Genomic DNA, 57,671 nt, shown 5'->3' on the forward strand with positions numbered 1-57,671 from the left:
ATGTTCTAGAATATAATCCGCACTTTCCGGCTCCACTGTTTCATCCTGTCGAGATTGAACAATCAAGGCAGGAACCGTTACTTTTGATAAGGATGGACGCATTTGGGTACGAATAAATTTCTTCAGACTCGCTACACACTTAAGAGGTGTTCGATCGATCGGAACCATCATCGACTCAATCTCAGGATCACGCTTTCGACGATTCTTCGGAGTATAAAATGGATAAAAATAATGAACCAAATCGACAAACATGAGCCGACGATCTTTGATCCAAACGGGAGTGCACATGGAAATCACTCCATCCACTGGTTTTTGTGCAGCCAGAAATAAGGTCAAGGCACCTCCCATCGATAAACCAGCTACAAATAAATGATCAAGCTCTTCTTTCTGCAATCGCTCATAGGCATCGAGAACACTTTGCCACCAATCTCTCCAGCCTGTTTTTACCATCTCCTCTGCTGTTTTTCCATGTCCAGCCAAAAGAGGTGCATAGACTGTATAGCCTTTGTCAATAAAATATTGCCCCATAGGTCGAAGTTCAGATGGACTTCCCGAAAATCCATGTATTAATAGGATTCCCGTTTTTCCACCCTTATAAAAAAAAGGTTCTGGAGAACGTCGCACGATTTTCATGATGCATCCCCTTTAATCCTTTACTCACGATCATTCTGTAAGATAAAAGACGATACCTTACCCAGTAAGTAAGAAATCGCCCTTACTATCTTCGCTATTGTTTCTATTAAGTATTCTTCCTCAGAAAAAAGTAATGCGGTTGATTTCATTTGTCCAAACTTCTTCATCCAAGCGATGCTATGATTATTCCCTCTCAGGATATATAAAAAACACCATTCATTATTCATATACAATTCTCAAAAAAACAAGGGGACTCCCTTAACGAAAGTAAAAATAAAACCGACTTGATTTGATCAAATCAAGTCGGTTTACTCAGCCTGGCAACGACCTACTCTCCCAGGGGTCTTCACCCCAAGTACCATCGGCGCTGGAGGGCTTAACTTCCGTGTTCGGGATGGGAACGGGTGGATCCCCTCCGCTATCATCACCAGACGTTATGTATTCTAACATGATATTCTATTCTTGTCAATTTATTTTTACATAAAAGAAAAACAGCTGAAAAAGGCTGTTTCTCTTTCTGCATTACTTTAAGAAGTATCCAACTAATAGAGCAGAAACAATAAAAAGTACCGCAAAGATCGTGGTTAAACGGCTCAGTAATGCATCAATTCCACGGGCTTTTGCCTTTCCAAACAGCTGTTCTGCTCCACCACCAACGGTTCCAGATAAACCAGCACTTTTGCTTGATTGCAGCAAAATCACTATAATCAAACAAATACTGACGATAGCCAGAAAAATTTTTGCAGCGATGACCATGTTGTGACCTCCCCGTCACTAGTACTTCTGTAAATATAACACGAAGAGGCTTTCTTTTCAATAAATGGAGGAATAGGATGTCCGTGAACGTATATAAGGTGTCTGTTTGCGATCAAACCGCTTTTCGTTGAGCCATGATTGCCCTTATGCCGGATGACAGCGAAACTTTCGATCGGAAACCCAAGTTGCTGTCAATAACTAAAAAATATAAAAACTGATAGTTTTTTGATAAATTTTCCGTAAAATACCGGTTTTCCTTTTCCGTTTCATTGTTTAATAAAAGCGAGCAAAAGTTGTTCAACTGGAAAAGGAAAACCGCGTTTGTCAAAGTCTCACTTAATCAAAATGGACTAAGGTTCTTTGCTTATGGAACATGGCTATCATGATCCTAAATTACCCTTTCAAATTATAGAATGCACTGAGTCCTGGATATTGTGCCGTTCCCTCCAGTTCATCCGCAATACGAATCAGCTGGTTATATTTAGCTACACGATCTGTTCGAGACGGCGCCCCTGTCTTGATTTGTCCTGCACCCGTAGCAACAGCGATATCAGCGATGGTTACATCTTCAGATTCTCCCGAGCGATGGGAAATGACAGCAGTATACCCCGCACGTTTCGCCATTTCAATCGCATCAAAGGTTTCGGTCAAGGTACCAATTTGGTTTACCTTAATTAAGATGGAGTTTCCAATCCCTTTTTGGATTCCTTGGGCCAAGCGTTCGGTATTGGTTACAAACAAGTCGTCTCCGACCAGTTGCACCTTATTGCCCAAGCGTTCTGTCAGGAGCTTCCAACCATCCCAATCATCTTCGGACAAACCGTCTTCAATAGAGATGATGGGATACTTGCTGACCAATTCTTCGTAGTATGCAACCATTTCTTCAGCCGTTTTGGTTACGCCTTCCCCTTCGAGGTGATACTTGCCATCACGATAAAGTTCCGTGGATGCAACATCAAGTGCGAGCTTTACATCATCACCCGGTTTGTAACCAGCCCGTTCAATCGCTTGCATGATCGTTTGGAGAGCTTCTTCATTGGAAGAAAGGTTAGGAGCAAAGCCACCTTCATCACCAACAGCTGTTGTTAAACCTTTTTCTTTCAAGACTGCTTTCAAGCTATGGAAGATCTCTGCTCCCATGCGAATCGCTTCATGCATGTCCCCAGCACCAACAGGCATAATCATAAACTCCTGGATATCCACGTTATTATCGGCATGCTTTCCACCATTTAAGATATTCATCATTGGTACAGGCATTACTTTAGCATTGAAACCACCCAGATATTTATAAAGTGGTAGCCCCAATGCTTCAGCGGCTGCATGTGCAGTAGCCATGGAAACCCCTAAAATCGCATTGGCTCCCAAATTCCCTTTATTTGGTGTGCCATCCAACTCGATCAACTTTTCGTCGATAGCCACTTGATCAAGCGCATCCATCCCCACAATTTCCGGGGCAATTATTTCATTAACATTTTGGACTGCTTTCAATACGCCCTTGCCCAGGTAACGTCCTTTATCTCCATCACGTAATTCGACTGCTTCATAGGCACCTGTAGAAGCTCCTGATGGAACGATCGCACGTCCACGAGCTCCTGACTGGAGATACACTTCTACCTCAACAGTTGGATTTCCGCGGGAATCTAGTACTTCACGAGCATAAATCGCTTGAATGATCGTCATTTTTGTTCCTCCTCAATTATGAATGAATCAATAGTGTTTTTCCTGTCATTTCTTTTGGCTGAGGCAATCCGAGCAAGTCAAGCAATGTGGGAGCCAAATCAGCCAAGATTCCATCATTGCGCAATTGGACGGATGGATCAGTTACAATACAGGGAACCGGGAAAGTAGTATGGGCTGTATGTGGACGATTTTGCTCATCCAGTACCATATCGGCATTTCCATGATCGGCCGTAATAATGGCTAATCCACCTTTAGAGAGTACCTGATCCACTACTTTGCCCAGACATTCATCGACTGCTTCCACAGCCCGAATCGTTGGTTCCAGTTTACCGGAGTGACCCACCATATCCGGATTGGCAAAGTTTAAAATAATCGTATCGTATTTCTCTGCTTCGATCTCTTTCAGTAAGCTTTCTGTTACTTCATAAGCACTCATCTCTGGTTTGAGGTCATATGTAGCCACTTTGGGGGAATTGATTAAAATCCGGTCTTCGCCCGGAAACGGCTCTTCTCTTCCACCGCTAAAGAAGAACGTCACATGTGGATATTTTTCCGTCTCAGCAATCCGTAATTGCTTTAAACCATGCCGAGAGATGACTTCACCGTAAGTATTGTCTAAATCAACCGGTTTATATGCCACATAGCCATTGACTGTCTCGCTAAAATGAGTCAGGCAGACATAGCACAGATTGTGGAATTGCTTTTCACCACGGTCAAATCCACGAAAATCTTTGTTCGTAAACGCTTGCGAAATCTGAATGGCACGGTCTGGACGGAAATTAAAGAAAATAATCGCATCATTTTCTTCCACAGTTCCTACGGGTCGATCTTCTTCGTCCACAATCACAGTAGGAACAACGAACTCATCAAATACGCTCTTTTCATAGGATTCTTTTACAGCCTGGATTGGATCACGATATTTTGGTCCCTCACCATACACCATCGCACGATACGCTTTTTCTGTACGTTCCCAGCGACGGTCACGATCCATCGCATAATATCTTCCTTGTACAGTAGCTAACTGACCTACGCCCAATTCTTTCATTTTGCTTTGCAACTGCTCAATATAACGAATGGCACTATCAGGTGCGACATCTCTTCCATCCAGGAAAGCATGCACATATACACGGTCTACTTTTTCTTTTGCTGCCAGCGCAAGTAAAGCAAAGAGATGGTCAATATGACTGTGTACACCACCATCAGATAGCAAGCCATATAAATGAAGACTGCTTTGATGTTCATTTACATGCTGAATCGCTTTTAGGAAAGTTTCATTGTTAAAGAAAGAACCTTCATGAATGGCTTTACTGATCCTGGTCAAATCCTGGTATACGATTCGCCCGGCGCCAATATTTAAATGTCCGACTTCGGAATTTCCCATCTGTCCTTCAGGAAGTCCAACAGCATTTCCACTCGCTTGTAGTGTCGTATGTGGATATTGATTCCAATAGCGATCAAAGTTTGGCTTATTTGCCTGAGCCACAGCGTTCCCATGTCGTTCTTCTCTTAACGCAAATCCATCCAGAATGATTAAAATAACCGGTTTGGGTCTACTCATGCTCCATCACCTTTTCGGCTAGCTGCTAGGACTAATGCCATAAAAGAGTCTGGCTTAAGGCTGGCTCCACCAACCAATGCCCCATCAATATCGGTTTGCTCCAAGAAAGAAGCAATATTTTCCGGTTTTACACTGCCACCGTACTGGATTCGCACTTCATTAGCAATTTGCCAGTCATATCCTGCCGCTACTGTTTTTCGAATAAACGAAATCACTTCACCAGCATCTTCGGCTGTGGAAGCTTTTCCTGTTCCAATGGCCCATACAGGTTCATACGCAATGATCGCCTTTTTCACTTGATCTGAAGAAAGTCCATCGATCGCAGCTCGAACCTGACGTTCCACCACTGCTTTGGTTTGTTCATTTTCGCGCTCCTCTAAGGTTTCGCCTACACAGATAATCGGGATTAACCCTGTTTTCACCGCAGCCTTTACTTTTTTATTCACTGTTTCATCCGTTTCTCCAAAATAAGCCCGACGTTCCGAATGACCAATAATGACATACTGTACACCCACTGCTTTGAGCATGGGAATACTGATCTCGCCTGTATAGGCTCCTTCTGTTTCCCAATGAACATTTTGTGCTCCAATCCCTACTTTACTTCCTTGAGCCTGTTCTGCCAAAGATGGAAGACAAAGATAAGGAGCACAGATCACCACTTCTACATCATCAGGAAGAGTGGAAAGAGGTAAAGCGCGTAAAAATTCCTTTGCTTCTTCCACTGTTTTATACATCTTCCAGTTACCAGCAATCACTGGTGTTCGTGTGATGGTCATCCAACCTCACCAACCTATTCTTTATCGTTTAGTACCGCCACTCCTGGCAATTCCTTTCCTTCCATCAGCTCAAGCGATGCTCCCCCACCAGTGGAAACATGGTCTACTTGGTCTGCCAATCCTGCTTTTTCAATCGCTGCTGCAGAATCTCCACCACCTACAATGGTGACCGCATCTGACTCAGCCATCGCTTGTGCAATCGCATTGGTACCATGTGCAAACTGATCCATTTCAAATACACCCATCGGCCCATTCCAAACAACCAAACGGGATTGGCGAATAACGTCAGCAAAAAGTTCTCGTGTTTTGGGACCGATATCCAATCCCATCATATCTTCTGGAATTTGATCGACTGCCACTGTTTTCACTTGGGCCGGGTTTGGATCAAATTCATTGGCAACGACCACGTCAACAGGCAAATAAAGGCGAACTCCCTTTTCTTCGGCTTGACGAATAAAAGATTTGGCCAATTCTTCCTTGTCCGCTTCAAATAAAGATTTTCCGATTTCATATCCTTTGGCCCGAATAAAAGTAAAAGAAAGACCGCCACCAATGATGAGATGATCTACTTTATCCAGTAAATTCTGGATCACCCCGATCTTGTCTTTCACTTTCGCCCCACCGATAATAGCGGTAAATGGACGCTCAGGATTGGTCATGGCCTGACCTAGCGTATCCAATTCCTTTTGCATGAGGAATCCTGCTACAGCAGGTATGTATTCTGCAATTCCAGCGGTTGACGCATGTGCACGATGTGCGGTTCCAAAAGCGTCATTGACATAGAGATCTGCCAATTTGGCAAATGCTTTAGCCAGTTCCGGATCATTTTCTTCTTCACCTGGATGAAAGCGAACATTCTCCAATAACAGTACTTCTCCCTCTTTGAGTTCTGCCACCCGATGTTCTACTTCCGGCCCGATTACTTCATCCACTTTGGCTACCGGTTGTCCCAAATATTCTGCTAAACGGGCAGCTACGGGAGTTAAACGCATTTCTTCGACCACTTTTCCCTTGGGTCGTCCCAAATGACTCGCCAGGATCACCTTCGCCCCATTCTCCACCAAATATTGGATTGTAGGCAAAGCTGCACGAATCCGGGTATCATCCGTAATTTCCCCATTCTCCATAGGGACGTTAAAGTCGACCCGACAAAATACTCGCTTTCCACGAAGCTCTACATCACGAATGGATTTTTTGTTCACAAAGTACCCCCCTGGTTTACAAGAAAGAGGAGAATAAGAAACATTCTCCTCTTCGATTTTATTCCTCTTCAATTCTAAAATTATAACCCTTGAATGGCAATATAATTGGCAAGATCTACTACACGATTCGAATAACCCCATTCATTATCATACCACGCTACCACTTTCACCATATTCCCTTCCAGAACCATTGTAGATAGAGCATCTACGGTTGAAGAATGGGGATCGCCATTGTAGTCAATCGATACCAATGGTTCTTCCGAGTAAGCGAGAATGCCTTTTAATTCTCCTTCTGCTGCATTGCGCAGAACTTCATTGACTTTTTCTACTGTTACATGTTGATCCAATTCAGCCACCAAATCTACAACCGATACATTTGGCGTAGGAACACGAATCGCAAACCCGTTTAATTTACCTGCTAACTCAGGTAATACCAAAGACACTGCTTTTGCTGCACCTGTCGTAGTTGGAATCATCGATTCAGCAGCAGCACGAGCCCGACGCAGATCTTTATGTGGCAAATCAAGGATTTGCTGGTCATTCGTATAGGAGTGTACGGTTGTCATCAAACCACGACGGATCCCAAATTCCTGGTGTAACACTTTAGCCACAGGTGCCAAGCAGTTTGTGGTACATGATGCATTGGAAATGACATGATGATTGGCTGGATCATACTTCTCATGGTTAACACCCATGACGATCGTAATATCTTCTCCTTTAGCTGGAGCAGAAATAATCACTTTTTTGACAGTTCCTTGTAAATGTTTGGCTGCATCCTCTTTTTTGGTAAAACGTCCTGTCGACTCAATCACCAATTCTACCCCATAATCGCTCCAGTTTAATGCAGCCGGATCACGTTCTGCCAGCACATGAATCAGCCGTCCATCCACAGTAAATCCTTGGTCCGTTGCTTCAACTCTCGCATCCAACTTCCCATGAACAGAGTCGTATTTCAAAAGATGGGCAAGTGTCTTTGCATCTGTCAAGTCGTTAACTGCGACTACTTCCAGGTTGGGATGATGGAGCATAGCTCGAAATACATTTCGACCAATCCGTCCAAAACCATTGATACCTACTTTTATTTTTGCCATCTTTGTTTCCCCCTTTATCGAAACTGACAAAATCATGTATCAGAAAATTCATCTCGAATCACCATATTTGTTTTCCGTATCTTTCCCATTTACATGGATAAAATTGCTGGATTTCAAAATCTCCTCTGCTGCTCCTTCATCGGTAATCAGCACATGAACAGGCGAAAGGGCACATACTGCTTTAATCGCTTCTGCTTTACTTGCTCCACCAGCTACAGCTATTCTGATTTCGATTTGATCCAAGTCTTCTAACTGCAAGCCAACAATCGGTATTTGGTGTACGATACTCCCAGACTTATTTACATAATAGCCAAAGAATTCACCGACGGCTTCCTCTTGTTCGAGCTTCTTCATGACTTCCGGAGAAGATTTGCGCCGGATCGCCATTTTTTTTGCATCTCCGATACCATGCAGGACGATTCGCGCCTGGCGCAAATATGCGAGTGTTTTTTCAATATGCGGTTCTCTCATTAATGTCTCATAAGCTTCTGGGCTCAATTGATCCGGAACATGTAACAATCTGTACTTCCCTCCGGAATTCTTGGCCATTAAAGAAGCAATATAGTTGGCTCCCAGCTCAACCGCTTCATCCAAACCTCCGCGAGTAGGGACAAATGTTGTCGACTTTAATGATGGGGTCGGTGTCAACATTTCAGCTACTGCCAATACACTGGAACCACCAGTCACGGCAACTACCTGATTGTCAACAGCCATTTGTTGCAAAACCCGTGCGCCGGCACGCCCCATCTCTTTCTTCACCCATCCAGATTGATCCGTGTCACCTGTTACTACAATCACTTCTTTTATTCCCAGTAAATCAGACAGCTTTCTTTCCAGTTCGGTAATTCCAAACAGCTCTCGAATAATCTGCTCCATTTCTTGTAATACGCGGCTGCCTTCGTCGGTTAAAGTCATACCTGCTGTTGAAACATCGATCAAACCTTGTGCACGTAAAAATTCAGCCTCCGAACGAAGAACTCTTTCGGTCAAATGAATAGTAGTGGTCAGACTGCGACGGCCAACTGGCTGCATTAAGCGAATTTGATGAAGAATTTCATATCTTTTTCTCATGACTTTCAGTAAATCTGGTAATAATTTTTTTTGGATATTGAGTAGATCTTTCATATATCCCCTCCAAGGGACTTAATTAGTCCCGGTTATGCAAAAAACGTCCCATACATCCCAAAAAAAAATAAGAAAAATTTCATCTGGATGGTTGACAACTTCCCCTTTGTTTGTTCGAATCAGCCTTGTTTCCTTACAGCCTGATTTTTTTGATAGCATTGTCAAACGTCTCACATATATTCTACCTCATCTTAAAAGAGGCTTGCAAGAGACGGGAACGATCCTGTTTCATTTTTCAATCATTGTATCTCTTTCTGGCGGTAGATGATGGTATTCCCAGTTCCTCCCGATATTTTGCTACTGTTCTGCGAGAGATATGAATTCCTTTCTCTTGTAACAGATGGGCAATTTTTTGATCAGAGAGCGGTTTGGTTTTGTCTTCGTTAGCGATTAACATCTGTATTTTATTCTTGACCGTTTTCATGCTCAAATCTTTTCCAGAATCAGTAGCCAGTCCTGATGGAAAAAAGAAACGAAATGGAAACAAACCATGGGGTGTTTGCATATATTTATGCTTTGTCGCTCTAGAAATCGTGGATTCGTGAAGTCCAAGCTCATCTCCCACTTGCTTCAGTGTCAGAGGTTGTAGATGGTCAACACCTTCTTCAAAAAATCTCTTTTGCTTGTTAACAATCACCTCGGCAACCCGATAAATGGTCTCTCTTCTTTGCTCAATTCCTTTCATCAGCCATATGGCAGATTGCATCCAGTTTTTCAAATAAGCCGTGGCGGATTTTCCCAATTGTGCTTGTCGAATAAGTTGAATGTAATCCTTATTCATCCTAAGACCCGAATAATAAGGATCATTTAAATAGATACAGTAATCATCCGCTTTTTTCTCCACGACTACATCAGGGTAAATCATGACGGACGGCCTGCTTGAATAGCCTCCGCCGGGACGGGGATTACACTTTTTAATTTCATCGACAGCTTGTTGGATCTCTATTACTTCCACTTCCAGTTCCTGTGCAATCTTTTTCAGTTTTCCTTTCGCTACATCAGGAAGGTAACGATGTGCAACTTCGATGGCTAACTGATTCGGATTCGGTTTGCGTTTTAACTGAATAACCAAACATTCCGCCAGAGATCTCGCTCCGACCCCTGCTGGATCCAAAGAATGTAACACTTCCAGACAAGTATCCCATATCGAAGAATCTATTTGAAAACGCTTACATGCGGTTTGATAATCAACATCTAAATACCCCTTTTCATCCAGGTTGCCAATCAGATAAGTGCATACTTTTCGTACAAGAGGGTCTAACCGCATAACACCTAACTGTTCTAACAGGATTTCATATAGTGAATCACTTTCTGATGCGATACGTTCAATGAAATCATCATGCTTTTCAGAAGAGGGCGTCGTTTTACCATAAATATTTCCTTTATTTAAATAATTGATCCAACTTTCAGCTCTTTTTCTCCACATTTCATCATCTTCAGAACCTGTCCATTCAAGGAGTGGATTTTCATTTATTTGTTCTTGAATATATTGTTCCAGTTCTGGCGCGGAGTATTGTAATAGTTGAATGGCTTGACGCAATTCGGGTGTCATCATTAACTTCATGCGTTGTTCTTGTACCAAATCAAAGCTCAGTTGTAATGCCATAAGTTCACCTCCGCTTTTATCCAACAAACCATTTTCGTTACTGAAGTATAAACAAAGCCCCCCACATTACTATCTAGATCTCTTTTTCCCGCTCTGATTGAATTTAAGTTCAACAAAATTCACTAAACGAAAAAGAAGTTTCAATACCAACTTTCTTTTGTCTTTATTTTATCATAAAAAACACAAAAAACGGGCGTAAATGCAATATAAATATTTCAATATAAAAAGAACGAGGTAACATACCCCGCTCTTTTACATCTCGTTTTAGTTTTTTGCTGTTCCCATATCGTAAGCATACATTTTGACACCATATAACAATAACCAACTAATTGGGTTATCTTTTTTGTCCTCTGTATGTTGCGTTACATATACATCAAAATTATCCACTTTTGTTACTACAGCTGTATGGTCAATCCGTCCATCATTTTCAAAGTCAAAGCTGATTACATCACCGATCTTTAATTTCCAAATGTTGTCGACCATTTTTGCCCGACCTCTAAAATGACTGTAAAAGGAGTTTGCTACTCCCCAGGAATAAGAAGGTTTGCTTGGCAGATCTCTATAGTACCAGTAAGAATTTCCTTTTGTTACTTCCTTGATTCCTCCTGCTTTAATTACCTGGGAAATAAAGTTGGTACAGTCATACCAGCAATCATAGCATCCACCCATTACTTTACTATAGTACCCATACTCTTTATTGTTCCGTTTGTTCCACCATTTATAGGCATATGCTTTTGCTTTCGCACGGTTATAACCATTTGGCTCATCCCTGGTTTGCGTCCTTCCTTTGCCTTCTTCGTCTCGGTCTGACCCTCTGTTACCTGGAGTTTGGTTATTGTGATCTCCAGGTTGTTGCAGTTGATTTCCGCCATTATTTACAGTGGTTGTTCCACTGTTATTTCCCTCACCGGTATTGTTATTGTTTCCATTGGACGGAGGAGTTTGGCCATTTTGTCCGCTATCTGATTGATTTCCTTGATTTGGATGGGTGGATGAATTTGAGCTACTGCCATTTTGATCCCCAGCCTGATTTCCACCGCTTCCAGCAGGTAGATTTGCTAGATGATTGGTATCCGGGGTTCCGGATGTTGCAGAACCAGGTTCATCGGAACCGCCATTTTGATTTTGATTTCCGTTAGATGGGGTATTCGAAGATTGAGGATCTTTTGATTCAGGTTGTTCACTTTTCTCCTGCTTATTTTCATCAGTTGAATCAGGCTTTGGTTTTCCTTTATCTTTTAGGGGGACTCCCGGTTTTACTGGGAGTAAACTCTGCAAGAGAGCCAGATCTTCTTTCGTCCCTTTTCCTGATTTCAGTTTTTCGACCAATTCCTTGATTTTTTTATTGATCAATTTCGTCTCATAGGCATTCAAATACTTGATATATTCCCATAGAGCCTGTTTTTCTGCTTTAGAAAGATTACTTGCACCGACAAAAGTTCCTTTCACCGCATCACGGAAATTTGGATCATCAATATTTTCTTTTATTGACTTACCTTTTGAAATTTGCTTCTTTACAATATTTAAAGAAACATCGGCGTTTTTCGGTTTCTTGACTTCCCTTTCTTCATAATAACTGGGGCCATCCAAAACATCTTGAATCGAACTTGGATTAACAGGCTTTTTATCAACTTCGGGTGCCGCTTGTTTTGTTGGTGCTTGGCTCGAAGAATCCTTCTCCGTACCAGAAGAACAACCACCTAACACAAGTGCCCCAGTCAATAACAAGGCCAATGCTTTCTTTTTCAAGGCGCTCCCTCTTTTCTAGAATCTAATCAATATTTCATCATTGGTGCGATTTACCAAAATTCAGATATAGATATAAGCAGACTTTTGAGTCTTCGTGACCCTTCTCGCCGTCCAGAAAGCTTTAAAGCACTCGTTTTCAAAAATCTGCCTTCTTTGTTTCGGATCATCGACACCTTTGATCTTTAATAGATTCTTTTATGTATAATATAGAATATATAATTTCACAAAAATAAGGAATAACCCCCCGAAACATTTCACCATTTATCCAAATTTATAAATTTTATTCTTGTTATTTTGATAAAATTTATATGTATATAGAATAAAAAAGAGTGATTGACCGATGTAAGTGATTTATGCTATAATTCGATTTGTCACCTGATATGCGCCTATAGCTCAGGGGATAGAGCGCTGGTCTCCGGAACCAGGTGCCCAGGTTCGAATCCTGGTAGGCGCACCAAACTTATAAAAAACACCTTCTAGCAATCAATATGATGCTAGAAGGTGTTTTTCTTTTTACCTACCCTGCCATTTTTTCCTGCTCTTCATTCACTCGGTCTAGCCATTCTTTTACCAAGCATTCAAATAAATGGCTTTGCTCCATGATCAAGTTATGTCCAGCTCGATCCAAAACAGCGAAGGTACCACGTGGATAATTTTCGATAATTTTCCAATGATCCCGATAACCGGCTACTGAATCTTGCCGCCCTGCCAACATTAATACTGGTTTTTGAAAGGGTTCGGAAAGTTGGTCCACCGGAAAAGAAAAAGCATATTGTTTTTTGATCTTTTGCAAAAAGTCACTATCTGGAGCTGGTGTCGACTGGAGGATGTCTTTAAAACGTTCCCAATGTTTTTGATCTTGTACAACAGCGAGTGAAGTAAATAGTTCTTTCTCTTTATCTTCTAGTGAATGGATTAGTTGCTCATCATAAACCAACACTTGATGTGGAGGGAGTTCTCTTTTGAAACGTTCTGCTTCAATGGGTGAACAGATCAGTAACATTCCATCTACTCTCTCTGGTTTTTGATATAAAATCCCTCTACACAAATACCCTCCATAAGATTCTCCCACCAATACAAATGATTCATTGGGAATAACCTGCTCGATGAAGTGCAATATTACTTGCAACATATCATCAGAACTTTGAATCCAATCTTCTCCTATGCTTTTGCCCATTCCTGGCAAATCAAGATAGATTCGCTTCCACTGCTTCTTCTCTTTAAAGATGGGCTCCATGCTCATCATGATACTGTAATGATCTAATCCCAAGCCATGCAGAATGAGAATGGGTTTACCAGCACCATATTCTTCATAATATAGTTTGGCGCCTTCTAATTGGAGTTCCATATTTTCTATATCCCTCACCCTTATATGATCAGGAAACAGCAAACATATATTCCTTTCTTTTACATAAAGAACATCGTCTACAAAGAAAACCGGCGTTCTACCCGTCGAAGCTTGACTGCACTGGGCTCACGAACATATGGAGTAAATTGCACAGATGGCATCTGGCAACCCAAATGATGAAACAGTTTTCGCATGGATTGAAGAACTGCATTCTTTACTTCCTCTACATCCCCTTCTTTCAGTTTCAAGGATATTTCTAATTGATCCGGGAGATGTTGGATAACCAAATACTCTTCAATCGGCAGGTCAACAGAAATGATCGCCCGCCGCACAAAATCAGGGAAAACAGGGACCAACTCTCTAGATGACAGAGAGGGAAGATAAAACAGATCATCACAGCGGCCCTCGATTTGTTCGATCGCCATAAATATCGATCCACATGGACAAGGCTCTTTCTTTTCCGTTAGTATATCGTCCAGCCGATAGCGAATAATCGGCTGCGTTAAACGTGAAAAATCAGTAATAATAGGCGAAAACTTGCCCAAAACGGGATCTAAGACATCTTTCTGAATAACGACAATATCTTCGTTCACATGCAATGTTCCATACTCACAGGTTGTCGCCAAAAATCCTTCTGTGCACTGATAAATCTGATGAACGGTTTGCTGAAATACTTGTTCTATTTTCTGTTGATCCAAGGGGTCTAGTACTTCCGCTACAGAAATCACTTTTTGAGGTTGAATGGATAACCGTCCTGCCTGTTGTTCTTCTGCCAGAAAACGCAACATCGAAGGAGGGGCAACCAGGATCGTGGGTTGAAATTGATTTAGGGATCCAATATGCTCTCGAACTGGCCGCACAAGATCAAAATAGCGAAATTGAATACGTCCCCGTTCCACACTGGTATATAAATTACTGTTCGCACGTAAAAACAAGGCAACTCGATGCCCAGACAAGATCGAAGCAGGCAATAGCTTTGCCAACATGGCTCCTGCCCAGCGAAGCCGCTCTTCCTCACTGACCAAAAAAATTCCACGATGTCCTGAAGTTCCTGATGACAACCCAATTGTGATATTCCGGATCATGGGTGTAAAATCACGTGTTTCCTCCGCCCGAAGTGCTACCTGAAGCGCTTCTTTTTGCGTTATCCCAACCGTATTCAACTCATCAAAATGCTCCATCATCATCTTCTTGTGAATCAACGGAAACTGACGCCACTCACTTAACGATAACCCTTGATAATACTCCCGGTAAAATGGAGATCGTGGTAAAACATATTGCAAAAGTTTGATCACCTGTTTGTGTTGCCAGGCCTCCAATTGGGTTCGTGACTGAAAAGAAGGGCGGTAGCGCGTTCGAATATACTGTTTGAAAACAGTCATGATCCCTTTCATGTTGATCCATTCCCCCTTAGATGTAGCCAGGTTTCCAGGCAATGGGATGGAACAATCTGGACTTCAGGATGACGGATGGATAGTAAATGAACTTTCGTTAAACTTTCTTGATAAGCTTGAGGGTCATCCGTAATAAGATTCGCCAAAGGATGTGGTAAAGCTTTTTCTTCATATTGTTCTTTTAGCCAACAGCTATCAGCTGCTAAAAAAACAGGTTTCGCCTGTTCATTTTGAAAAAAGATACCGATTTGCCCAAAAGCGTGCCCTGGTAAATCGACTGCAATGACACTTCCATCTCCAAAAAGATCATAGCCTTCTAAAAATGGCGAAAAACGCTCTTCAATTGAAACCCTTTTAGATTCCTCGACAAACTGGACACGCTCTTTAAAATCATTGGGGAGTAAATAAGGGATAAACCCCCGTTTCACCGCTGAAAAACCGGTTTTTCCCTGGACTGCCTGATAAGCTTTTTTCGAACAAATAAAAGTAGCGTGTGGAAAGTCCATACATCCACCAATATGATCCGCATGAAAATGCGAAAGAATAATATATCGAATTTCTTCTGACTTGTAACCAAGCTGCTGGATTTGATAATGAGCGGCATCTGTCTCTTTGAAATGAACAGGTGTAACCATGCGATACAATCGATAAGGAAAGCGATGAGTCTCGGTATGAAAACGTTGGGTGTAACCCGTATCGAACAATATGGGTCCATGCTCAGGATGTATAAGCAGTGAAAATAGAGCGGGAAAGAGACGTTTCTTCCACTTCCCCTTCGATAACACGATCTTTTCCGGGTGAACGCAGGCCCCTCCATAAAACAAAGTCCATTTGAGTGAAATCATGATTGTTCTTTCCACCATTCTACAAATCGATGAATTCCTTCTTCGATCGAGATTCTGGGTTCATATCCCAGCTCTTTTCGTGCTTTGGAAATATCAAGTGTTTGGCTTTTACCAATTTGTCCGATCGCATACCGTGTTAAAAGGGGTTCTTTACCTCCAAGAACCTTCTTCGCCGTCCACTCCAGAAAACCAGCTAACAGATAACCAGTAGTAAAAGAAATCGGTTTTAAACGCATGGGTTGATTCAGCTCTGAAAACAATTGTTTCAGTAAATCGATGAACAGCATGGGTTCTCCATTGGTAATGTTGTATTTTTGGCCTAAAGTGTCTTGTGGAGAATCCATACACAACAGTAAAGCATCAACCACATTCTCCACATAGGTTAGATCAATGAGCACCTTTCCCTCATTGATGAGTGGAATAAAGCGTTGCTCATTTGCTTTGAGAAGCCGAGGTATAATCGTTTGGTCGCCTGGCCCAAATAAAGCACGCGGGCGAATCGTAATAACAGGCAAGCCCTGTTGGTAAGCTTGATCAATGGCTTGTTCTGCTAGCCATTTGGTCTCTGCATAAGCGTTTACTTTACGCTCAGGCAATGGATCATCTTCTTTAATATCGAGCTGGTCCTGAAAACGAAAATAAATACTTGGAGTAGATACATAAATCAATCGTTTAATATGACCATTCATACATCCTTCAATCACGTTTTTTGTTCCAACCACATTGCATTGGTAAAAGTCTTTCCAATCCCCCCATGGTGAAGATAACGCCCCACAGTGAAATACATAATCCTTGTCACGACATAAACGGGTCATCATCAAACGATCTTCCAAACTGGCTGCCACAAAAGCGATCCCCTTCTCCTCCAACCATGCCCCTTTTTGCCAACTCCTGCCCGTAGCGGTCACCTGAAAACCCAACTGGTGCAAACGCTGTGCTAAATATTGCCCCAAAAAGCCAGTAGCACCTGTCACCAATACTCTCATACGATTTCACCATTCCATTCGATATCATGCGTTGATGCTTCTGTCATTGAAATACCATGCTTCCGACTTTGGCACCAAAAATAAAATAAGCTTAACCATTGATAGAAAAACGGGATGGGATCATTCCATCGAAAAATCACATCACGGTATGTAAACATCGTTTTTAACCACGCCTGGAACTGTGAAAAAGATGAAACAGCAGCGATCCCATACGTACACATAGCTAGACGCAGCATTCTTTTTTGTTCTGTTTGAGGGGTAATGAAGGATACAAAGTCGGGTTGAACAAATACACGATCCAATCCGTCTTTATGATGAAACAGATGAATTCCACTGGTTAATCGAGGATTACATTCAATTAATACCAGATCTCCTTCTGGAGTTTCTATCCAATCAAAAGAAATTTGTCCAGTAAAATGCAATTTTTCTACTATTTTCTGCACAAGAAATGGAAGCTGAGTCTGTTGATAGGGAGTAAATGTAATACCAGCACCTTTACCTGCAGTATATACCGTTTGATATGCCACATGAGCAAGCAGCCTTCCATGATCAGCAACACCATATGTACAAACTTGCCGTCCCGAAATCCATTGTTGAACAAGCCATGGTTGCTTCGAATGGACAGAAATGGGAGGTAGCGGCTGGTCGCGATCAGATAATGGATAAATGCGCGTCGCAAAGCGTGAATAGACAGGTTTCAAAATGAATGACATACCTTCTGGTAAATTTGACCGGACTTGTCGCCAATCATGATCCGATTCGATTTTCCAAGTCTGCGGAACATGCAAACCAAGCTTTTGGGCCAACTTCACAAACGTCCATTTATTATGTAGGGTATTTAACTTCTCCCACTTGTCTGTCCATACCCGGGTATAAGGCGTTAGTAAATCTCTTCCATAAGCTACCGTAAAAATCTCCTCTGAAGTTGGCAGTACAATATCCACTTTCTCTTTAAGCACGATGTTTTTCAGCTCAGATAAAAACTTTTTTGGATCATACCGCGGAGCAGGAACATGAAATGTTTTAGATATGGCCCTTGAACCCTGACACAAGGTAAAAGGGGCGCTTTCTGCAAGCAAAATGCGATGTCCTGCTGTATGCAGGAAACGGGCCAACTCCAATGTAGCTGGTGCTCGTCCACCCGTCAGCAAGAACGTTTTAGTAGACAAAAATCATCCCTCCAACTGATAATCCTGCCGCTGTCCCTACCAACATGACCAAGTCTCCTCTTTTTATTCGCTGACGTTTAACCGCTTCATAAATACCCATGGGGATCGAAGCAGCAATGGTATTTCCGATCTCCTGTGAAAAGATAAACATTTGTTCTGGAGAAATTCGCAAGCGTTTCTGCATGAGGCGCATCGCCATTATACTGGCTTGATGGGGGATGACGAGTTTAATATCCTGGAGAGTAATCGAATCAGGAAGCAAACGTTTCATAAAGGAAGGTAACACTTTGGCAGAAAGTCTAAAAATCGCTTCACCATCCATGTAAAATAAAAAATCCTCTAAGTGGAGGGAGTCTTGATAAGTACGAGGATGATACCTGGTTCCTCCCCCACGTATTTCGGATAAATGGGCTCCTTGCGTATACGTTTCCATACGGGAAGATAGAATGCAAGAAGGTTCATCTTCACTGGCCGGACCAATCACAACTGCTGCTGCTCCGTCCCCAAATAAAGCACAACTTTCTTTATGATTCCAATTCAAGCCAATGGAAGCAATCTCCGAAGAAATAAGCAGAATATATCGATAACGGCCACTATCGATCAGATAAGAAAGATGATCAAAAGCTGTCAAAAAACTAAGACAAGTCGCATTCACATCAAAGGCAGGGATCCCTGTATGTTCTGGATCCAACTCTTTATAAATCAACGCAGCATTGCATGGGATTGCTTGCTCAGATGTCCCACTGGCACAAACGATACAATCAATATCTGAAAGTGTCAGACCAGCTTCTTTCAATGCTTCTTTGGCTGCTAGTGCTCCCATTTGTGAATTTGTTTCTCCATCCACAAAATGCCGGACCATCACTCCCGATTTTTTAGCAACCCATCCTTTCTCCAGTCCAAGCCGTTGGTCTAACTCTTCAGCTGTCACTTTTCGCTTGGGTAAATATCTTCCCACTCCCATAATACGCACACGACGCGGTTTCATCAAGACACCTCTATTTTCACTAAGATATCCATTTAATTATGAAATAATACTCTATATTTGTCAAACTATTTTCATTTTAATCAAGCAGCGCCCGTTTCAAGAATCTTGTTGTTTCCATTCGGTAGTGTTCATTTGATAAAAACAGGATGAAGAAAAATTCGCACTATTAATCAAATATTTAGAAAATTGTATATGAAATAGGAAGAGTATCCATTTCCATCGAAAGGAACTCCGCAAGGAACTGATTTCTTCACAACTTTATCAACATTCCACAACAAATGAATGGACTTCATTTTTTATTTGACCTTTTTTGACCAATGGATTATGATATAAATGAGGGAAGAATTTCTTCTCTTTTTATAACCCTAGAAAGGGGAGAGAGACATGAATTTAGTACCCATTGTAGTAGAACAAACAAGTCGTGGTGAACGTTCATATGATATTTATTCCCGCTTATTAAAAGATCGGATCGTCCTTTTAGGTGGACCTGTAACTGATGATTCAGCCAATCTCATTGTGGCTCAGCTTCTATTCTTGGCAGCCGAAGATCCAGAAAAAGATATCCATTTATATATCAATTCACCAGGTGGTTCGATCACAGCAGGAATGGCCATCTATGACACGATGCAGCACATCAAGCCAGATGTATCCACCATCTGCATTGGAATGGCTGCATCCATGGGAGCTTTCTTGCTTGCAGCTGGAGCGAAAGGAAAACGATATGCACTTCCCAATAGTGAAATCATGATCCACCAACCTTTAGGAGGGGCACAAGGTCAGGCTTCTGATATTGCCATTCGTGCTCAACGCATTTTGCGTATGCGCGAAAACCTGAACAAGTTACTTTCTGAGTTTACCGGCCAGCCTCTGAAAAAAATTGAACAAGATACAGATCGAGATTACTTCATGACCGCTAATGAAGCTTTGGAATACGGTTTAATTGATAAAGTACTCACAAATAAATCCGATAAATAATAAAAAATAATTTGCCAACTGTTTTAGGATGAATCAGGGATATCCTAATAGATATCCCTAATTTTACATATTCTTAAAGGAGCTGCCCTCGATGTCATCATTTGCTTCCACTCCAAAACCGCCTTATTATGCAGTCATATTTACTTCCAAAAAACCAGAAACACACTCCGAATATGATCAAATGTCCAATCAATTGCTTGAATTAGTCAAAGACCAACCGGGCTTTTTGGGAGTAGAAAGTGCCAGAAGTGCAAATGGGTTAGGAATCACTGTTTCTTATTGGGAATCCCTTGATGCGATCAAACAGTGGAAACAACATACATTCCATCAAATCGCTCAACAAAAAGGAAAAGAAAAGTGGTATCAAGGATATCAGGTTAGAGTTGCAAAGGTAGAAAAAGACTACAATTCGAATTTCTGAAAATATGAAAACCTAAGCTCAAGTGTTCAGATTGTTGACAAAGATGGATTCTGACCATCATTGCAATAAAGGAAACCCCAAAGACGGAAAAAGAATCCCGTTGTTTGTCAACATCCTCAATACCTGAGCTTAGGTGTTTATTACTAATTGGACTGATAAGGTTTGACTTCATTTGCTTTTTTGATTTGGATTCGAAATGGATTAATAATATTTGACTCTGAAATCTCTTTTCGCACCTGACGAATAATCCGTGGATATTCGCTTTCTTTGACATGAGGTTTTGGGATTACAGTAACCACAATGTGATCCCAATTATAATCAACCAAAACATCCTGTACTCCATCCACATTTCGTGCTGCATCCTTCATACGGCTGTCTGAATAACCCACATAACTGTAAGATTGACTGTCATTATCCAACCCTTCTCTTTCCGTGGGCTTCTCAAAACGTTGACAAGCCATCGTTAAACATAAGATGAGCGGAATGAGGAACACTGTTCTCCACTTCACAACTCCCCACCTCCCTGCTGTTATTTTGTGCAGGAAGGGGAATTTCATACGGTTCAAGAATCAGGAATTACAATCGTTGAGAATATGCGGGCTCGACGTTTTGGAGATGGTTCTTTCTGTAAAAAATGTTCAATCAGTGCATGTAGCTGGTCAATCAGTTCTTGGAACTCATCATCCGAAAGATTTAAATGTACCTGCTGATAGAATATCCCATTTTTTTGAGTATCACACGACACTTGATCCATATAGCGCTGAAAATCAGATTGTAGCACAGCTAAAAACCCTAAAAAATGTTGTCCATAGTCAGCCTGGGTTTCCTGCTGATCAGAAGCAGGCGGAACTTGCAATGCATGTTCAGCCAAAGCATATACTCTCTCAAGCGCCCCACGAATTTGCCTTTGTTGTACAACTTGTAAAATGCCTCCCTGGAGCAACTTGTTCACATGACGATACAAAGTGGCTTGAGGAATATCTGGCAACAAGTCGATTAACTGCTGAGCTGTGAGATTTCTTCCTCCAACAAAGGCGCGAATAATCCGCATACGGATCGGATGCAATAATAACTCTGCTTTCATAATCAGGAATGATTCCCACCTCATATTTTTATTCTTAATAATGATAATAAACTGTATTCACCTTCGTCAATGATTCGAACAGAAAAAGCTTTCACTTTATTTCAAGCGAAAGCAATCCATTCATTTCATGGAACAGGATGGAACTCTTTAGTGATCAGCCTCTTTTCTGTTAAAACCAATATCCATATACAGAGGCATTCACATATGGCGTAAACCCATTCGTTATTCAATAACCGCCCGATACCGATTCCACAAAAACCGGTCACCATCCCCAATAGCATGAATGGCCAGCGCTGCTGGATCCACAATGCCCAACCGACAATGAATAATGGAAGCAGTGCAAGGAATAACGTAGCAGGAATTGGATCAAGGATGATCTTGGCAGAATCTGACCGCAAAAACTCGGTATACACTCCAAATATTACAGCTATAAGAAAGTAGCTGTAAAAAATGGCCTTTGTACTTAGACGCTCACCCCAGTCGACATGCACACGTCGTACAATATCAAGCGCAACAAACACAAGTAATGGGATTAGAACAACATACACAACATAAGCAAAGATATGTAATGCCTCCAGCATTTCATTAAAACCGATTCCTGTTCCAAGTGATAAACTGAAATACCGGAAAAATAGGCAAAGAATAAGAAAAAGCAGCCAAGAAGTTCCCCAATATTCAGATTCACGGGAATAACGAAAAATCTGTATAAACAAAATAAAGTAAATGACGGTTAATATCGGATAGAAAAGAGCTTCCATATTCTCCTCCATATCCTATTGTTTGATATCCCCATCATATACAATAATTGGTTATGCTAATCCGCTTAAATGTGACATCCCTTTGTCCTATTTGGTACAGATTTTTGTATAACTTGAAAAAAATGGATGGAAAATGAATAAAAATGGCCTATCCATCATATGGATAGGCACGTATTGCATAAAAAAGCTTGATATTGTCCAATTACTCTTTTTTCGAAACGATCTCAGCCAATGCATTTACTGCTTCTTCCGCATCGGGACCTTCTGCACTAATCACAATTTCCGTACCTTTTGAAGCAGCCAAACTCATGACTCCCATGATACTTTTAGCATTTACTTTTTTATTCCCTTTGGCTACAAACACTTGGGAGGAAAATTGATTGGCTTTTTGTACAAACGCTGCTGCAGGACGTGCATGCAATCCAGCTTCCAAATTGACAATCACTTTTTTCTCTACCATGCCTTTCTCTGTTACGCATCCATTATATGCGAAACAGATTATTCACCTCACTTTATTGGATTTTTCGTAGTTGATCTGCCATCTCATCGAGTTTCCGCAATCGATGATTAATCGCGGATTTACTTATTTTTCCGCTTGGCAGTAACTGCCCCAATTCAGATAGACTTACCTCTGGATACTTTCTTCTCGCTTCAGCCACTTCACGTAAACGTGCGGGCAATTGATCCAAGCCGATCTCTCTGTCAATCAACTCGATATTTTCAATTTGTCGCATGGCTGCTTGAATGGTTTTATTCAAGTTAGCTGTTTCACAATTGACCAAGCGATTGACAGAATTACGCATGTCTTTCATGATGCGAACATTTTCAAAGCGCAGAAGGGATGGATGAGCTCCAATAATGTTTAAAAACTCACCAATCTTGTCTCCCTCTTTAATATATACAACATAGCCCTTTTTTCTCTCAATTATTTTAGCATGAAGACGAAGTGAATTCATAAGTTGACAAAGTGCTTCACTATGATCATGATACGTTGAAACCACTTCCAAATGATAGGATGCGCTATCCGGATTGTTGACAGAGCCTCCTGCCAAAAAAGCACCACGTAAATAAGCTCGTTTACAGCATGGCTTTTTGATTAACTCTGGCGAAATACCACTGATACGTTCCCAGCTATTTTCCTTTAATATATGCAAATCCGAAAGGATCATCTCTGCTTGCGAAGAGAGTCGAATCAAGTAAACATTATTTTTCTTTAACCGGACTTTTTTACGTACCAGCACTTCCGGTTGCACTTGATATAAATACTTAAACAAAGAAAATACATGCCGAGCAGTCGCTGGATTTTCGGTTGTAAAATCCAAAACCATCCGTCTTTCCTTTAATTGGAGCGCTCCGTTCATCCGCACCAAAGCAGACAACTCTGCCTTTTTACAACAGTCATCTGTCTGTACCTGTGTTAATTCCTTTTTGGTTGTTGAAGTAAAGGACATGACTCATCCCTTCTATCCGCTCTGTAGTTGTCTGAGGCGCTCTTGGACTAGCCGTACAATATGCCTGCTAATGCGATCCGCATCATGTCTTAACACCGATTGATATAACAATAAATTATCCGCCAGCACTTGACAACCCATTTTATGAATTTGTTTAATATCTGGCTTGACCATGCACTGATTGCTTTTTGCATATCGCTTTTGAATTTCTAATGGAGGTACTTCATCATTTACAATCACATAGTCAAATAACTGCTCTCCCACATGATCATAAATCGCTCGAACATGATCACTTGCCGTAAAATGATCCGTTTCTCCCGGTTGGGTCATGACATTACACACATAAATTTTGCAAGCCTGTGAAGCACGAATGGATTCGGTCATATCTTTTACCAAAAGATTGGGGAGAATACTTGTATAGAGGCTTCCAGGTCCCACTACAATCCCATCGGCATCAGCAATCGCCTGAACTGCTTCTTCAAGCGGTCTTGGCTCTGGAGGATGAAGAAAAACCCGCCGTATCTTTTTACCCATTTTAGGAATTTGTGATTCACCTTTTACAATCGTTCCATCCATCATTTCCGCAATTAAGGTAACATCTTGTTCACTTGCGGGCAAGACACGACCGCGCACGGCCAAAACCCGACTCATTTCTTTCACAGCCCGTGTAAAGTCACCTGTAATCTCTTTTAAGGCAGCAATCATTAAATTGCCAAGTGTATGACCTTTCAGTCCTTCACCATTTTCAAAACGATATTGAAAGATACTTTCCAAAAGCGGTTCTGTATCTGCCAGAGCAATTAAAACATTGCGTATATCACCAGGAGGAGGCATTTGCAAATCATTACGCAGACGCCCCGAACTACCTCCATCATCGGCCACTGTTACAATCGCTGTAATCTCAACAGGTAATTTTTTCAACCCTCTTAAAATAACAGACAAACCCGTCCCTCCACCGATGCATACAATATGCGGACGGGCTATTTTCAAGTCACCTACGATCGACACCTTTTTTTATCCGCCTTTCTTGATGTCTCGATGTGTCACTCGGCAATGCTCTTTCTCTTTAAACATGCGATATAAATATTCAGCAATCGCAACAGAACGATGTTTTCCACCTGTACAACCGATTCCAACCACTAGATGTGATTTTCCTTCCCGGTTATAGTTAGGAAGTAGAAAGGACAATAAATCCACCAGTTTATCCAAAAACTGTTTCGTTTCCGTCCATTTATGCACATAATCATACACTTCAGGATCTTTCCCCGTATGTGGCCGGAGTGAATCTACATAATGTGGATTCGGCAAGAAGCGGACATCAAAGATCAAATCCGCATCAATCGGAATACCGTATTTAAAACCAAAAGACATAAAATGAACTGTCATCCCAACTTGACCAACCTGGGAATAATGAGCAACAATTTTTTCTTTTAACTGGCTGGGTTTTAACTGGCTGGTATCAATAATATAGTGGGCTCGTCCTTTTATTTCCTCTAACAGCTTGCGCTCTTGAACGATCCCATCAAGTGGTGTACCATCCGGAGAAAGAGGATGTCGTCTTCTTGTTTCCTTATAGCGGCGAACCAAGGTTTGGTCATCTGCGTCCAAAAATAATATTTGATAATGAATACCATGAATCTTTTCCAACATTTCCAATGAATCAAATAACGATGAGAAAAACTCTCTACCTCTTAAGTCAATCACCAAGGCAACTTTCCGGAGCTTCCCCTCCGATTGCTCCAACAACTCCGCAAACTTCGGCAATAAGACCGGAGGAAGGTTATCGATACAAAAGAAACCCAGATCTTCCAAACTCTGTACTGCAACCGTTTTACCAGCGCCGGACATTCCGGTGATGACAACTAAATTCAATTCTTTATCGGTATTCACAGCCATCACCTTTCACTCTTAATGTTACATCTATTATAACGTAGTTTTTTATGTATGATCATTCCTTTTTTGCCAATGATTGCAAATCCCTGTTGCGCATTACAGTAATAGAAGATCAGGTCAAAGAAAAAACGCAGGAATTCCCTGCGTCAGTTCGCTGACTCAGGATGACGACAAAGCCCCCCCAGCCATTTTATCCTTTGCCAAAAAGCTGACTCCTGCTTTTATAATTTCTTTTGTGACATTCCTTCCAAAAAGGTTTCAATTTGTTCTTTTGTTTTTGCATCTCGGCTAGGCAAACGCCCGATTTCTTCCCCATCTTTAAAAATCAGGAAAGTAGGAATTCCTTTCACATTATATTGTTCGGCAATCTGTGTGGCTTCATCAACATCCAGAATTCCGAACTCATAACGATCTGCAAATTTCCGCTCAATCTCAGGTAAATCAGGTTCAATCCGTTTGCAATCAGGGCACCAATCCGCTGTAAATTCGACCACCTTTTCACCCATTTGTACAAATTTAGAAAAGCTTTCCACTCCAAGCTTTTTCATCGCTACACTCCTCACTTTTTATCAAAAATTTCATCAGCTAGAGATGATAATTGCTTAATATACCTTGTTACAGTCGAAACAGAAATATTGTATTTTTGAGCAAGAGATGTTTTGGTCACCGCTTGCTGATCCTGTTTGATGGCAAGATATTCAATGGCGGCCGCCCATCCTTCTACTTTATGAACGGTCGGAATTCCATTTTCCATCTGCTTTTTCCAGAGTGCCTTGGCCTTTTGTTTTTCTTTGCTAGAAGCATCTTGCATATGTTTTAAACAGCAGTCCCAAACCTGGTCCCACTTTTTCTTCCATAGCGAAAAATCGGTTTGCAAATAAACTCGTTCTATTTGTAGTTTATACCCTTCATAATTCATCATAAACGGGGGCTCTGCATTCATATCCTGTAAAGTAAAAAGAGCCATCTTTTTCAATTGCATATTTTCGCCTGGACGTAACAGAATCTCCCGCAATTTCTCTTCCAAATCTTCGGGTGAAAGGAGAGCCAATGTCTGGATGGCCCCGAATTTATCATGATCATGCCCTTCATCGAGCAGATTATAAAGAAATTGCGTAAAACTGGGGTCTGAGTACAACTCTTCCAGTTGTTCAGATGGTGGAATATCCTTCTTCTCCTCAGGAATCCGATAGTCATAGCTCACAACTGGACGAGTATGATCCGGATGATTGAGATGCTTCTCCACTTGCTTTAAATAGAAAAGGGGTACACCTGATTGTTGGTCTAAAGCCAATGCTTTTTTCCAATAACGGCGGGCTTGAATCAGCCTGCCTGTATTCCATGCGGAGACAGCTGCATAGTGATAAAGATCCGGTTCGGGCAGGATCTCTACTTTAGCAAGCAGAGAGAACAATTTGTAGGCGACTTCGTGTTCTCCCAATGTTCCCATCGTCAATGCCAATTTATAAGCATGTTCCTTATGCATTGGAACCAAATTTTTGAGTGTTTGAATAATACGTTGGCTCAAAGACACTTTTCCCATCGCATCGCTAATCACAGCAAAGTTGCAAAGGGCATGCAGGTTGGTGGGGTCCTTCTTTAAAACCTGATCAATCAATTCCAATGATTCCTCAATTTTCCCCATATAGTAATAAGCTTGAGCCAAATTGTTATAAGCCGGTAAATAATCTGGCTGCATTTCGATAATTTCTTTTAGCAAATCAATGGCGGGCAAAAAGTTACCCGTTTCCAGATATCGATAAGCTTCTTCATGCTTTTGGATATGAAGAGGAAGTTCAACTGGAATGGGTTCCTTCGGGGGGCGTCCCAGCTCCAATGAGAGCATGTACAACATGTCTTCCGCCTCTTCGGCATATTCTCCATAAGGATCCCTGCTTAGATATTCAAGCAAATAGCTTTCTGCCAGCTCCAAATTATCCATATTCCCTGCATTATTCGCCATATAAAAGAGACATTCATGCAGGTTGGGATCCACTTCATTTAATACTGTTTCTAACACTTTATTGGATTCTTCATATCGGCCTAATTCAGATAAAATCCCCGCTAAATTGCAGTGATTGACCGGATTGTCCGGCTCTTTTTCCACTGCAAGGCGAAAATATTTCAATGCTTTTTCATATTGATGACGATTTAATGATCGGACAGCCCGTTCAAAAAAGAAACCCGCATCAAACCGAAGGCGAACCACTTTTTTCTCTTCGCTATCCAATCCAATTTGTGACCTTTTCATAACTTCCCTCCAACCAGCCAGCATAGTTTTACTGGTGGGATGGTATCTGACTGAAAAAGTATATCATACTTTTTATTAAAATACAGTTAAGGATTAAGTACCGAAACAATGTTGTAATAGAACCGAACCTGCTAAATGGCCTGAATGAGCAGTAGAGTCATCGATAAAATGGTAAAACGAATAGAATATTGAGGTTGAAAGGAAATGGAATTTGTAGTAGGTTCACAATGGTCCCATCTGTATTAATCATGTCCTCAATAATAATAAGAGTATACCCCTGAACTTCTTCAACCATAGGTGTTATTTTTGCCTTATGATGAGCCGGACTCTTCCCATCAAAAACACTAACGGAGGGTCCAGCGAAACAGCCAATTTCCCGGCTTGACATGACCAACATCCTGAGAAACCACTACAGGTCTAGAGATATCCTGTTTCAAGCCGATTGATTCAGACATCACTCACTCCTCCAAATGAGGTAAGATCATCCACGATTCGTTCATAATTTTCCCTATTATATCGTATTTCTCTAGCAAAACCCAAAAAGAAATAGAAGGAATAAAAATATACTCTTTTCTAAAAGAAAAAGTCGCTTTGTAGCGACACAGGAACATGGACGAAGCAAATCCACTTGAAGCCTCAACGTTTTTGCCAAGAAGCGGGGGTTGACCACCACGATTTATGTGGTGGTTTTGACATGCCTTTTCTCTAACTCATGTAAAACCTCATCCAACGGCAATTTTGCTTCTTGTAATAAAACGAGCAAATGATAAAGCAAATCGGCAGTTTCATATCGTAATTCGTCATGGGACTGATTTTTAGCTGCTATTATCACTTCCGCTGCTTCCTCACCCACTTTTTTTAAAATCTTATCCAATCCTTTTTCAAACAGGTAGGTCGTATATGCCCCTTCTGGTCGCTGTTCATCTCGCTCTTTAATCAGCTGCTCCAATTGGGTCAGAATCTGGAATCGATCTGTTTTTGCATGTTTCATTTCAGTAAAACAGCTATAAGCTCCTGTATGACAGGCAGGTCCTTGGGGAATCACCTGAACCAACACGGCATCCTGATCACAGTCGTAATGCAATGATACCACTTTTTGTGTATGTCCTGACGTTTCTCCTTTATGCCATAGTTGCTGACGCGAGCGACTATAAAACCATGTCTCTCCACTTTCGATTGTCAGAGCCAAAGATTCTCTATTCATATAAGCCAATGTTAAAACTTCTTTGGTTTTTGCATCTTGTACAATAGCAGGCACAAGACCCCGATCATCATATTTGATTTGTGCTGGATCCAGATTCACCTTCACCGAACCTCCACCCCCCGCTCTTGCAGATAAGACTTCACACTCCCGACAGATACCTCTTGAAAGTGAAAAATCGATGCAGCCAGGGCAGCTGCTGCTTTTGTTTTGGTAAATACTTCATAAAAGTGCTGTTCATTGCCTGCACCACCTGAAGCAATCACAGGAACTTGTACCGTGTCGGCAACAGCTTGGGTTAATGCCAAATCGTAACCATCTTTATGTCCGTCACAGTCCATGCTCGTCAAAAGAATTTCACCTGCTCCACGTTCCACTGCTTCTTTCGCCCATTCGATTGCTTTTCGTTCGGTTCTATTTCTTCCGCCATGTGTATAAACAACCCAGTCTTGCAATGCCGGATCATATTTGGCATCAATGGCGACAACCATACATTGGCTGCCAAACCGTCTCGCTCCTTCTTCGATTAATCCAGGATCCAGAATTGCTGCCGTATTGATCGATACCTTATCCGCCCCAGCCCGAAGCAATTGAAACATGTCCTCCACTGTGCCAATTCCCCCACCTACTGTGAAGGGAATACTTAATTCTGCTGCCGCCTGTTTTACCACTTCAATCATGGTTTTTCGCCCTTCATGCGATGCAGAAATATCGAGAAAAACAAGTTCATCCGCTCTTTCCCGATCATAGTAAGCAGCCAGCTCTACGGGATCACCTGCATCCCGTAAATTGACAAACGAAACACCTTTCACGACCCGTCCATCTTTCACATCCAAACAGGGAATAATGCGTTTGGTAATCATCTCGCTTTCGCCTCTCTTACCATTTGAATGGCATCATTTAGTCGAATTTTGTTTGTATATAAGGCTTTTCCAATAATGACACCAGCCACTCCTTTGGGCCGAACAGCCAGCAAACGCTCAATATCCTCTAAAGAGCGAACCCCGCCTGAAGCGATCACCTGTTTCTTTGTCGCTTCAGCAAGAGCCACAACTGCTTCTATATTGACCCCGGACAGCATGCCATCACGAGAAATATCCGTAAAAATAAACGTTTCCGCTCCATACCGTATCATTTCACAAGCCAGCTCTTCCGCTTTGACATGAGAAGTATCCAACCATCCATGCGTAGCCACATACCCTTCTCTCGCATCAAGCCCCACAGCGATCTGCGAACCATATCGTTCTAAAGCTTGCCGGACAAAAGAAGGGTTATCAATAGCTGCTGAACCAATCACCACACGACGGACTCCCAGGTCCAACCATCTTTCCAGCCGCTCCATATCCCGTACTCCGCCCCCCACTTGTACGGGAACCGAGCTATTTTGTACCAATTTCTTAATCACAGGCAGATTGATCAATTCACCTGAACGAGCGGCATCCAAATCTACGACATGAATCCATTCTGCACCTGCCTGGATAAATTGCTCCGCTATTTGTAGAGGATCCTCACCATAGACGGTTTCTTGACCATAATCTCCCTGCTTTAGGCGAACGCACTTTCCGCCACGGATATCAATGGCCGGATAAATCGTAAAACTCATCGTGCTTCCACTCCCGTCTTTTTAGCCAAACGTATAAACTGATGCAATAATTGCAAGCCTAATTCTCCACTTTTTTCAGGATGAAATTGCATCCCATAAATATTGTTTCGATTCACGATTGCCGTTACTGGATGTTCATAATCAGTTGTTGCAATTACATCTTCCGGATTTGTCGCTTGAACATGATATGAATGAACAAAGTAAACATATCCTTCAGAAATCCCTCGGAACAACGGGTGTGGATGTTTAAAAGAAAGCCAGTTCCATCCCATGTGGGGTACAAGGAGATCGCCAGAAAAACGAACGACATGCCCTGGTAAAAGATTGAGCCCTTCATAATACCCATTTTCATCACTGCCAGTAAAAAGCAGCTGCATACCCAAACAGATTCCCAAGATCGGCTTTCCAGTAATGGCTTCTTGTTTAATAACCGAATCCAAACCACGTACTGCCAATTCATACATCGCGTCTCCAAACGCACCGACTCCCGGCAAAATCAAACCGTCTGCTTCTCTCAATACTTGTGGATCACTGGTAATGATACATGACTCTCCCATGCGTTCCAATGCTTTGCTGACACTATGCAAGTTTCCCATGCCATAATCAATAATGGCAAACATCATAAAACCCCCTTCGATGAAGGTACGTCCGTTACTCGTGGATCAATCTGGGTTGCCTCATCCAATGCGCGGCCCAATGCTTTGAACAATGCTTCAATCATATGATGCGTATTGCGACCATAGTGTAAAATGACGTGCAAATTCATCCGTGCTTCGATCGCCAGCTTCCAAAAAAATTCATGAACGAGCTCCGTCGAAAATGTTCCTACCTGTTGACAGGGAAACTCGGCACGAAATTCCAGATGAGGGCGATTCGACAAATCGATGACCACTTGTCCCAAGGTTTCATCCATGGGAACAAAGCTATTTCCATAACGGCGGATTCCTCTTTTATCCCCAAGTGCTTGCCTTAACGCTTGTCCCAAACAGATCGCAATATCCTCTACAGTATGATGATCATCGATCTCGATATCCCCTTTCGCTTTGACTTCCAAATCAAAATGACCATGTTTGGCAAATAAATCCAACATATGCTCTAAAAATGGAACCCCTGTCGACAAAGATGTATTTCCAGTCCCATCAATCCGAAAAGTCAAAGAAATATCCGTCTCAAAAGTCTTACGCTCTACTCTCCCAACTCGTTCGAATGACTCCATCAATCCCATTCACCAACCTTCCCAGTCTCAAGTCGAATCGATATGGAAGCAGCATGTGCTCCCAAGCCCTCAGCATGAGCCAATGTCATTACCTTTGGACCATCCCTGAACAATGCTTCCCGACTATAAGCGACCACACTCACCCGTTTTACAAAGCTATCCACACCCAGCCCGGAAAAGAATCGAGCTGTTCCTTCTGTAGGTAAAACATGATTTGGCCCGGCAAAATAATCGCCAACTGCTTCTGGACTATATTGACCCAAGAAAACGGCTCCAGCATTTTTTACTTGATGTATCCAATCCCACGGAGACTCAATCAACAGCTCCAAATGTTCGGGGGCTATCTGGTTGGCGATCGCAAACGCTTCATTCAGATCTTGTGTAATACAGATCGCGCCACGATCACGTAAAGAACGGGCAGCAATTTCTTTGCGTTCCAAAGAATCCAATTGCCGTTTAAGTTCAACCACCACTTGTTCAGCCAGTCGGGAAGAAGGTGTGAGCAGAATGGCAGAAGCAAGTGGATCATGCTCCGCTTGAGCCAGGAGATCTGCCGCCACATAAGCTGGATTCGCTTTTTCATCAGCAATTACGGTGACATCACTAGGTCCTGCGATACTATCAATATCCACCTGCCCATACACCGCTTGTTTGGCTAAAGCCACATAGATATTCCCGGGTCCTACAATCTTGTCAACCTGCTTAATGGTCTCTGTTCCATAAGCCAATGCGGCAATCGCTTGTGCCCCTCCTACCTTGTACACCGTGTGTACCCCGGCAATATAAGCCGCAACCAAGGTAGGAGCATACACGGTTCCATCTGGTAAAGGTGGTGTTACCATCACAATCTCAGGCACGCCTGCCACAAATGCGGGAATCACATTCATCAGTACGGTTGATGGGTAAGCAGCTTTGCCACCTGGGACATACACTCCCACTCTGGTTAAAGGCCGAACCAGTTGTCCCAAAATCGTTCCATCTTCTGCCGGTTCAAACCAGGAATTTCTTTTCTGCTTTTCATGATAGGAGCGAATACGTTCGGCCGCTTCTTTCAAAGCTTGGACAAAATCTTCTTCAACCTGCGACCAGGCATCATCAATCTCTTCTGGAGTTACTTGGAGTGCAGATAACCTGACACCATCAAACTGTTCGGTCAAGCGATAAAGTGCGGAATCCCCTTGTTCACGCACTGATTGTATGATTTCTCGCACAACCTGCTCTTCCTTTGGATGACGAGATTCCAACCGTTTTCGTTTCGTCAGTTCATCGCGTGTCACCTTGGCAATCATACAGAAACCCCTTCCTGAATTACACTCGTTAACTGTTCACACAGGAAAGTGATCATCTGTGTTTTCATTCGATAACTTCCCCGATTCGCAATCAAGCGAGAGGTAACGGTTGCAATCACTTCCAGTTCAACCAATCCATTCTCTTTCAGCGTTCTTCCTGTTGAAACAATATCCACAATCCGATCAGCCAATCCCACTATTGGAGCCAGTTCAATTGAACCGTTCAGATGAATCACTTCCACTTGTTGACCTTGTTCTTTAAAATAACGAGTAGCTACCTGCGGATATTTGGTCGCCACTCGTGGATATAGTGGAGGCTTCCAATCTGGTTTTCCAGCGACTGACAGGCGACAGGGACTGATCTGCAGATCCAGCAGTTCATATACATCCCGTTCTTCTTCCAACAACACATCTTTTCCTACAATCCCAATATCCGCTACACCATATTCAACATAAGTAGGTACATCCATCGGTTTGGCTAAAAAAAAGGAAAGTCCTGCTTCTGGTAATGTTAATGTCAGCTTTCGGGAGTGTTCCGCAAACTCTTCCGGAATCGCCAAGCCTGCTTGACGTAATAAACACAGGGCTTCTTCAAAGATTCTTCCTTTCGGCATCGCAATCGTTAACATCGTACCTCTCTTCCCCCTCTCCAGTCAGCAAAATAACCCGATCCTGCTCTGTCACCCACTCTTTATATGAAAACGCATCATCCAGCCGATGAAGGATAACCACATTTCCTTCTTTTCGTAGGGAGATCGCTTTTTTTATAGCCTGTCTATGGTACAAAGGCTTATAACCAATAATGAATCGTTTTGGTGAATCACCTGTGAATGGACTGGCCTCCATCACACGATTGATATCCAGTGCAAATCCGGTCGCTGGAAGAGGACGGTCAAAGCAGGAAAGCAATTGGTCATAACGCCCTCCACTTAACAATGGAAACCCCAGATTTGTCGAATAACCTTCAAAATACATACCTGTATAGTAATGAATTTGACCGATCAGACTGAAATCAAATACGATCGAAGAAGTAACACCATATCCATCCAAGTGATTCCATATCTCCTCTAACTGTTCAATTGCTTGTTGTACTTGAGGAGAGTGAGTCAACTTGCGAATATGCAACAGTTGCTCTTTTCCTGGTGAAATCCGCAGCAAAATAGCCAATTCCTTTTTGGTTCGTTCACTTACTCCCAATAGATCAAGCTCTTGATGAAATCCCACCATATTTCGTTGCCCCAAATATTCTTTCAGGCGCAAAACTGCTGAATCATCCTTGATACGTTCGCGAATGAATCCATCTAACAAAGTGACATGACCAATCGCCAATTGAAATGATTCCAGATAGCACGCCTGAAGAGCCTCAATGGCTAGCGCAATCACTTCAGCATCGGCCTCGGTGTTTGGCAATCCGATCAATTCAACACCGGATTGATAAAATTCAGCATGTCTTCCCGCTTCATTTTCTTGTGCTCGAAACACGTTCGAATGATACGATAACCGAAGTGGCAAGGGCTTCTTTTTTAGAACAGAAGCCACCATCCGGGCAATCGGTGCTGTCTGATCCGGACGCAGAATCAGGGTATTGCCTTGTTGGTCCATGCATTTAAACATTTTTTCTTTTAAAATCGCACTGGCTTTACCAACAGTGTCATAAAACTCTAATGTTGGAGTTAGAACTTCTTCATATCCCCAACGCTCAAACTGATTCCGAACACGTTCTTCCAGTATTCGCTTTTTGCGCGCCAACTCGGGCGGCATATCGTGAAATCCGGTTGGTTTTTCAAAGCCTCTTAATTTAGACATCGCATCACTGCTCCATAGATACTTTAGTTTGCTAATATACTAAAGAGATATTGCCATTATTATAACATGTATGTATCTTGTTGACCATTTTTCTTTTCATGAAGGAATAACCAGTGAGCCATTTTTTCCAATGCTTTGCGACGATATGAATAAAATAAACGTTTTTCCATAGGAAGATCTTTTAAAACATGATGTTCTCCTTCTGGAATAAAAACAGAATCAAATGGGAATCCCGGCACTGGCTGTATATCTTCGGTTAGCGGGTCAATAATATGTCCCTTGGTAATGCCTGAAAATGTTTGAACTTGTCCCTTCCAACAAACAGCTACTGTACCTTCAAACCAAGCCTCTCGATTCTCTCCTGCCAGAAGTTTGGCAATGCCACGGTAGCCGATTCCATTAAAAATCCGCTTCGTTAACACACCCGGAAATTGATGATAAGCCGCAAAGTAAATGCCGGCATCATCCACCATCACTTGATCATAACCTTGCTCCATCGCTTGTTTTATTTTTTGCAAAGCGACCTCTTTGACTGTTCCCGCATCCGTTTCAATCAATGAAAGAGGAAAAGGAACCACTTCCAATCCCAATGGCTCCAAAACCGCCTTTGCTTCTGACAATTTCCCCTGATTACTGGTTGCAAACAAAATCTTCATTTGCTTCCCCTCCTCATGTCCTTAACGCTCTCTTTGTTATACTAACCCTTTATGCTCCTATTATATAAAATGGCAGGGAAAACACTGATGTACGAATGAAAAGAAATGCTTACATGCAGTTATGCGCTGAAATTTGCGAACAAAAAAAGCACCTAAAATAGATGCCTGTCTGATTGTTGGCAAAATTTATATTTCGGTATCGTTTTTCAGACTCTTAATAGCTAAAACCAATGCTCTGATCTTTCAAATCCAATTAATAAGAGAGCCAAACCAAATTCCAATACCAAGTAAAGAGAACAAAGCCCAATCCACTCCAGGCAACTGTTAAATAATAAGAACGAAAGATCTTCATCGACCATGTTCCATGAGGTAATTGAATGGCCTTCGAGATCACTGCGATGGATAGACTGCCTGTAATAAGCGGAATCATGCTAGTCAGCTTTAGCTCCCACGGAACCCCAAAGCTTAAGGCTCCCCAGAATTCGCTCATCATCGGGCGCAGTAACCAGACAAAGATGCCAACCAGGAAAAGGATATTGAATAGCCCAATGAGCCCTGAAAGAAGAACAAGGAATTTTCCCGGTTTCTTTGCTATCCACCTCCAAACATATACAGCAATCCCCCATGTACTGATTAAAAAAATAACAATAAACCAGCCAAGAAGACTAAAATGAAACAGATCTGTTTCATACCAGGGAATCCGTTCATAAGAAATCGTATCCCCTTCAACATAGAAATATTCAACTTTCCCTTGCTGATTTTCTTTAAAGACAATCTGCTGATCTTTGCCCAGCATTTTAAACAAACCTGACTTAACGGGAACCAGCACAGGGAATTTTTTGAAGACTCCTTTACTTTCCAACGCTCCTCGTTGATTTTCCTTTAATCGAACCTGAAAAAACAAAGCGGCAATTTTCTCCATGGAATGAGCAGAGTAAAGAGTAGCACGATACGTACCCGCAAACTTGCTTGAATCCAGTTTAGGCTGATACAGAAGCGGCTGGGCCAGTGCCAGTACATTCTCAATATCCAAAAAATACCGATCCATCAATACATCTTTCACTTCTTGTGTTAAAGGACGCCCCGGTTCATCCATGAAATTGCGATTATAAATGAAGAAAAAACCCACATTTTCTTCGGGAATTAAATAAAGAATACTGGTTGCTTCAGCAATTTTTCCTTCATGAAATAAAGCACGTCGACCATTTTTCATCTCAGTGAAAAAACCATAAGCCATTCCCGGCATCCGCGGGTCAGGAGTAAAATGTTGGAGGTGCATCCTGTTTACTGTTTGCTGTTGTAAAATACGCTTTCCGTTTACTTTTCCACCTTGCAAATGAGCAATCATAAAAGAAGCCAAATCCAGTGGTGTCGCCATCATGGAACCATAAGCGCCTCCCTGAATGCAGGAGAAAGGCTGGGGAACATTTTTTCCCTGAATCAAACGGTATCCCAGGGCCAAATTCTCTTTATCATGTTCAGGAAAATCTTGTATAAACGTACTATTTTTCATTTGGAGAGGAGTAAAAATCTGCTTTTTAACATATTGGGCAAAAGGAACTCCGGTCACATCCGTAATGATTCTGCCTACAATTTCAATCCCTGTATTGGAATAGCTCACCATTTTTCCGGGTGGACGAACAGGCGGATGGATAAAGGATTGTGTAATCTCTCCGGGTGGTAACGCTTCTTTTGAATTGGAGACGTTTACCATCTCGCGTGAATCATCCAAACCAGAAGTATGTGTTAATAAATGATGGAGAGTGATTGGTTGATTATCATACTGCGGGAGTTTAATCTGTTTTAAATATTGATTGACATTTGCATGCAGATCCACTTTTCCTTGTTCAACCAATTGCATGGCTGCTGTCGCCGTAACCAGTTTAGAAATGGAAGCTACACGGAATAATGTTTGATCTACACGAACAGGCTTTTTCTTTTCCAGATCTCCATATCCGTATCCTTTGGCATAAAACACTTTTCCATCCTTTACCATAACAAATGCAGCTCCTGGTATTTTCTTTTCTTTCATCTTTTCATGAATGAATGGATCCAGAAAAGAAGCGAATTTATTTGAATCATCCAGCGTATGCTTTCTCTCCTCAGCAACTGCTGGAATTGCGTACAAGCTATTCATTATAATCAAACAAAATATTGTAAATATTAAACATATGAAGGGGTGTTTTTTCATTCATCTCACTCCTTTCCATATCAATTGTGGAGAGTGTGCCTTATTGATTCCCGTGCATGCATTCATTCAATCACTTTTAAATGATACTTAACTTATTTGTTAGATAAGTAACATGGCGTAAAATATTTTTCATGTAAGTCATACTATTGATAAATTTGAATGATACGTATAATAAAGGAATAAAAAAGGAATTGTTCCATTTTTATCCATCAAAAAAATATTTTTCCTGTTAACCTTATATTTAACTTTTTGGCAAACTGCAGGGAATGTGTTATGCTACTGTACGAATATTTTGCTGGAAAGGAAGCAGCACATGTATAACACCATACGTCCACTTCTTTTTCAAATGGATCCAGAATCTGCGCACAATTGGACAATTCTGGCTCTGCAGATGATGCAAGCTAACCCATTGTTAAAGAAATATTTTACAAAAAAAATGACAGTCCATGATTCCCGTCTGCATAGTCAATATTTTGGACAAACATTCACGAATCCAGTTGGACTGGCTGCTGGTTTTGATAAACACGCCAACGTATATCCAGCCCTTGCTGCCCTTGGCTTCGGTTTTGTCGAAGTAGGAACGCTCACGCCACGTCCACAGGGAGGGAATCCTAAACCGCGGCTCTTCCGCCTGGTGGAAGATGAAGCGGTTATTAACCGAATGGGCTTTAACAATCATGGGATCGAAGAAGCAAAACGCACTTTCTCCCAACTTCCACGTCCATCCATCCCCATAGGGATCAATTTGGGAAAAAACAAAGATACTCCCAACGAACAGGCAAGTGATGACTATTGTCAGGGACTGGCTACTCTTTATCTTGAAGGGGACTATTTTGTGATCAATATCAGCTCACCAAATACGAAAGGATTACGAGATCTTCAACAGGTTCAAGCTCTTCAAGAGCTATTATCTTCGATCCTGACTGAACGTGATCGGCTCGCCAAAGAACATGCTAAAAAACAACCCGTACTCCTGAAAATAGCACCTGATCTGACTACTGAACAAATAACGGATATCGTTCAGACAGCGGTGTCTCTGGGAATCGATGGTATCATTGCTACCAATACCACACTATCTCGCGATGGACTCCGTTCTTCCAAACAAAATGAAACAGGCGGTCTAAGCGGACGACCTTTACGTGAGCGCTCGACGGAGTTAATCAGACAAATCTATCGCATGACAGAAGGACGAATTCCTTTGATTGGTGTAGGAGGGATCTTCACCGGCAAAGATGCGTATGAAAAAATATGTGCCGGTGCCAATTTGGTTCAAGTATATACAGGCATGATTTACCGTGGCCCATCGATTGCCCGCCTGATTAACGAAGAGTTACTTCAACTGTTAGAGAAGGATGGACTGACGTCCATTCAGGAAGCCATTGGCCGATGTGTTTAATAGGATAAAAAAAGGAAAGGACGGACTCCACTCTTCCGATCCTCTTCTGGCTATCATCTTGATAAAACAAGAGCGACATCCTCACAGGATGCCGCTATATTATTCATATTTCACTTTACCATTGGGATTCTTTTTCCTTCCATTTCTGTTGCCAAAATGAAGAAAATCCTTTCAGCCAGCCCTTATCAATATCCTGGCCCTTCCCGTTTTCAGATTAGGATGTCGCCTTTTTCTCCAGCTTCACTTGCAATCCCAGCTTTTCCAATTCGTTGAAATACTGTGGGCACGTTTTCGACACACAACCAGGGTCCAAAATGCGGATTCCTGGTACTTTGGCTCCAATCAGGGCGAGTGACATCGCCACTCGATGGTCATCATAAGCAAAAAGCTCAGCTGCCTTCGGCTGTCCCGGATAGACTGTCAATCCATCTTTTCTTTCTTCCACTCGAATTCCCATTTGAGTTAATAGCTGAACAATCGCCGAAATCCGATCACATTCATGATGGCGTATATGCGCAACGTCATGAATTGCAATGGGACCATCAGCGAATGGAGCGACGGCCGCCAAGGTTAAGGTTTGATCTGACATCTCCTTCATGGAAATATCAAATCCCCCTTTTAATTGTTGGACTCCTTCCAGTTCAATAAACCCGTTTCCTCTAGTCACACGACATCCCATCCGTTCAAATACATCCACAAGTTGGATATCCGGCTGTCGCGTTTGGTAAGAAAGATTTGTAATTCGTACTCGTCCATTGGTCAGAGCCGCCAAAGCAAAAAAGTATCCGGCTGTTGAGGCATCTGCTTCCAGTTGCAAACGGCGTGCATGATAGCTTTGCGGTTTCACTCGCATCATCGTTAACGAGTCATCGTGGTCAACATGAATGCCGAACTGTTCTAATAAATCAATCGTCATCTTTACATACGCATGTTGTACGATATGATCTGTAATGCAGATGGTTACCGGATTTTCAGCTAAAGCACTTGCAATGAGCAATCCACTGATAAACTGACTGGAAGTACTTCCCGAAATGTGTACTTCTCCACCTTTCAATCCCTCTCCACGAATTTCAATGGGTAAATACCCTTCCTTCTCCAGGTAACGAATACTGGCTCCCAGTTGTTGCAAAGCTGTAATGAGCGGATGCATGGGTCTCTCGCTCATCCGCTTGCTAGCCCGAATCACCCAATTTCCGCCTTTGGCGGCTGCCAATGCTCCAGGCAGAAAACGGGCCGTTGTTCCTGCAGCTCCAATATATACCTCTGCCTGTTTTACCGGCCAGTTTCCACCCATTCCGTAAACCTTTGCCGTATCACCTGTTATTTTAACTTCTACACCCAGTTCTTTTAATGTCTGGATACACCAGTAAGAATCATCACTTTTCAAAATACCAGATAATTCAGATTCACCATGAGCAAGTGCCGCCATAATCAAAGCACGATTTGTCAAACTTTTGCTTCCAGGCACAACTAACTCTGCTTGAATGGGATGGCTTGCTGGCGAAACTTCCGCCACTTCGATATCTTTTAACACAGACCATTTTGAACGTGCTGCCAAATCAGATACAACATGTGTCATAGATGGAACACTCCCAGTTCATACTGTGATATATTGCAAATCATTTTAAACGAATCCCATTGGAAATGGAAGCTTTAATTGTAAATGAAAAAAGAACGCTTAAAACGCTAAGCGTCCCATGAACGAATCAGTTGTTCCAATCTTTCCTTCTGCCGGAACAGCTTTTGATTGTCTCTACTGTGCACTTTATTCCACTTGATCTTCTTTTTTCCCTTCACGGATGATTCGGATCGGGTTACCTGCCGCAAAAGCATAGGGGGGAATATCTTTTGTCACGACAGAACCGGCCCCAATTACTGCATGATCCCCTATGGTTACACCTGGCAGAATCGTAGTATTGGCCCCAATCATGACATGATCTCCAATCTGAACATCTCCCAATCGATATTCAGAAACCAAGTATTCATGCGTGAGAATGGTGCTATTGTAACCAATAATCGTATTCTTGCCAATCGATATTTTTTCGGGATATAGAATATCCATCATAACCATAAATGCAATCGCCGTTTGCTCTCCGATTTTCATTCCCAAACATTTGCGATATAACCAGTTTTTCAAACCAAAAAAAGGGATGTAACGAGCGACGACGATAATTAATGTATTTTTGAACACTTTCCAAAAAGAGATTGTCTGATACAACTGCCAAAGTGAATTGCTGCCTTTCACTAGGTAGCGCTTGGTCTTTCTCATTCGAACTTTGCCCCTTGCTTCACCTTGGAGATTCCCATCATGTTTAATAAGTCACGCATATCATGCAATACATATGTTGGATGATAAGCTTCCAATTCTTCTAAATGCAAGCTCCAACCAACCGCTGCAGAATCGATCCCTGCCCGTTCAGCCGCCAACAGATCAAAACGGCTATCTCCTACCATTAATGCAGATTCTTTTGGAGCTGCCAGCTTTTCCAGTGCCAGATGTATCATATCAGGAGCTGGTTTGGCCTGTTTCGTATCTTCAACACAAACAACCACTTGCATCCACTGATCAAGACCAAAGCGTTTCAAACCCATCTCGGCCATTTTGCGACGTTTATTGGTGACAACTCCCATTTTAATTCCTGCTTGATGTAAATCAGCCAACACTTCCCGTACATAGGGAAACTCTTTTACCAGTTCATCATGATGGGATTCATTATGTACTTGATAGGTTTTAACCATTTCTTCAGCTTGTCTTTCATCAAAAAATCGCATCTGCTCAACCAAGGGCTGACCCATCCGAGCGATAATGTCTTCTTTCGTGTATTTGCCAGGGCAATGTTTTTCCAAGGTGTACAGAAACGAAGTCAGAATCAGTTCATTTGTATTGATCAGAGTTCCATCCAGATCAAATAACACAACGGAGTATTTCATTTTTTTCACTCCCACTTATTGTGCTTGGGTAGATACACTGTTAACCTCTGTATAGGATTCCTCTGCTAGCCCTTTTTTTCGTCTCCAAACTATCATGCCAATTGCGAATAAAATTAAAGTAAAACTGACTAATTGAGCAACCCGAATATTTCCATTCTCCATGGCTCCAGGTGAAAAGAGCAGGTTCATCGGTGACCATAAGAAATTAAGCAAGCTGGCTAACCAATCAGGACCCGTAAAAGTCAAACTATCTGTACGGAGCCCTTCAATAAAGAATCGTCCAAGTGAATACCACATAAAATAGGTGAAGAAGATCTCGCCACGCTTCGGATTCCATTTGCGCATTAACAACAAAAGTCCAAATCCTATTAAATTCCACAGCGATTCATATAAAAAAGTAGGATGATAGTATGTACCTTGAATATTCATCTGCTCAATGATCCAATCAGGTAGATGAAGTCCCTCCAAAAAAGAACGGCTGACAGGACCACCATGAGCCTCTTGGTTCACAAAATTCCCCCAGCGACCAATCGCCTGCCCCAAAATGATACTTGGTGCGACGATATCTGCCAGAACCAAAAAACGAAGATGATGCTTTTTTACAAAGAAATAACCGGCTAAAAATGCTCCAATCAATCCACCATGAATCGCCAAACCACCCTTCCAAACGGCAATGATATCTTGTGGGTGGCTTCTATAGTAATCCCATTCAAAAATGACATAATAAAGCCTTGCCCCAATAATGGCGGCAGGAATCACCCAAATCATCATATCCAGTATTTTTTCCGGGTCCACGCCTAGCCGCTTTGCTTCTCGTGTTGCTAACCATAGTCCAAGCAAAGCACCAGTCCCGATTAATATCCCATACCAATGAACCTGGATCGGACCAAGTGAAAAGGCAACAGGATCGATTACGGCAAGATTAAACATTATCAAACTCCTTTCTGTTCATCACTCACAACACCAGCTGTTTACTATCCATTTCATTGTACCCCAAAACTTTTTTGAAGGAAAACCAATGACTTTCGACATGGACGGCATCCAAAAGCAGACGCATCCTCCTCGTTTATCAAAACGAATGTGATTATACCGTTTTTTCCCCACCAAACCTATTAACATTTAGCAAAATTTTTTCATTATTATGGACATGCAATATCAAACTAATATACAATAAGAAAATACATAGGAGGGTTGTGTTTATGTTAAATATTAAATCGCACTCAGAACATGAACTGTTTGATTGTATTGAGTGTGGTCAAAAAAATTGTGTTTTAGTAAAAGACGGTTATGGTTTCTGCCAAACTCCTGGTTGTCTGAACTATGACCCTGTCCAGTACGTCTACTTCCCAAATTGGAAAAAACCAAAAACCAGCCGTGCTGGCAGAGAGATTTTTAACCTGAAATAATTGAGACCAACCCTTAAAAAGTTTAGATAGATAAATATAAATTTAATCAACATCATCCGCTTCTTCAATCGTTTCACCCAGTTTTTGTACAAATTGTTTGGCCGCATCATAACCCATTGCCTTCAAGCGGTAATTCATTGCGGCTACTTCAATAATAACGGCTAGGTTTCTTCCAGGTCGTACAGGAACGGTAAGGAGGGGTAATTCGGTATCCATAATGCGCATCCGTTCCTCATCCAAACCCAAACGGTCATATTGTCTGCTTTCTTGCCAGTTTTCCAAGCGAATGACCAAAGAAATCTTTTTCTTGTCCCGTACAGAACCGGCACCAAAAAGAGTCATAACGTTAATAATGCCCAGACCCCGTATTTCCAATAAATAGCGAATCAGTTCAGGAGCTGATCCTTCCAATACATCCTCTTCCAACTGCGTAATCTCTACAGCATCATCTGCTACCAATAAATGCCCTCTCTTTACAAGCTCCAATGCTGTCTCACTCTTACCGATTCCACTATCTCCCAAAATCAAGACTCCAACACCGTGTACATCGACCAAAACACCATGAATGGTGGTGGTAGGAGCCAAATGCTTTTCCAGGTAGTTCGTCAATTTACTGGCAAAGCGGGTTGTCGGCATGGATGTACGTAAAAGTGGAACCTGATTATCCTGTGCGGCTCTGATGAGTTCTTCTGGAACAGAGAGACCTCTTGTGATACAGATACAGGGCAGATCTGGATGGCAAAGCCTGTAAAAGCGCTCTTCTCTTACATCTTTCGGTAAACTTTCTAAAAAGGCGAGCTCTGTTTTTCCCAGTAATTGTAACCTTTCTACAGGATGGTGTGTAAAAAAGCCAGCCAATTCAAGTCCAGGCCGATACAGATCACTCACGGTCACAACACGATTCAAGCCCGTTTTACCGCATAAAATCTCTAGCTCGAACTGTTTTACAATATCCTTTACTGTAATTCTTCCCATGAGTAAACCTCCCAGCAACAGCGGCTGAAACAACCAGTCGCTGCATAATTGTTCAACAAAATTTCCCATAGCTGTTCATATCAAAAATATACCTATATTTTATAATGGGAATAAAGTAAATCCCAGAAACCTTAGCCCCCGAAAAAAGGAGGAGGATTGTTTGAGGCGCTTAATTGGCTTTTTTTCTGCTTTCGTCCTGCTTTTATTGATTTTACCAGTAAATACAGCCAGTGCAGAGGGCGGAGGAGAAATAAAAATTAACAACCAGACGGTGAAATATGACAACGACAAGCTCAGTGAAGTCTCGATAAATTTGTCTTACGGAACAGGGGAAGTAACCGGATTTTGGCAAATCAAAATCAATAACAGCAGCGAGCTGGTCTACGAGTCGAAAAGCCCTGAAAACAATATTACTGCCACTTTGAATGTTAGCAACGTAGCTCAAGCAGATAAATATACTGCCCAGATTCAATTTAAAGAAAATAAAAATAATCAAGCAGGAGAAAAAGTTTTAGCAAGTAAAGAACATGTACTACCAGGCATTACGATCGATTACAAAAATGAATCCGGAAAACATGCCATTACAGGTACGTTCAAAAATGTAAGTAAAGTCGATGGGAAATGGAAAGTCGAACTAAAAAGTTCCCAACAAGGATCTGCAACCAACAATACAGATACATCCAATGACCTGTCAACAACTCTTCAAGACGATACTAACTCAAATAATAATAGCAATACAACGACAACAGATGGTACTTCCCAAAATACCACAGACAATTCTTCTCAAAATACGACCAATGGAACAACTGATCAAAATCAATCCCCTTCACAAACCACTCAGGCACCAAAAGAAGGGGAAGCAACAGATATCTCATTTACAGCCGAGTTTGAAAATGTACCATCAGGTTCCTATGATACACATGTCTCCTTTAGCGGAAAATTAGATGACATCGATACTGAACTCAGTAACACCAAAACCATGCAAATCACTGGCTCATCGACATCAACCAATGACAATACAGGTAATGGCGCCAAATTGCCAAATACCGCTACTTCCTATCCGAACGGCATCGTTACGGGGATCGTTCTATTAGCCCTCGGAGCCATTCTCTTTCAGTTTCGACGTGCTTAAAGGTAAGAGGAGAGATTTGCTTTGATTCGAAAACTAGCTTGGCTCTTCATTATTGCCGGGGGCATCCTTCTTTTTTATAATGCCTATCACTGGTGGAAAGAAGCAAGCCTGGTTGATCAAGACATCTCGGCAGCAGAAACTTTTTTAAAAGATTGGGCCAACCGTACAAAACACCCTACCCTCGATCAGGGAGTACCATACCCGAAGAAACCCAAAATTGGGGACAAGATTGGCGAGCTAATCGTTCCACGCCTGCAGTCTACACTCCCGATTGTCGAAGGAACCAATGAATATGCGCTATCGAAAGGGGTCGGGCGGTTTATTGGCGGAGGTACGGTTTTGCCAGGTGAGACAGGGCATGTAGTCTTGTCCGGCCATCGTGATACTTTGTTCAGAAACATCAATAAGCTACAAATCGGCGACAAGATTTACATTCGCTATAGCAACAAAGTGTTTACCTATCAGATTCGTAAAACATGGATTACCCACGCAGAGGATCGAACGGTTATTGTTCCCATTGCCCGTCCGGTGCTTTCCCTTACTACCTGTTATCCCTTTGACTATGTAGGCAACGCACCTGAGCGCTATATCCTTCGAGCCGAGTTAATCGAAATCCAGCAAGTTTAACTGAAACAAAAATAAAAACCTAGTTCTAGTTAGCAATAGACTAGAGACTAGGTGATCATCTTTCAAGTGTCTGCGTATGGCAGGCACTTTTTACTTTCGATTCAAAATCAGATCTAAAATCCATGAAACAATACTAACTACCAAGGCACCCAAGACAGCTGGAATCACTCCTTCTATACGGAGTCCATCCACCAACATCCCCGCAAACCAAAAGAGGAACGCATTGATCACCAAGATAAAAAGCCCCAATGTCAGTATGTTAATCGGCAGCGTTAGAAAAACAAGAATGGGACGGATTAATGTATTTAAGACAGCCAAAATGATTGACATTAATATAGCTGCTCCAACGCTTTCTATATAAATCCCGTCAATATAACTCGCGGCAACATAAACACTGATTCCTATTAAAAGCGTTTTTATGATCCATTTAACTAGCCAACTCATCTCCCCTCACCCCCTTATTAACATTTCCCTTTCTCATTGACAACCATGCAAATCCATACCAAAAATTTAAAGCCAACCTATTTATTCAGTATATGAGCCTTTCATGATTTTGGAGCTGATAACATCTTGACGAGGAGAAATAAATGTGCTAACTACTTTGGAGAAAATAAATGAAGAGTAAGTGGCACGCTCTGTACGCTATCTGAATCCCCCTGTAGAAGCTGATGTTCATGATCGATATAGACCCTCGGCATTTATATAAATGAAGGAAACTGGGGGGAACGTTTTAAAAGTAAACATAGGGATCTTTGGGAGCAGGAATCAACTCATAAGAATCCAACCGAATGACTGGGACATCAGCTCCATTTTCTTTCCGTGTTTGAATTGTTCCTGTCGCTTCCAGCCATTGATTCTCTTTAAACGGTTTCTCTGTTTTAAAAACAAATCCGATCACACTGGCATCCGCTGTACAGCAAGTAACGGTAAACCTTCCAAGAACGAACTCATTCTGTTGAATATTGGGATCTAAATACACAAATCCTTTGACTTTTATTTTCTTTCCTTTCAATTCAGATGGAAAAGAGTAAATCAACGTATACAGCTCACCATAATTCTCTTCATCTATTTCAATGATCGATTTCTTTTTTAATGGCTCCACTTTCTTGCGAAACGATTGAACAACATCTTCCCCCGGATCTTCTTTCTCTGTTTGCTTAGCACTTTCTTTTTGCTTTGCTATTGCTTTCGAATCCATGTACGTAACACCTTTTTTTGCCGCAATGCTTGCATCTAAGGCTTTTGGTGGTACTACAACAAATAAAATGAGAGGAAGCAGTACAATCGCATAACTCCAATGCCGAATAGTGTGCATTTCCTTCCCGTCCAAATTCCAGAGCTGAATTAATCCCAATATCATTAAAAACGCAATACTAACCCCGATGAGCCAGCGGAATTTAGGATGCACAAATAGTGAAATTTCGCCTGTAACGAGTAGACTGCAAAGCATCAGAGCCAATCCAAAGCAAATAATCATCCTTAGCCAAGCTGTCAATGTCGCTTCCTCCTTTCTTTATAAAAACAGCCACACGGATACCAAAGTTAAACACGTGGTTCCACCAAATAAAAACAAGGTGACGGACCAACGAAAACTGCCAGACATCATCAACAGATTTTTCAAATCCATCATCGGTCCATAGACGAGAAAAGCCATCATCGGCGCTGTGGAAAGAGCAGTACGAAATGATGCCGCTACAAATGCATCCGCTGATGAACAAATGGACAAACCAAATGCTAGTCCCATCATTAATAGAATACCGAGCACTCCATCACTTGCTACCTCTTTAATCGCACTGATCCCAATAAACGTTTGGAATGACGCAGCGATTATTCCTCCGAGAATAAAGTATTTACTCATATCAATAAACTCAAAAATCGAATGATATAGCGCATGAACGAGACGGCCTTCATCTGCATGATCATGATCATCATGATGGCAGTGTTCCGTACAATCATGAATCTGGTCTCTTTCCCCTTTTAAAATGTTCTTGTCAGAAAAGAAAAGAAGAAACAGCACTCCCATTATAATTGCAATTCCTACAGCCAAAGATAAACGAAGCCATACCATATACCAGCTGTCTCCAAAAGCCATATAAGTAGAAACAATGGTGACAGGATTCACCACAGGAGCCGCTAACAAAAAGGTAAACGCTACATGCGAAGGGAACCCTTTTTCGATCAAACGCCGAGCCACAGGAACGATTCCACATTCACAAATCGGCAAAACCAATCCCAAACAAGCTGCCAGTGGAATAGAGAGCAAGGGACTTTTGGGAAGCCAGCGCCATACCGTTTCTTCTTTAACGAATACATGAATCAGGCTGGAGACAAAGACTCCCAACAAAATAAATGGTAATCCCTCAATAAAAATACCAAAAAAAATAGTAGATAGGTTGTAAAGCGATTCATTGGACACGGAGATGTTATTTCGTAACCAATCCGAAGTAGATGAAAAAAACGTATCTCCGAAACTCAATAGGTACATAAAAACGGCGAAAACAAAAATTCCTGTAATTTCAATGTAATAATGACGAATCCACCGAATCATGTGTGCCTCCCCCAACATTTTCTCCAAGCCAACAAATTGGATTGATTCTTATTTTTATGTTATAGACATCCCCTTTTCCAGTCAAATAACAAAACGTGAAAAAATAGAAAGCATTTTTAATGGATCACACTGCTTCATCTTTGCTCCAAAACCATAAACCAGTTAAATAAAAGAAAGGAAAAGGAAAATTGAATCGGTTTCTCCTTGAGAAACCGATTCCTTAATCATATATATGTCCAAATCTTTCCAGCATTCATCGAGCCCACCTGATCAGGTTGTGGTAGTTACTTCGGCCAATATTTTTTCCGCTTTTTCCATTCGTAAACGGTCTCGTTCCAGAATCGGTTTTAGGTATTGCCCGGTATATGATTCCTGAACCTGTTGAATATCTTCAGGTGTACCTGTGGCAACAATCATTCCGCCACCACTTCCGCCTTCAGGGCCAAGATCAATGATATAGTCAGCTGTTTTAATGACATCCAAATTGTGTTCGATCACAAGGACAGTATCACCGTTATCTACCAAGCGTTGCAATACGACCAATAGACGGGCAATATCATCAATATGAAGCCCTGTGGTCGGTTCATCCAGAATATATAAAGTTCTACCATTACTTCTGCGATACAGCTCTGATGCCAACTTTACTCGTTGAGCTTCCCCTCCCGACAAGGTAGTTGCTGGCTGTCCAAGTTTTATATATCCCAATCCCACATCATACAAAGTCTGCAGTTTTCGCTTGATTCGCGGGATATTCGCAAAAAAGTCCAGTGCTTCTTCTACCGTCATGTTCAGCACGTCTGAAATATTTTTGCCTTTATACTTGATTTCGAGGGTATCACGATTATATCTTTTTCCCTTACATTCTTCACAAGGAACATATACATCCGGTAAAAAGTGCATCTCGATCTTGATAATCCCATCTCCACGACATGCCTCACAGCGTCCGCCTTTCACATTGAAGCTGAAGCGTCCTTTTTGGTAGCCACGTACTTTTGCTTCTTGTGTTGAAGCAAACACTTCGCGAATATCATCAAATACCCCTGTATAAGTGGCAGGATTACTACGTGGTGTTCGACCAATCGGTGACTGGTCAATATCAATTACTTTATCGAAATGTTCGATGCCCTTGATCTTTTTATATTGACCAGGAATCACTTTAGCTCGATGCAATTCCCTCGCCAAGGCTTTATGAATGATTTCATTGACCAAGGTACTTTTTCCAGAGCCAGAGACTCCTGTAACACAAGTAAATGTTCCCACAGGAATCCGAACATCGATATTTTTCAGATTGTGTTCCTTCGCACCAATCACTTCTAACCATTTACCATTTGGTTTCCTTCTTTCTCTCGGCAAAGGAATAAATTTTCGACCGCTTAAATACTGTCCGGTTAGCGACTGCTCATTTTCCATTACTTCTTGCGGAGTCCCGGCAGCAACCACTTGTCCACCATGCGCTCCTGCTCCAGGCCCGATATCAATTAAATAATCAGCTGCCAGCATCGTATCCTCATCATGCTCGACCACAATCAAGGTATTCCCCAAGTCCCTCATTTTTTCCAATGTTTGGATTAACCGCGTGTTGTCCCGTTGATGCAAACCAATACTTGGCTCATCCAAAATATATAAAACTCCCATTAGGCTGGAACCGATTTGGGTAGCCAATCGAATCCGTTGGGCTTCCCCACCAGACAATGTTCCAGCAGACCGGTGCAATGTCAAATAATCCAATCCTACATTGACTAGGAAACCCAGTCGATTTTTTATCTCCTTTAACACTTGGCGAGCAATTTTCATTTCTTTTTCAGTTAATTCCAATTCCGAAAAAAATGCTAGCGCTTCTGAGACCGAGAGACGGGTAACATAGTCAATATTTTTTCCGCCCACCAAAACGTGCAAACTTTCTTTACGCAAACGTGCCCCTTTACAGGTCGGGCATACTTTGGTGCTCATATACGATTCCAGGTGTTCCCGAACCATTTCCGATGAAGTTTCATGATACCGCCTTTGCAAGTTATTGATAACCCCTTCAAATAATGCATTCGTCTCTCTGACCTGTCCCAAATCACTTACATAACGGAAAGGAAAGCGTTCTTTGCTGCCATATAAAATCAGTTTTTGCTTGTCTTTGGGTAATTCGCTAAACGGCACATCCATATCAATCTGAAAATGTTTGGCCACCGCTTCCAGCAGCTGTTGATAATAATTACTGCTCGAGGATGCCCATGGTTCAATAGCCCCTTGCTTCAGAGAAAGACTTGGATCAGGAATGACCAAAGCAGGATCAATCTCCATTCGGCTTCCCAATCCATCACATGTCGGACATGCGCCAAACGGGCTGTTGAAAGAAAACATCCGCGGCGACAATTCATCCATGCTAAAACCGCACTCCGGACAGGCCAAATTTTGGCTAAATAACATCTCTTCGCCACCGATCACATCGATTAACACTTCGCCACCAGATAAACCAACAGCGGTTTCAATCGAATCAGTTAAGCGTGTTTCTACTCCTTCTTTCACAATAATCCGGTCCACGACCACTTCAATCGTGTGCTTTTTATTTTTTTCCAATTGAATCTCGTCTGTCAGCTCCCGAATTTCTCCATCGATCCGTACACGTACATACCCTTGACGGGCAATGTCTTTTAAAAGTTTGACATGTTCGCCTTTCCTCCCTTTAATAAGGGGTGCCATCACTTGAATGCGTGTACGTTCAGGAAGCTCCATCACCCGATCCACCATTTGCTGGATCGTTTGTGAAGTAATCCGAATACCATGCTCTGGACAATAAGCGTGGCCGACACGCGCAAACAGGAGTCGTAAATAATCATAGATTTCGGTTACAGTTCCGACCGTTGAACGCGGGTTCCGGCTTGTTGTTTTCTGATCAATGGAAATAGCGGGAGATAGTCCCTCGATGGCATCTACATCAGGCTTATCCATCTGCCCCAAAAATTGGCGAGCGTAAGCCGACAATGACTCTACATAACGCCGTTGCCCTTCAGCAAAGATGGTATCAAAAGCAAGAGAGGATTTTCCTGAGCCACTAAGCCCAGTCAATACTACAAACTTATTGCGCGGAATTAACACATCCACTCCTTTGAGATTATGGACACGTGCTCCACGAATGACTATATGATCTTGTGCCATGGGACTTAAGCTCCTTCCGCTTTAAGTTCGATAATCATATCACGCAATTCAGCGGCCCGCTCAAAGTTTAATTCTCTCGCCGCTTGTTTCATTTCTTTCTCCAATTTTTCAATCAGCTTTTGGCGTTCTTTTTTGCTCATTTTCTTCATATCCAGTTTGACGTTATAGCTGGCTTTTTCTTCTGCCACTTTGGTTGCCTCTATCACATCGTGCACTTTCTTTTTCACTGTTTGGGGTATAATCCCATGTTTTTGATTATATTCCATTTGGATTTTGCGCCGACGTTCTGTCTCGTCAATTGCCTTTCTCATTGATTCTGTAATGGTATCTGCATACATAATGACTTCTCCATTGGCATTTCGTGCAGCTCGCCCCATCGTTTGGATGAGCGAACGTTCCGAGCGCAAGAATCCTTCCTTATCTGCATCCAAAATCGCGACTAACGAAACTTCTGGTAAATCCAAGCCTTCCCGCAATAAATTGATTCCTACCAATACGTCAAACTCACCCAAACGCAAATCACGAATGATCTGCATCCGCTCAATCGTTTTGATATCAGAGTGCAAATACCGAACCTTGATCCCGATCTCCTTGAGATAGTCGGTTAGATCTTCCGCCATCTTTTTGGTCAATGTTGTAACCAAAACCCGTTCATTTCGCCCAATTCGCTTGTGAATCTCTCCTATCAAATGATCAATTTGACCTTGAATGGGATGCACATGAATAAGCGGGTCTAACAGTCCGGTTGGACGAATAATCTGTTCAACGACATCTGGCGCTTTTTCCAATTCATAAGGTCCTGGGGTAGCTGAAACAAAGAGGATTTGGTGAATCTTTTCTTCAAACTCTGCAAACTTCAGTGGACGATTGTCTTTGGCAGATGGCAAACGGAATCCATGCTCTACTAATACATTCTTCCTTGCCTGGTCTCCATTAAACATGCCATGAATCTGGGGAATCGTGACATGTGACTCATCGACAACAATTAAAAAATCATCAGGAAAATAATCGAGCAGGGTATAGGGAGGCTCTCCCGGTTTTTTTCCTACTAAATGCCGAGAGTAGTTTTCTATTCCTGAACAGAAACCAACTTCACGCATCATCTCCATATCATAACGTGTACGTTGTTCCAAACGCTGTGCTTCCAATAGCTTTCCCTGACTACGCAGTTCGGCTAACCGTTCTTCCAATTCCTGTTCAATATCCTTTAAAGCCCTTTCCATGACCTGTGGACTTGTGACATAATGGGATGCCGGAAAAATGGCAACATGCTCCCGCTCTCCCATAATCTCACCTGTGACTACATCGATTTCCCGTATTCTTTCAATTTCATCCCCAAAAAACTCAATCCGTACAGCCTGCTCACTTCGTGAAATAGGGAAGATCTCTATGACATCACCACGTACCCGAAATGTTCCCCTTGTAAAGTTGATATCATTTCGCTCGTATTGAATATCTACCAATTTCCGTAAGATTTCATTGCGATCCCGTTCCATCCCCACACGCAAAGAAAGTACCAAATCACGATACTCCATCGGAGAACCCAAGCCATAGATACAGGAAACACTGGATACGATAATCACGTCATCCCGTTCAAGCAAAGCGCTGGTCGCCGAATGGCGTAATTTATCGATTTCATCGTTAATCGATGCATCTTTCTCGATATAAGTGTCTGTCTGTGGAATGTAAGCTTCCGGTTGGTAGTAATCATAATAGCTGACAAAATACTCAACAGCATTATGAGGAAAAAATTCTTTTAACTCTCCACACAGTTGAGCGGCTAATGTTTTATTATGAGCAATGACTAAAGTCGGTTTATTTAAACGAGCAATGGTATGGGCAATGGTAAATGTTTTACCTGTTCCAGTTGCTCCAAGTAATGTCTGATATTTCTTGCCGGAACGAAAACCTTGAACCAGCTTTTCGATCGCCTGAGGTTGATCCCCTTTGGGCTCAAAAGGAGAAACCAATTGAAATGTACCCATGATTGTCACCCCGTTCTTTTCATAGAACTAATTATAGCACAACGATACACCCATAGGAACATGAGTTCCTCCTCTATAAAAAAGCAATCTCACTTCGAGATTGCTTTAATAGCCTACGTCCAGTTCCTTTGACTTTATATTGGTTTGCCATATCGAAATAGCTCCTATAATTCCCAGATCTTTTGGGTCATCTTCATATAAGGCTTTTTGTAAATAGTGCTTGTCCATTCTCTCATCCAATATCTCCAATTTCAAAAACGCAGCATGGTCTGTAACCCGTTTTAGATCCTCAACAGTAAAAATACGTACACCATTCAATCGATGGATGATATCACCCGATTTTATGCCCATTTCTGCTGCAGGGGTAAATGGCAGAACGACCAACACCTTAAGCCCTTGTTCTGTTGATACAAACAGAGGCTTTCTTTTTCTTTCCCTCCATTGTTCCCACCAGTAGAACAGTTCATGTGCGCTAAAAGAAAGGATCGCTGCCATCCACAGTAATGGACGCCAATACATGCTAAGAATCAATACGATGCACAAACTGCATGCAAAAATCAGTACAAAAGTGGAAACAAACCGCTTTTGCTGCAAAACAGGCTTAGAAGCATTCTTGCTGGAAAAACCGATGATAACAGGTACAATGAGCCAACCGGTGTGGGTTAAAAGTACAAAAGGAACCGTCCAAATTTTACTCAACAAAAAAGCATGAACGGGCTGGCCTAAACGATGGTGAACCTGTACTGGCAGACTGCCATCTGCTCCAGATAATCGAACCAATCCCCACTCCAATAAATGGGTCAATCCAACAAGCCACAACCAGTTTTCTACTGAAAAGCTGACTATCGTTTTCCACCAATGATACCCTTCAAGAGAAATCGCCACAAGTCCCCATTTTTTAGAAGCCAAACTGACCAATGAAAGTAAACCAGCTACATAAGAAATACAAGCAAACCGAATCCGCCATATACCTAAACATAGCGTCAATCCCCATACCAGTAACACTTCTTCTTTACGAATTACAAATTTCCATTTAATCAATAAACAAGAAAGCAAAAAGCCAACTGCCAATCCCAAACACCAAGTACGTAAAACCAAAGGGATCGGAGCATGGATGATCTTTCCAAATTGCTTCTTTTCTCTCCATCTTAAATAGCCAATATGAAGAACAGGCAGGAGAAAAAGCGTCAGCCAAAAAGGATCAATAAATAATCGAAGCCAGGCACTCCAAAACGGTTGTGGAAAAGTAAACAAATACCATTACCTCCAAAAAAAAGAATGTTCCATCTCGGGTAATTCGACACCTGGCTCATTAATCCTTTCATTCTCTTGATAAGTAGCAAAGAATGACCATGGATGGTTATTTAAAATAAAACCCTTCAGTACATGCGTGTACCAAAGGGCAAATTTTCACCATAGCCAATTATTCCCTCATTTTTTTCTTTAATGTTTGAATAGCTACCTGCAATTGAAGATCATTCTTTGGATCTTTTTTCAATGCAAGGAAAGCTTTATCCAATTCAATAGCTGTTTTTTCATCCAATTGTCCCGTAACAGGCAAATTTTTCGTTTGTTGGAATGCTTTCAATGCTATTTCTGTTGAGGTATCAAAATAACCGTCCATTCGACCAGAATGATATCCCAGTGCACGTAAAATGATTTGCATGTTTTTCACTTCGACTGTATTCTGATCCAATTTCAGCGACTCTTTGGGACGTGGTGCTATTGCAGTCCAATAGTCTGGATATTTCACCTGAATATCTGGTTTAACTCCTTTGGTTCCACCATGTTGGTCGATCCAATTGCCATTGGGTGTGAGCCATTTCGCCATGGTCAGCTTTAATGTACTGCCATCATCAAAAGTTTGTGCCGACTGTACGGTTCCTTTTCCGTAAGAAGTTTCCCCAATCAGTGTATATCCACCCGCTTCTTTCAGGGAGCTCGCCATAATCTCTGAAGCACTGGCACTTCCTTTATCAATCAAGACCACAATGGGGTATGGTTTGGTCCCTTTCCCTTTCGATTTATATACTTGCTTGTTTCCTTCTTTATCTTGGGTAATCATTAACGTTTTTCCTTCAGGAATAAAATGTTCCAGCATCTTTAATACGGCTTGTAACAACCCGCCCGGATTACTCCTGACATCCAGAATTAATCCTTTCATGCCTTGTTTTTCGAGGCGAGCCAATTCTTTGGCAAAATCATCGGCTGTCCCTTCAGCAAACTGCGTAATCGTAATATGACCGAGCTGATCTGGAAGCATCGTTGCTTCTACTGTCCTTTGCTTGATCTCATCACGAACGACACTTATTTTCAGGGCATCTTGAACCCCCGGACGAACAATGTCTAAATGAACCACTGTTCCTTTGGGACCACGAATCTTATTGATGGCTTCCCGATAATCCATTCCTTCGATATTTTGACCATTGACTTTAATAATCTGATCTTCAGGTTTCAATCCTGCTTTCTCTGCAGGGGAGCCTTTAATTGGAGAAACAATGGTTAATCGACCATTTTTTACGGTAATTTCTACACCAATTCCACTAAATGAAGAACTCAGTCCTGTTTTGAATTCATTCGCATCTTTTGGATCCATATAATCAGAGTGAGGATCACCCAAAGATTGAACCATTCCCTTAATAGCTCCATCAATGAGCTGCTGATCAGTAATCGGACGAATATAGTTGCCTTTAATCAAACCATAAGCCTGCTTGAACTTGTTAATCTGTTCGTCCATTCCTTTACTATCGCTTCCGATCGAAAAACCAGGTTGCGTAATTGCCAGCAACAATTCATCAAATTTGAGCACCAAAGCAGTTACAGCACTACTCAATAACACCGCTATTGCTACAATAATCGCTACTGTACGAGTACGAAAAGTCATCCTTTACACCACCCTTTGACCACCACCCAGCTAGCTGGTTGAGCAGAAGGTCTTGTACCTATTTCAATGTATGTATACCTGAAGAAAAATAAAACAAAAAGGTCAAAGAGAAGAAAAACGGAGAAGCCCATATCCTTGAAAAAATGGAAATGAGCCTCAACCATGAGCGTTCCCTCTCCACTTAGTTTAGCCAATTCAGCGGATCCACAGCTGGTGCATCTCTGCCAAAATCACGCCGTATTTCAAAATGCAGATGTGCCCCCGTTGATTGTCCATTGTTCCCAACTTTACTGATCATTTGCCCGGCTTCCACTTCTTCACCCACTTCAACGGTCACATCCCAACCATAGCAGTGTCCATAACGCGAGATAACGGGCTTACCGTCTTTATGGCCATGATAAATACTTAAAATCCAACCATATCCGGATGCTGGACGATTCTCTACAACAACTCCATCTCCTGGAGCATAAATCGGCGTTCCTCTGGGTGCACCAAAGTCAGTTCCTTTGTGTGGCCGAACATAACCCAATACAGGGTCTAACCTCCCCGATAGATTAAAGTGAGAAGTTACACGCATACGATCAAGCGGATTTCTGGTAAATTCTTTAAACGGAAAATTCAAACGGCCACTTGCCAATAATTCTTTATTAATTTCCATGACCATATCTTTATATTCTGCCTCTTGTGCGGCCAATTTCTTCAATTCGCTCTTTTTATCTTCCTGACGTTTAATCAGCTCTTCATAGGCTTTCCTTGAGTCATCCATCAATTTTTGTTGCTGTTTACGCATATTTTCCAGTTCTGATTTCTTCTTTTGCACGGCTGCAGCCGCATCCATCCTATTTTTCAACAAACTATAATCCTGTTTCATAATTAAACGGACAGATTCAAAGCGCGCTAAAAATTGGCCAAACGATTTGGCAGATAATAATGTTCGCA

General features: G+C 41.9%; 54 protein-coding genes, 1 tRNA gene and 1 rRNA gene (2 of these 56 running past the window's edge). 7 read left to right on the forward strand and 49 right to left on the reverse strand.

The features are described from left to right. The 11 genes from BMZ78_RS00780 to BMZ78_RS00835 all read right to left on the reverse strand — a co-directional run. On the reverse strand, positions 1 to 633 hold the 5' portion of the coding sequence (locus BMZ78_RS00780) for an alpha/beta hydrolase (RefSeq protein ID WP_093227128.1). 141 nt of this gene lie to the left of the window's left edge; the window shows 633 of its 774 coding nt (coding positions 1–633); its start codon is at positions 631 to 633; the stop codon falls past the left edge of the window. A 315-nt stretch (positions 634 to 948) separates the two neighbouring features. Next, a 5S ribosomal RNA gene (gene rrf / locus BMZ78_RS00790) occupies positions 949 to 1,065 on the reverse strand. A 90-nt stretch (positions 1,066 to 1,155) separates the two neighbouring features. Beyond that, positions 1,156 to 1,389, reverse strand: coding sequence for a preprotein translocase subunit SecG (gene secG, locus BMZ78_RS00795; protein WP_093227131.1), 234 nt, complete (start codon positions 1,387 to 1,389; stop codon positions 1,156 to 1,158). A 393-nt stretch (positions 1,390 to 1,782) separates the two neighbouring features. Beyond that, the gene (eno, locus tag BMZ78_RS00800) at positions 1,783 to 3,069 is read right to left on the reverse strand and encodes a phosphopyruvate hydratase (protein ID WP_093227133.1); all 1,287 of its coding nucleotides are present in this window, start codon (positions 3,067 to 3,069) and stop codon (positions 1,783 to 1,785) included. A gap of 16 nt (positions 3,070 to 3,085) precedes the next feature. Beyond that, a complete protein-coding gene (gpmI, locus tag BMZ78_RS00805; protein WP_093227134.1) occupies positions 3,086 to 4,627 on the reverse strand; it encodes a 2,3-bisphosphoglycerate-independent phosphoglycerate mutase in 1,542 nt (513 codons plus the stop codon). Further along, entirely contained in the window at positions 4,624 to 5,403 is a 780-nt protein-coding gene (tpiA, locus tag BMZ78_RS00810; protein WP_093227136.1) for a triose-phosphate isomerase, read from the reverse strand. Before tpiA ends, gpmI begins: the two co-directional genes overlap by 4 nt. 14 nt (positions 5,404 to 5,417) lie before the next feature. Next, entirely contained in the window at positions 5,418 to 6,605 is a 1,188-nt protein-coding gene (locus BMZ78_RS00815; RefSeq protein ID WP_093227137.1) for a phosphoglycerate kinase, read from the reverse strand. Between the two features lie 80 nt (positions 6,606 to 6,685). Continuing rightward, positions 6,686 to 7,696, reverse strand: coding sequence for an ArsJ-associated glyceraldehyde-3-phosphate dehydrogenase (locus tag BMZ78_RS00820; protein WP_093227139.1), 1,011 nt, complete (start codon positions 7,694 to 7,696; stop codon positions 6,686 to 6,688). A gap of 48 nt (positions 7,697 to 7,744) precedes the next feature. Next, a complete protein-coding gene (locus BMZ78_RS00825) occupies positions 7,745 to 8,821 on the reverse strand; it encodes a sugar-binding transcriptional regulator (RefSeq protein WP_093227140.1) in 1,077 nt (358 codons plus the stop codon). Positions 8,822 to 9,056: 235 nt separating this feature from the next. Beyond that, positions 9,057 to 10,427 (reverse strand): RNA polymerase factor sigma-54, encoded by a 1,371-nt coding sequence (gene rpoN / locus BMZ78_RS00830; RefSeq protein WP_093227142.1) that lies wholly within the window; start codon positions 10,425 to 10,427, stop codon positions 9,057 to 9,059. Between the two features lie 264 nt (positions 10,428 to 10,691). Next, positions 10,692 to 12,176 carry an amidase domain-containing protein gene (locus BMZ78_RS00835; RefSeq protein WP_093227143.1) on the reverse strand — a complete coding sequence of 495 codons (1,485 nt, stop codon included), beginning with the start codon at positions 12,174 to 12,176 and terminating at the stop codon, positions 10,692 to 10,694. A gap of 382 nt (positions 12,177 to 12,558) precedes the next feature. Here BMZ78_RS00835 and BMZ78_RS00840 point away from each other — a divergent pair. After that, positions 12,559 to 12,633, forward strand: a tRNA-Arg gene (locus BMZ78_RS00840). A 60-nt stretch (positions 12,634 to 12,693) separates the two neighbouring features. Here BMZ78_RS00840 and BMZ78_RS00845 read toward each other — a convergent pair. The 6 genes from BMZ78_RS00845 to BMZ78_RS00870 form a co-directional block, all read right to left on the reverse strand. After that, positions 12,694 to 13,524, reverse strand: coding sequence for an alpha/beta fold hydrolase (locus BMZ78_RS00845; protein WP_093227145.1), 831 nt, complete (start codon positions 13,522 to 13,524; stop codon positions 12,694 to 12,696). A 77-nt stretch (positions 13,525 to 13,601) separates the two neighbouring features. Then, positions 13,602 to 14,918, reverse strand: a complete 1,317-nt coding sequence (locus tag BMZ78_RS00850) for a F390 synthetase-related protein (protein ID WP_093227146.1) — start codon at positions 14,916 to 14,918, stop codon at positions 13,602 to 13,604. Beyond that, the gene (locus tag BMZ78_RS00855; RefSeq protein ID WP_217644977.1) at positions 14,915 to 15,763 is read right to left on the reverse strand and encodes an MBL fold metallo-hydrolase; all 849 of its coding nucleotides are present in this window, start codon (positions 15,761 to 15,763) and stop codon (positions 14,915 to 14,917) included. The genes BMZ78_RS00850 and BMZ78_RS00855 overlap by 4 nt, the downstream gene beginning before the upstream one ends. Then, positions 15,760 to 16,749: an NAD-dependent epimerase/dehydratase family protein gene (locus tag BMZ78_RS00860; protein ID WP_093227149.1), complete on the reverse strand. Its 990-nt coding sequence runs from the start codon at positions 16,747 to 16,749 to the stop codon at positions 15,760 to 15,762. The genes BMZ78_RS00855 and BMZ78_RS00860 overlap by 4 nt, the downstream gene beginning before the upstream one ends. Further along, positions 16,746 to 17,918: an ATP-grasp domain-containing protein gene (locus tag BMZ78_RS00865; RefSeq protein WP_093227151.1), complete on the reverse strand. Its 1,173-nt coding sequence runs from the start codon at positions 17,916 to 17,918 to the stop codon at positions 16,746 to 16,748. The genes BMZ78_RS00860 and BMZ78_RS00865 overlap by 4 nt, the downstream gene beginning before the upstream one ends. Next, positions 17,908 to 18,906, reverse strand: a complete 999-nt coding sequence (locus tag BMZ78_RS00870; protein WP_093227152.1) for a beta-ketoacyl-ACP synthase III — start codon at positions 18,904 to 18,906, stop codon at positions 17,908 to 17,910. The genes BMZ78_RS00865 and BMZ78_RS00870 overlap by 11 nt, the downstream gene beginning before the upstream one ends. A gap of 384 nt (positions 18,907 to 19,290) precedes the next feature. Between BMZ78_RS00870 and clpP the strand changes: the two genes are divergently transcribed. Both clpP and BMZ78_RS00880 read left to right on the forward strand, forming a co-directional pair. Beyond that, positions 19,291 to 19,881 carry an ATP-dependent Clp endopeptidase proteolytic subunit ClpP gene (gene clpP / locus BMZ78_RS00875; protein ID WP_093227154.1) on the forward strand — a complete coding sequence of 197 codons (591 nt, stop codon included), beginning with the start codon at positions 19,291 to 19,293 and terminating at the stop codon, positions 19,879 to 19,881. A 91-nt stretch (positions 19,882 to 19,972) separates the two neighbouring features. Further along, positions 19,973 to 20,302 carry an antibiotic biosynthesis monooxygenase family protein gene (locus BMZ78_RS00880; RefSeq protein WP_093227155.1) on the forward strand — a complete coding sequence of 110 codons (330 nt, stop codon included), beginning with the start codon at positions 19,973 to 19,975 and terminating at the stop codon, positions 20,300 to 20,302. Positions 20,303 to 20,445: 143 nt separating this feature from the next. Here the strand turns inward: BMZ78_RS00880 and BMZ78_RS00885 are convergent, their stop codons facing one another. The 19 genes from BMZ78_RS00885 to BMZ78_RS00980 form a co-directional block, all read right to left on the reverse strand. Next, entirely contained in the window at positions 20,446 to 20,811 is a 366-nt protein-coding gene (locus BMZ78_RS00885) for a hypothetical protein (protein ID WP_093227157.1), read from the reverse strand. A gap of 53 nt (positions 20,812 to 20,864) precedes the next feature. Further along, complete coding sequence (locus BMZ78_RS00890; protein ID WP_093227158.1) at positions 20,865 to 21,386, reverse strand: helix-turn-helix domain-containing protein; 522 nt, start codon at positions 21,384 to 21,386, stop codon at positions 20,865 to 20,867. Positions 21,387 to 21,511: 125 nt separating this feature from the next. Then, a complete protein-coding gene (locus BMZ78_RS00895; protein WP_093227160.1) occupies positions 21,512 to 22,144 on the reverse strand; it encodes a hypothetical protein in 633 nt (210 codons plus the stop codon). Between the two features lie 202 nt (positions 22,145 to 22,346). Next, positions 22,347 to 22,604, reverse strand: coding sequence for an HPr family phosphocarrier protein (locus tag BMZ78_RS00900; RefSeq protein WP_093227161.1), 258 nt, complete (start codon positions 22,602 to 22,604; stop codon positions 22,347 to 22,349). A 52-nt stretch (positions 22,605 to 22,656) separates the two neighbouring features. Then, a complete protein-coding gene (whiA, locus tag BMZ78_RS00905) occupies positions 22,657 to 23,595 on the reverse strand; it encodes a DNA-binding protein WhiA (RefSeq protein WP_093227163.1) in 939 nt (312 codons plus the stop codon). A gap of 12 nt (positions 23,596 to 23,607) precedes the next feature. After that, on the reverse strand, positions 23,608 to 24,597 hold the full coding sequence (locus BMZ78_RS00910; RefSeq protein WP_425263901.1) for a gluconeogenesis factor YvcK family protein: 990 nt from the start codon (positions 24,595 to 24,597) through the stop codon (positions 23,608 to 23,610). A 12-nt stretch (positions 24,598 to 24,609) separates the two neighbouring features. Next, positions 24,610 to 25,491, reverse strand: a complete 882-nt coding sequence (rapZ, locus tag BMZ78_RS00915; RefSeq protein ID WP_093227166.1) for an RNase adapter RapZ — start codon at positions 25,489 to 25,491, stop codon at positions 24,610 to 24,612. A gap of 218 nt (positions 25,492 to 25,709) precedes the next feature. Further along, positions 25,710 to 26,036: a thioredoxin family protein gene (locus BMZ78_RS00920; RefSeq protein WP_093227167.1), complete on the reverse strand. Its 327-nt coding sequence runs from the start codon at positions 26,034 to 26,036 to the stop codon at positions 25,710 to 25,712. An 11-nt stretch (positions 26,037 to 26,047) separates the two neighbouring features. After that, the gene (locus tag BMZ78_RS00925) at positions 26,048 to 27,739 is read right to left on the reverse strand and encodes a tetratricopeptide repeat protein (protein WP_175482222.1); all 1,692 of its coding nucleotides are present in this window, start codon (positions 27,737 to 27,739) and stop codon (positions 26,048 to 26,050) included. A 676-nt stretch (positions 27,740 to 28,415) separates the two neighbouring features. Further along, positions 28,416 to 29,048, reverse strand: a complete 633-nt coding sequence (gene hisIE, locus BMZ78_RS00935) for a bifunctional phosphoribosyl-AMP cyclohydrolase/phosphoribosyl-ATP diphosphatase HisIE (RefSeq protein WP_245739681.1) — start codon at positions 29,046 to 29,048, stop codon at positions 28,416 to 28,418. After that, a complete protein-coding gene (gene hisF, locus BMZ78_RS00940; RefSeq protein ID WP_093227172.1) occupies positions 29,045 to 29,803 on the reverse strand; it encodes an imidazole glycerol phosphate synthase subunit HisF in 759 nt (252 codons plus the stop codon). The genes hisIE and hisF overlap by 4 nt, the downstream gene beginning before the upstream one ends. After that, positions 29,800 to 30,543 (reverse strand): 1-(5-phosphoribosyl)-5-[(5-phosphoribosylamino)methylideneamino]imidazole-4-carboxamide isomerase, encoded by a 744-nt coding sequence (hisA, locus tag BMZ78_RS00945; protein ID WP_093227173.1) that lies wholly within the window; start codon positions 30,541 to 30,543, stop codon positions 29,800 to 29,802. Before hisA ends, hisF begins: the two co-directional genes overlap by 4 nt. Then, entirely contained in the window at positions 30,540 to 31,163 is a 624-nt protein-coding gene (hisH, locus tag BMZ78_RS00950) for an imidazole glycerol phosphate synthase subunit HisH (protein WP_175482223.1), read from the reverse strand. Before hisH ends, hisA begins: the two co-directional genes overlap by 4 nt. After that, positions 31,163 to 31,768: an imidazoleglycerol-phosphate dehydratase HisB gene (gene hisB / locus BMZ78_RS00955; RefSeq protein WP_093227176.1), complete on the reverse strand. Its 606-nt coding sequence runs from the start codon at positions 31,766 to 31,768 to the stop codon at positions 31,163 to 31,165. The genes hisH and hisB overlap by 1 nt, the downstream gene beginning before the upstream one ends. Next, positions 31,759 to 33,045 (reverse strand): histidinol dehydrogenase, encoded by a 1,287-nt coding sequence (hisD, locus tag BMZ78_RS00960; protein ID WP_425263902.1) that lies wholly within the window; start codon positions 33,043 to 33,045, stop codon positions 31,759 to 31,761. The genes hisB and hisD overlap by 10 nt, the downstream gene beginning before the upstream one ends. Beyond that, complete coding sequence (hisG, locus tag BMZ78_RS00965; protein ID WP_093227179.1) at positions 33,045 to 33,677, reverse strand: ATP phosphoribosyltransferase; 633 nt, start codon at positions 33,675 to 33,677, stop codon at positions 33,045 to 33,047. Before hisG ends, hisD begins: the two co-directional genes overlap by 1 nt. Next, on the reverse strand, positions 33,640 to 34,854 hold the full coding sequence (gene hisZ, locus BMZ78_RS00970; protein WP_093227181.1) for an ATP phosphoribosyltransferase regulatory subunit: 1,215 nt from the start codon (positions 34,852 to 34,854) through the stop codon (positions 33,640 to 33,642). The genes hisG and hisZ overlap by 38 nt, the downstream gene beginning before the upstream one ends. 59 nt (positions 34,855 to 34,913) lie before the next feature. Next, positions 34,914 to 35,510, reverse strand: coding sequence for a non-canonical purine NTP pyrophosphatase (locus tag BMZ78_RS00975; protein ID WP_093227182.1), 597 nt, complete (start codon positions 35,508 to 35,510; stop codon positions 34,914 to 34,916). Between the two features lie 253 nt (positions 35,511 to 35,763). Beyond that, on the reverse strand, positions 35,764 to 37,647 hold the full coding sequence (locus BMZ78_RS00980) for a serine hydrolase domain-containing protein (RefSeq protein WP_175482224.1): 1,884 nt from the start codon (positions 37,645 to 37,647) through the stop codon (positions 35,764 to 35,766). Positions 37,648 to 38,014: 367 nt separating this feature from the next. Here BMZ78_RS00980 and BMZ78_RS00985 point away from each other — a divergent pair, with 367 nt between their 5' ends. After that, positions 38,015 to 39,097 carry a quinone-dependent dihydroorotate dehydrogenase gene (locus BMZ78_RS00985; RefSeq protein ID WP_093227186.1) on the forward strand — a complete coding sequence of 361 codons (1,083 nt, stop codon included), beginning with the start codon at positions 38,015 to 38,017 and terminating at the stop codon, positions 39,095 to 39,097. A 214-nt stretch (positions 39,098 to 39,311) separates the two neighbouring features. Here the strand turns inward: BMZ78_RS00985 and aroA are convergent, their stop codons facing one another. The 4 genes from aroA to lgt form a co-directional block, all read right to left on the reverse strand. Then, positions 39,312 to 40,676 carry a 3-phosphoshikimate 1-carboxyvinyltransferase gene (gene aroA / locus BMZ78_RS00990; RefSeq protein ID WP_093227188.1) on the reverse strand — a complete coding sequence of 455 codons (1,365 nt, stop codon included), beginning with the start codon at positions 40,674 to 40,676 and terminating at the stop codon, positions 39,312 to 39,314. 186 nt (positions 40,677 to 40,862) lie between these two features. Beyond that, complete coding sequence (locus BMZ78_RS00995) at positions 40,863 to 41,366, reverse strand: acyltransferase (protein WP_093227190.1); 504 nt, start codon at positions 41,364 to 41,366, stop codon at positions 40,863 to 40,865. Then, entirely contained in the window at positions 41,363 to 42,028 is a 666-nt protein-coding gene (gene ppaX / locus BMZ78_RS01000; protein ID WP_093227192.1) for a pyrophosphatase PpaX, read from the reverse strand. The genes BMZ78_RS00995 and ppaX overlap by 4 nt, the downstream gene beginning before the upstream one ends. Before the next feature lie 15 nt (positions 42,029 to 42,043). Continuing rightward, on the reverse strand, positions 42,044 to 42,958 hold the full coding sequence (lgt, locus tag BMZ78_RS01005; protein WP_139203240.1) for a prolipoprotein diacylglyceryl transferase: 915 nt from the start codon (positions 42,956 to 42,958) through the stop codon (positions 42,044 to 42,046). Between the two features lie 269 nt (positions 42,959 to 43,227). On the opposite strand from lgt, the gene BMZ78_RS01010 reads away from it, so the two are divergent. Beyond that, positions 43,228 to 43,434 (forward strand): hypothetical protein, encoded by a 207-nt coding sequence (locus BMZ78_RS01010; protein ID WP_093227194.1) that lies wholly within the window; start codon positions 43,228 to 43,230, stop codon positions 43,432 to 43,434. Positions 43,435 to 43,476: 42 nt separating this feature from the next. Here the strand turns inward: BMZ78_RS01010 and hprK are convergent, their stop codons facing one another. Further along, entirely contained in the window at positions 43,477 to 44,409 is a 933-nt protein-coding gene (gene hprK / locus BMZ78_RS01015) for an HPr(Ser) kinase/phosphatase (RefSeq protein ID WP_093227196.1), read from the reverse strand. A 160-nt stretch (positions 44,410 to 44,569) separates the two neighbouring features. Between hprK and BMZ78_RS01020 the strand changes: the two genes are divergently transcribed. Beyond that, the gene (locus BMZ78_RS01020) at positions 44,570 to 45,541 is read left to right on the forward strand and encodes an LPXTG cell wall anchor domain-containing protein (protein WP_093227197.1); all 972 of its coding nucleotides are present in this window, start codon (positions 44,570 to 44,572) and stop codon (positions 45,539 to 45,541) included. A 21-nt stretch (positions 45,542 to 45,562) separates the two neighbouring features. Next, positions 45,563 to 46,168 carry a class D sortase gene (locus tag BMZ78_RS01025; RefSeq protein WP_093227199.1) on the forward strand — a complete coding sequence of 202 codons (606 nt, stop codon included), beginning with the start codon at positions 45,563 to 45,565 and terminating at the stop codon, positions 46,166 to 46,168. A gap of 90 nt (positions 46,169 to 46,258) precedes the next feature. Here the strand turns inward: BMZ78_RS01025 and BMZ78_RS01030 are convergent, their stop codons facing one another. The 8 genes from BMZ78_RS01030 to BMZ78_RS01065 all read right to left on the reverse strand — a co-directional run. After that, on the reverse strand, positions 46,259 to 46,612 hold the full coding sequence (locus BMZ78_RS01030; protein WP_093227200.1) for a phage holin family protein: 354 nt from the start codon (positions 46,610 to 46,612) through the stop codon (positions 46,259 to 46,261). A 286-nt stretch (positions 46,613 to 46,898) separates the two neighbouring features. After that, a complete protein-coding gene (locus BMZ78_RS01035; RefSeq protein ID WP_093227202.1) occupies positions 46,899 to 47,663 on the reverse strand; it encodes a TIGR03943 family putative permease subunit in 765 nt (254 codons plus the stop codon). Between the two features lie 18 nt (positions 47,664 to 47,681). Further along, the gene (locus tag BMZ78_RS01040; RefSeq protein ID WP_175482226.1) at positions 47,682 to 48,716 is read right to left on the reverse strand and encodes a permease; all 1,035 of its coding nucleotides are present in this window, start codon (positions 48,714 to 48,716) and stop codon (positions 47,682 to 47,684) included. Positions 48,717 to 48,986: 270 nt separating this feature from the next. Then, positions 48,987 to 51,863 carry an excinuclease ABC subunit UvrA gene (gene uvrA / locus BMZ78_RS01045; protein ID WP_093227205.1) on the reverse strand — a complete coding sequence of 959 codons (2,877 nt, stop codon included), beginning with the start codon at positions 51,861 to 51,863 and terminating at the stop codon, positions 48,987 to 48,989. Positions 51,864 to 51,868: 5 nt separating this feature from the next. Then, complete coding sequence (gene uvrB / locus BMZ78_RS01050) at positions 51,869 to 53,851, reverse strand: excinuclease ABC subunit UvrB (protein ID WP_175482246.1); 1,983 nt, start codon at positions 53,849 to 53,851, stop codon at positions 51,869 to 51,871. Positions 53,852 to 53,953: 102 nt separating this feature from the next. Next, positions 53,954 to 55,102, reverse strand: a complete 1,149-nt coding sequence (locus BMZ78_RS01055; protein WP_093227209.1) for a PDZ domain-containing protein — start codon at positions 55,100 to 55,102, stop codon at positions 53,954 to 53,956. A 169-nt stretch (positions 55,103 to 55,271) separates the two neighbouring features. Continuing rightward, positions 55,272 to 56,732 carry a S41 family peptidase gene (locus BMZ78_RS01060; RefSeq protein WP_093227211.1) on the reverse strand — a complete coding sequence of 487 codons (1,461 nt, stop codon included), beginning with the start codon at positions 56,730 to 56,732 and terminating at the stop codon, positions 55,272 to 55,274. A gap of 181 nt (positions 56,733 to 56,913) precedes the next feature. Next, positions 56,914 to 57,671 carry the 3' portion of a murein hydrolase activator EnvC family protein gene (locus tag BMZ78_RS01065; protein WP_093227213.1) on the reverse strand. It continues 343 nt past the right edge of the window, so the window shows 758 of its 1,101 coding nt (coding positions 344–1,101); its start codon lies off the right edge, out of view; its stop codon occupies positions 56,914 to 56,916.

The organism is Thermoflavimicrobium dichotomicum, from assembly GCF_900114055.1.
Taxonomy (GTDB): domain Bacteria; phylum Bacillota; class Bacilli; order Thermoactinomycetales; family Thermoactinomycetaceae; genus Thermoflavimicrobium; species Thermoflavimicrobium dichotomicum.

Bases quoted from the DNA above. Each gene is read 5' to 3' on its own strand.
- secG (WP_093227131.1), bottom strand. From the start codon at position 1,389: ATGGTCATCGCTGCAAAAATTTTTCTGGCTATCGTCAGTATTTGTTTG.
- eno (WP_093227133.1), bottom strand. From the start codon at position 3,069: ATGACGATCATTCAAGCGATTTATGCTCGTGAAGTACTAGATTCCCGC.
- gpmI (WP_093227134.1), bottom strand. From the start codon at position 4,627: ATGAGTAGACCCAAACCGGTTATTTTAATCATTCTGGATGGATTTGCG.
- tpiA (WP_093227136.1), bottom strand. From the start codon at position 5,403: ATGACCATCACACGAACACCAGTGATTGCTGGTAACTGGAAGATGTAT.
- BMZ78_RS00820 (WP_093227139.1), bottom strand. From the start codon at position 7,696: ATGGCAAAAATAAAAGTAGGTATCAATGGTTTTGGACGGATTGGTCGA.
- BMZ78_RS00825 (WP_093227140.1), bottom strand. From the start codon at position 8,821: ATGAAAGATCTACTCAATATCCAAAAAAAATTATTACCAGATTTACTG.
- rpoN (WP_093227142.1), bottom strand. From the start codon at position 10,427: ATGGCATTACAACTGAGCTTTGATTTGGTACAAGAACAACGCATGAAG.
- BMZ78_RS00845 (WP_093227145.1), bottom strand. From the start codon at position 13,524: ATGGAACTCCAATTAGAAGGCGCCAAACTATATTATGAAGAATATGGT.
- BMZ78_RS00850 (WP_093227146.1), bottom strand. From the start codon at position 14,918: ATGAAAGGGATCATGACTGTTTTCAAACAGTATATTCGAACGCGCTAC.
- BMZ78_RS00855 (WP_217644977.1), bottom strand. From the start codon at position 15,763: ATGATTTCACTCAAATGGACTTTGTTTTATGGAGGGGCCTGCGTTCAC.
- BMZ78_RS00860 (WP_093227149.1), bottom strand. From the start codon at position 16,749: ATGAGAGTATTGGTGACAGGTGCTACTGGCTTTTTGGGGCAATATTTA.
- BMZ78_RS00870 (WP_093227152.1), bottom strand. From the start codon at position 18,906: ATGAAACCGCGTCGTGTGCGTATTATGGGAGTGGGAAGATATTTACCC.
- clpP (WP_093227154.1), top strand. From the start codon at position 19,291: ATGAATTTAGTACCCATTGTAGTAGAACAAACAAGTCGTGGTGAACGT.
- BMZ78_RS00880 (WP_093227155.1), top strand. From the start codon at position 19,973: ATGTCATCATTTGCTTCCACTCCAAAACCGCCTTATTATGCAGTCATA.
- BMZ78_RS00890 (WP_093227158.1), bottom strand. From the start codon at position 21,386: ATGAAAGCAGAGTTATTATTGCATCCGATCCGTATGCGGATTATTCGC.
- BMZ78_RS00895 (WP_093227160.1), bottom strand. From the start codon at position 22,144: ATGGAAGCTCTTTTCTATCCGATATTAACCGTCATTTACTTTATTTTG.
- BMZ78_RS00900 (WP_093227161.1), bottom strand. From the start codon at position 22,604: ATGGTAGAGAAAAAAGTGATTGTCAATTTGGAAGCTGGATTGCATGCA.
- whiA (WP_093227163.1), bottom strand. From the start codon at position 23,595: ATGTCCTTTACTTCAACAACCAAAAAGGAATTAACACAGGTACAGACA.
- rapZ (WP_093227166.1), bottom strand. From the start codon at position 25,491: ATGGCTGTGAATACCGATAAAGAATTGAATTTAGTTGTCATCACCGGA.
- BMZ78_RS00920 (WP_093227167.1), bottom strand. From the start codon at position 26,036: ATGAAAAAGCTTGGAGTGGAAAGCTTTTCTAAATTTGTACAAATGGGT.
- BMZ78_RS00925 (WP_175482222.1), bottom strand. From the start codon at position 27,739: ATGAAAAGGTCACAAATTGGATTGGATAGCGAAGAGAAAAAAGTGGTT.
- hisF (WP_093227172.1), bottom strand. From the start codon at position 29,803: ATGATTACCAAACGCATTATTCCCTGTTTGGATGTGAAAGATGGACGG.
- hisA (WP_093227173.1), bottom strand. From the start codon at position 30,543: ATGAGTTTTACGATTTATCCGGCCATTGATATCCGTGGCGGAAAGTGC.
- hisH (WP_175482223.1), bottom strand. From the start codon at position 31,163: ATGTTTGCCATTATTGATTATGGCATGGGAAACTTGCATAGTGTCAGC.
- hisB (WP_093227176.1), bottom strand. From the start codon at position 31,768: ATGGGATTGATGGAGTCATTCGAACGAGTTGGGAGAGTAGAGCGTAAG.
- hisG (WP_093227179.1), bottom strand. From the start codon at position 33,677: ATGTTAACGATTGCGATGCCGAAAGGAAGAATCTTTGAAGAAGCCCTG.
- hisZ (WP_093227181.1), bottom strand. From the start codon at position 34,854: ATGTCTAAATTAAGAGGCTTTGAAAAACCAACCGGATTTCACGATATG.
- BMZ78_RS00975 (WP_093227182.1), bottom strand. From the start codon at position 35,510: ATGAAGATTTTGTTTGCAACCAGTAATCAGGGGAAATTGTCAGAAGCA.
- BMZ78_RS00980 (WP_175482224.1), bottom strand. From the start codon at position 37,647: ATGAATAGCTTGTACGCAATTCCAGCAGTTGCTGAGGAGAGAAAGCAT.
- BMZ78_RS00985 (WP_093227186.1), top strand. From the start codon at position 38,015: ATGTATAACACCATACGTCCACTTCTTTTTCAAATGGATCCAGAATCT.
- aroA (WP_093227188.1), bottom strand. From the start codon at position 40,676: ATGACACATGTTGTATCTGATTTGGCAGCACGTTCAAAATGGTCTGTG.
- BMZ78_RS00995 (WP_093227190.1), bottom strand. From the start codon at position 41,366: ATGAGAAAGACCAAGCGCTACCTAGTGAAAGGCAGCAATTCACTTTGG.
- ppaX (WP_093227192.1), bottom strand. From the start codon at position 42,028: ATGAAATACTCCGTTGTGTTATTTGATCTGGATGGAACTCTGATCAAT.
- lgt (WP_139203240.1), bottom strand. From the start codon at position 42,958: ATGTTTAATCTTGCCGTAATCGATCCTGTTGCCTTTTCACTTGGTCCG.
- BMZ78_RS01010 (WP_093227194.1), top strand. From the start codon at position 43,228: ATGTTAAATATTAAATCGCACTCAGAACATGAACTGTTTGATTGTATT.
- hprK (WP_093227196.1), bottom strand. From the start codon at position 44,409: ATGGGAAGAATTACAGTAAAGGATATTGTAAAACAGTTCGAGCTAGAG.
- BMZ78_RS01030 (WP_093227200.1), bottom strand. From the start codon at position 46,612: ATGAGTTGGCTAGTTAAATGGATCATAAAAACGCTTTTAATAGGAATC.
- BMZ78_RS01040 (WP_175482226.1), bottom strand. From the start codon at position 48,716: ATGATTCGGTGGATTCGTCATTATTACATTGAAATTACAGGAATTTTT.
- uvrA (WP_093227205.1), bottom strand. From the start codon at position 51,863: ATGGCACAAGATCATATAGTCATTCGTGGAGCACGTGTCCATAATCTC.
- BMZ78_RS01060 (WP_093227211.1), bottom strand. From the start codon at position 56,732: ATGACTTTTCGTACTCGTACAGTAGCGATTATTGTAGCAATAGCGGTG.